This is a genomic window from Natranaeroarchaeum aerophilus (assembly GCF_023638055.1).
In the GTDB taxonomy this organism is placed as follows: Archaea; Halobacteriota; Halobacteria; order Halobacteriales; family Natronoarchaeaceae; genus Natranaeroarchaeum; species Natranaeroarchaeum aerophilum.
In genome coordinates, this window is record NZ_JAKRVY010000001.1 from 1 (window position 1) to 56,482 (window position 56,482).

The 56,482-nt window shown below is 62.3% G+C and carries 53 protein-coding genes and 2 pseudogenes (1 of these 55 cut by a window edge); 13 read left to right on the forward strand and 42 right to left on the reverse strand.

Annotation, left to right across the window (positions count from 1 at the left end):
• The first annotated feature begins 415 nt into the window (after window positions 1-415).
• Both AArcSt11_RS00005 and AArcSt11_RS00010 read left to right on the forward strand, forming a co-directional pair.
• Window positions 416-2,623: an ATP-binding protein gene (locus AArcSt11_RS00005; protein WP_250593570.1), complete on the forward strand. Its 2,208-nt coding sequence runs from the start codon at window positions 416-418 to the stop codon at window positions 2,621-2,623.
• A complete protein-coding gene (locus tag AArcSt11_RS00010) occupies window positions 2,620-3,246 on the forward strand; it encodes a Pvc16 family protein (protein WP_250593571.1) in 627 nt (208 codons plus the stop codon). Before AArcSt11_RS00005 ends, AArcSt11_RS00010 begins: the two co-directional genes overlap by 4 nt.
• Window positions 3,247-3,253: 7 nt before the next feature.
• Here AArcSt11_RS00010 and cis5 read toward each other — a convergent pair whose 3' ends face one another.
• From cis5 to cis13, 20 genes and pseudogenes are all read right to left on the reverse strand, one after another.
• Entirely contained in the window at window positions 3,254-3,706 is a 453-nt protein-coding gene (gene cis5, locus AArcSt11_RS00015; protein WP_250593572.1) for a CIS5 family contractile injection system inner tube adaptor, read from the reverse strand.
• A 39-nt stretch (window positions 3,707-3,745) separates the two neighbouring features.
• The gene (locus AArcSt11_RS00020; protein WP_250593573.1) at window positions 3,746-3,988 is read right to left on the reverse strand and encodes a DUF6760 family protein; all 243 of its coding nucleotides are present in this window, start codon (window positions 3,986-3,988) and stop codon (window positions 3,746-3,748) included.
• Window positions 3,985-4,515 carry a hypothetical protein gene (locus AArcSt11_RS00025; protein WP_250593574.1) on the reverse strand — a complete coding sequence of 177 codons (531 nt, stop codon included), beginning with the start codon at window positions 4,513-4,515 and terminating at the stop codon, window positions 3,985-3,987. Before AArcSt11_RS00025 ends, AArcSt11_RS00020 begins: the two co-directional genes overlap by 4 nt.
• Window positions 4,512-4,673 (reverse strand): hypothetical protein, encoded by a 162-nt coding sequence (locus tag AArcSt11_RS00030; RefSeq protein WP_250593575.1) that lies wholly within the window; start codon window positions 4,671-4,673, stop codon window positions 4,512-4,514. Before AArcSt11_RS00030 ends, AArcSt11_RS00025 begins: the two co-directional genes overlap by 4 nt.
• A gap of 4 nt (window positions 4,674-4,677) precedes the next feature.
• Window positions 4,678-5,130, reverse strand: coding sequence for a CIS1 family contractile injection system inner tube protein (gene cis1, locus AArcSt11_RS00035; RefSeq protein ID WP_250593576.1), 453 nt, complete (start codon window positions 5,128-5,130; stop codon window positions 4,678-4,680).
• A gap of 54 nt (window positions 5,131-5,184) precedes the next feature.
• Window positions 5,185-6,918 carry a phage tail sheath family protein gene (locus AArcSt11_RS00040; protein WP_250593577.1) on the reverse strand — a complete coding sequence of 578 codons (1,734 nt, stop codon included), beginning with the start codon at window positions 6,916-6,918 and terminating at the stop codon, window positions 5,185-5,187.
• A gap of 368 nt (window positions 6,919-7,286) precedes the next feature.
• Window positions 7,287-8,228: a DUF7958 family protein gene (locus AArcSt11_RS00045; RefSeq protein WP_250593578.1), complete on the reverse strand. Its 942-nt coding sequence runs from the start codon at window positions 8,226-8,228 to the stop codon at window positions 7,287-7,289.
• Between the two features lie 2 nt (window positions 8,229-8,230).
• The gene (locus AArcSt11_RS00050) at window positions 8,231-8,764 is read right to left on the reverse strand and encodes a hypothetical protein (RefSeq protein WP_250593579.1); all 534 of its coding nucleotides are present in this window, start codon (window positions 8,762-8,764) and stop codon (window positions 8,231-8,233) included.
• 27 nt (window positions 8,765-8,791) lie between these two features.
• Entirely contained in the window at window positions 8,792-9,778 is a 987-nt protein-coding gene (locus AArcSt11_RS00055; RefSeq protein ID WP_250593580.1) for a DUF7958 family protein, read from the reverse strand.
• A gap of 2 nt (window positions 9,779-9,780) precedes the next feature.
• A complete protein-coding gene (locus AArcSt11_RS00060; protein WP_250593581.1) occupies window positions 9,781-11,082 on the reverse strand; it encodes an eCIS core domain-containing protein in 1,302 nt (433 codons plus the stop codon).
• A gap of 412 nt (window positions 11,083-11,494) precedes the next feature.
• Window positions 11,495-11,983, reverse strand: a complete 489-nt coding sequence (locus tag AArcSt11_RS00065; RefSeq protein WP_250593582.1) for a type II toxin-antitoxin system VapC family toxin — start codon at window positions 11,981-11,983, stop codon at window positions 11,495-11,497.
• Window positions 11,983-12,186, reverse strand: a complete 204-nt coding sequence (locus AArcSt11_RS00070) for a hypothetical protein (RefSeq protein ID WP_250593583.1) — start codon at window positions 12,184-12,186, stop codon at window positions 11,983-11,985. Before AArcSt11_RS00070 ends, AArcSt11_RS00065 begins: the two co-directional genes overlap by 1 nt.
• Window positions 12,187-12,296: 110 nt before the next feature.
• Window positions 12,297-12,476 (reverse strand): annotated as a pseudogene (locus AArcSt11_RS00075) (DUF4157 domain-containing protein); the annotation flags it as partial.
• A gap of 33 nt (window positions 12,477-12,509) precedes the next feature.
• Window positions 12,510-13,466, reverse strand: coding sequence for a DUF7958 family protein (locus AArcSt11_RS00080; RefSeq protein WP_250593585.1), 957 nt, complete (start codon window positions 13,464-13,466; stop codon window positions 12,510-12,512).
• Window positions 13,467-13,468: 2 nt separating this feature from the next.
• Entirely contained in the window at window positions 13,469-14,413 is a 945-nt protein-coding gene (locus AArcSt11_RS00085; RefSeq protein ID WP_250593586.1) for an eCIS core domain-containing protein, read from the reverse strand.
• Between the two features lie 86 nt (window positions 14,414-14,499).
• A complete protein-coding gene (locus AArcSt11_RS00090) occupies window positions 14,500-15,477 on the reverse strand; it encodes a DUF7958 family protein (RefSeq protein ID WP_250593587.1) in 978 nt (325 codons plus the stop codon).
• The gene (locus AArcSt11_RS00095; RefSeq protein WP_434803483.1) at window positions 15,474-16,433 is read right to left on the reverse strand and encodes an eCIS core domain-containing protein; all 960 of its coding nucleotides are present in this window, start codon (window positions 16,431-16,433) and stop codon (window positions 15,474-15,476) included. Before AArcSt11_RS00095 ends, AArcSt11_RS00090 begins: the two co-directional genes overlap by 4 nt.
• A gap of 58 nt (window positions 16,434-16,491) precedes the next feature.
• On the reverse strand, window positions 16,492-17,475 hold the full coding sequence (locus AArcSt11_RS00100; RefSeq protein ID WP_250593588.1) for a DUF7958 family protein: 984 nt from the start codon (window positions 17,473-17,475) through the stop codon (window positions 16,492-16,494).
• A gap of 2 nt (window positions 17,476-17,477) precedes the next feature.
• Window positions 17,478-18,524, reverse strand: a complete 1,047-nt coding sequence (locus AArcSt11_RS00105; protein WP_353617682.1) for an eCIS core domain-containing protein — start codon at window positions 18,522-18,524, stop codon at window positions 17,478-17,480.
• 453 nt (window positions 18,525-18,977) lie between these two features.
• A complete protein-coding gene (gene cis13 / locus AArcSt11_RS00110; RefSeq protein ID WP_250593590.1) occupies window positions 18,978-20,213 on the reverse strand; it encodes a CIS13 family contractile injection system protein in 1,236 nt (411 codons plus the stop codon).
• Between the two features lie 192 nt (window positions 20,214-20,405).
• Between cis13 and AArcSt11_RS00115 the strand changes: the two genes are divergently transcribed.
• Window positions 20,406-22,700 carry a CDC48 family AAA ATPase gene (locus AArcSt11_RS00115; protein ID WP_250593591.1) on the forward strand — a complete coding sequence of 765 codons (2,295 nt, stop codon included), beginning with the start codon at window positions 20,406-20,408 and terminating at the stop codon, window positions 22,698-22,700.
• A gap of 6 nt (window positions 22,701-22,706) precedes the next feature.
• On the opposite strand, the gene cis12 is transcribed toward AArcSt11_RS00115, so the two are convergent.
• The 10 genes from cis12 to AArcSt11_RS00165 all read right to left on the reverse strand — a co-directional run bounded on the left by cis12 (window position 22,707) and on the right by AArcSt11_RS00165 (window position 35,261).
• Window positions 22,707-24,860, reverse strand: coding sequence for a CIS12 family contractile injection system protein (cis12, locus tag AArcSt11_RS00120; protein ID WP_250593592.1), 2,154 nt, complete (start codon window positions 24,858-24,860; stop codon window positions 22,707-22,709).
• A 6-nt stretch (window positions 24,861-24,866) separates the two neighbouring features.
• Window positions 24,867-26,798 carry a putative baseplate assembly protein gene (locus AArcSt11_RS00125; protein WP_250593593.1) on the reverse strand — a complete coding sequence of 644 codons (1,932 nt, stop codon included), beginning with the start codon at window positions 26,796-26,798 and terminating at the stop codon, window positions 24,867-24,869.
• A 3-nt stretch (window positions 26,799-26,801) separates the two neighbouring features.
• Complete coding sequence (locus AArcSt11_RS00130) at window positions 26,802-29,927, reverse strand: putative baseplate assembly protein (protein WP_250593594.1); 3,126 nt, start codon at window positions 29,925-29,927, stop codon at window positions 26,802-26,804.
• 15 nt (window positions 29,928-29,942) lie between these two features.
• The gene (locus AArcSt11_RS00135) at window positions 29,943-30,341 is read right to left on the reverse strand and encodes a GPW/gp25 family protein (RefSeq protein WP_250593595.1); all 399 of its coding nucleotides are present in this window, start codon (window positions 30,339-30,341) and stop codon (window positions 29,943-29,945) included.
• A gap of 6 nt (window positions 30,342-30,347) precedes the next feature.
• Entirely contained in the window at window positions 30,348-30,638 is a 291-nt protein-coding gene (locus tag AArcSt11_RS00140) for a PAAR domain-containing protein (RefSeq protein WP_250593596.1), read from the reverse strand.
• Window positions 30,639-30,694: 56 nt separating this feature from the next.
• Window positions 30,695-31,426 carry a phage baseplate assembly protein V gene (locus AArcSt11_RS00145; RefSeq protein WP_250593597.1) on the reverse strand — a complete coding sequence of 244 codons (732 nt, stop codon included), beginning with the start codon at window positions 31,424-31,426 and terminating at the stop codon, window positions 30,695-30,697.
• Complete coding sequence (locus tag AArcSt11_RS00150) at window positions 31,423-32,445, reverse strand: phage late control D family protein (protein WP_250593598.1); 1,023 nt, start codon at window positions 32,443-32,445, stop codon at window positions 31,423-31,425. Before AArcSt11_RS00150 ends, AArcSt11_RS00145 begins: the two co-directional genes overlap by 4 nt.
• A gap of 122 nt (window positions 32,446-32,567) precedes the next feature.
• Window positions 32,568-33,239, reverse strand: a complete 672-nt coding sequence (locus AArcSt11_RS00155) for a CIS tube protein (RefSeq protein ID WP_250593599.1) — start codon at window positions 33,237-33,239, stop codon at window positions 32,568-32,570.
• On the reverse strand, window positions 33,236-34,126 hold the full coding sequence (locus tag AArcSt11_RS00160) for a hypothetical protein (RefSeq protein WP_250593600.1): 891 nt from the start codon (window positions 34,124-34,126) through the stop codon (window positions 33,236-33,238). The genes AArcSt11_RS00155 and AArcSt11_RS00160 overlap by 4 nt, the downstream gene beginning before the upstream one ends.
• A gap of 922 nt (window positions 34,127-35,048) precedes the next feature.
• Window positions 35,049-35,261: a hypothetical protein gene (locus tag AArcSt11_RS00165; RefSeq protein WP_250593601.1), complete on the reverse strand. Its 213-nt coding sequence runs from the start codon at window positions 35,259-35,261 to the stop codon at window positions 35,049-35,051.
• A 1,689-nt stretch (window positions 35,262-36,950) separates the two neighbouring features.
• Between AArcSt11_RS00165 and AArcSt11_RS00170 the strand changes: the two genes are divergently transcribed.
• Window positions 36,951-37,199, forward strand: a complete 249-nt coding sequence (locus AArcSt11_RS00170) for a hypothetical protein (protein ID WP_250593602.1) — start codon at window positions 36,951-36,953, stop codon at window positions 37,197-37,199.
• Between the two features lie 885 nt (window positions 37,200-38,084).
• Here the strand turns inward: AArcSt11_RS00170 and AArcSt11_RS00175 are convergent.
• Entirely contained in the window at window positions 38,085-39,242 is a 1,158-nt protein-coding gene (locus AArcSt11_RS00175; protein WP_250593603.1) for a hypothetical protein, read from the reverse strand.
• A gap of 373 nt (window positions 39,243-39,615) precedes the next feature.
• Complete coding sequence (locus AArcSt11_RS16910; protein ID WP_259371223.1) at window positions 39,616-39,738, reverse strand: hypothetical protein; 123 nt, start codon at window positions 39,736-39,738, stop codon at window positions 39,616-39,618.
• 109 nt (window positions 39,739-39,847) lie between these two features.
• Here AArcSt11_RS16910 and AArcSt11_RS00180 point away from each other — a divergent pair, with 109 nt between their 5' ends.
• Window positions 39,848-41,167 carry an MATE family efflux transporter gene (locus tag AArcSt11_RS00180; RefSeq protein WP_250593604.1) on the forward strand — a complete coding sequence of 440 codons (1,320 nt, stop codon included), beginning with the start codon at window positions 39,848-39,850 and terminating at the stop codon, window positions 41,165-41,167.
• 21 nt (window positions 41,168-41,188) lie between these two features.
• On the opposite strand, the gene AArcSt11_RS00185 is transcribed toward AArcSt11_RS00180, so the two are convergent.
• The 3 genes from AArcSt11_RS00185 to AArcSt11_RS00195 form a co-directional block, all read right to left on the reverse strand.
• On the reverse strand, window positions 41,189-42,118 hold the full coding sequence (locus tag AArcSt11_RS00185; RefSeq protein ID WP_250593605.1) for a hypothetical protein: 930 nt from the start codon (window positions 42,116-42,118) through the stop codon (window positions 41,189-41,191).
• Window positions 42,119-42,257: 139 nt separating this feature from the next.
• Entirely contained in the window at window positions 42,258-43,559 is a 1,302-nt protein-coding gene (locus AArcSt11_RS00190; RefSeq protein ID WP_250593606.1) for an amidohydrolase, read from the reverse strand.
• A 48-nt stretch (window positions 43,560-43,607) separates the two neighbouring features.
• Window positions 43,608-44,861 carry a threonine synthase gene (locus AArcSt11_RS00195; protein ID WP_250593607.1) on the reverse strand — a complete coding sequence of 418 codons (1,254 nt, stop codon included), beginning with the start codon at window positions 44,859-44,861 and terminating at the stop codon, window positions 43,608-43,610.
• Window positions 44,862-44,989: 128 nt separating this feature from the next.
• Here AArcSt11_RS00195 and AArcSt11_RS00200 point away from each other — a divergent pair.
• Window positions 44,990-45,115 (forward strand): annotated as a pseudogene (locus AArcSt11_RS00200) (ATP phosphoribosyltransferase); the annotation flags it as partial.
• Window positions 45,116-45,176: 61 nt separating this feature from the next.
• Here AArcSt11_RS00200 and AArcSt11_RS00205 read toward each other — a convergent pair.
• Window positions 45,177-45,566: a type II toxin-antitoxin system VapC family toxin gene (locus AArcSt11_RS00205; protein ID WP_250593608.1), complete on the reverse strand. Its 390-nt coding sequence runs from the start codon at window positions 45,564-45,566 to the stop codon at window positions 45,177-45,179.
• Window positions 45,563-45,775, reverse strand: a complete 213-nt coding sequence (locus tag AArcSt11_RS00210; protein ID WP_250593609.1) for an antitoxin VapB family protein — start codon at window positions 45,773-45,775, stop codon at window positions 45,563-45,565. Before AArcSt11_RS00210 ends, AArcSt11_RS00205 begins: the two co-directional genes overlap by 4 nt.
• Window positions 45,776-45,900: 125 nt before the next feature.
• Between AArcSt11_RS00210 and hisG the strand changes: the two genes are divergently transcribed.
• Window positions 45,901-46,761 (forward strand): ATP phosphoribosyltransferase, encoded by an 861-nt coding sequence (hisG, locus tag AArcSt11_RS00215; RefSeq protein ID WP_250593610.1) that lies wholly within the window; start codon window positions 45,901-45,903, stop codon window positions 46,759-46,761.
• Between the two features lies 1 nt (window position 46,762).
• Here hisG and AArcSt11_RS00220 read toward each other — a convergent pair whose 3' ends face one another.
• Both AArcSt11_RS00220 and AArcSt11_RS00225 read right to left on the reverse strand, forming a co-directional pair.
• Window positions 46,763-47,125 carry a DUF7473 family protein gene (locus AArcSt11_RS00220; RefSeq protein WP_250593611.1) on the reverse strand — a complete coding sequence of 121 codons (363 nt, stop codon included), beginning with the start codon at window positions 47,123-47,125 and terminating at the stop codon, window positions 46,763-46,765.
• A 65-nt stretch (window positions 47,126-47,190) separates the two neighbouring features.
• Window positions 47,191-47,751, reverse strand: coding sequence for a TATA-box-binding protein (locus AArcSt11_RS00225; RefSeq protein ID WP_238478537.1), 561 nt, complete (start codon window positions 47,749-47,751; stop codon window positions 47,191-47,193).
• Between the two features lie 138 nt (window positions 47,752-47,889).
• Here AArcSt11_RS00225 and AArcSt11_RS00230 point away from each other — a divergent pair, with 138 nt between their 5' ends.
• Window positions 47,890-48,960, forward strand: a complete 1,071-nt coding sequence (locus AArcSt11_RS00230) for a methyltransferase domain-containing protein (protein WP_250593612.1) — start codon at window positions 47,890-47,892, stop codon at window positions 48,958-48,960.
• 77 nt (window positions 48,961-49,037) lie between these two features.
• Here the strand turns inward: AArcSt11_RS00230 and AArcSt11_RS00235 are convergent, their stop codons facing one another.
• Window positions 49,038-50,057, reverse strand: coding sequence for an AAA family ATPase (locus AArcSt11_RS00235; protein ID WP_250593613.1), 1,020 nt, complete (start codon window positions 50,055-50,057; stop codon window positions 49,038-49,040).
• An 85-nt stretch (window positions 50,058-50,142) separates the two neighbouring features.
• Here AArcSt11_RS00235 and rnz point away from each other — a divergent pair, with 85 nt between their 5' ends.
• The gene (gene rnz / locus AArcSt11_RS00240) at window positions 50,143-51,069 is read left to right on the forward strand and encodes a ribonuclease Z (RefSeq protein WP_250593614.1); all 927 of its coding nucleotides are present in this window, start codon (window positions 50,143-50,145) and stop codon (window positions 51,067-51,069) included.
• A 42-nt stretch (window positions 51,070-51,111) separates the two neighbouring features.
• Window positions 51,112-53,106: a DUF460 domain-containing protein gene (locus AArcSt11_RS00245; protein ID WP_250593615.1), complete on the forward strand. Its 1,995-nt coding sequence runs from the start codon at window positions 51,112-51,114 to the stop codon at window positions 53,104-53,106.
• Between the two features lie 429 nt (window positions 53,107-53,535).
• Here AArcSt11_RS00245 and AArcSt11_RS00250 read toward each other — a convergent pair whose 3' ends face one another.
• Together AArcSt11_RS00250 and AArcSt11_RS00255 are read right to left on the reverse strand one after the other, a co-directional pair.
• Window positions 53,536-54,378 (reverse strand): class I SAM-dependent methyltransferase, encoded by an 843-nt coding sequence (locus tag AArcSt11_RS00250; protein WP_250593616.1) that lies wholly within the window; start codon window positions 54,376-54,378, stop codon window positions 53,536-53,538.
• A 522-nt stretch (window positions 54,379-54,900) separates the two neighbouring features.
• A complete protein-coding gene (locus tag AArcSt11_RS00255) occupies window positions 54,901-55,089 on the reverse strand; it encodes a DUF7470 family protein (protein ID WP_250593617.1) in 189 nt (62 codons plus the stop codon).
• Between the two features lie 95 nt (window positions 55,090-55,184).
• Between AArcSt11_RS00255 and eif1A the strand changes: the two genes are divergently transcribed.
• The 3 genes in view from eif1A to AArcSt11_RS00270 are tightly spaced (at most 52 nt apart) and all read left to right on the forward strand, a layout consistent with a single transcriptional unit that may run on beyond the window.
• Window positions 55,185-55,469 (forward strand): translation initiation factor eIF-1A, encoded by a 285-nt coding sequence (gene eif1A, locus AArcSt11_RS00260; protein ID WP_250593618.1) that lies wholly within the window; start codon window positions 55,185-55,187, stop codon window positions 55,467-55,469.
• Between the two features lie 52 nt (window positions 55,470-55,521).
• Window positions 55,522-56,400: a serine/threonine-protein kinase Rio1 gene (rio1, locus tag AArcSt11_RS00265; protein ID WP_250593619.1), complete on the forward strand. Its 879-nt coding sequence runs from the start codon at window positions 55,522-55,524 to the stop codon at window positions 56,398-56,400.
• Window positions 56,397-56,482, forward strand: partial view of a GNAT family N-acetyltransferase gene (locus tag AArcSt11_RS00270; RefSeq protein WP_250593620.1) — the 5' end (the start) only. 454 nt of this gene lie beyond the right edge of the window; the window shows 86 of its 540 coding nt (coding positions 1-86); the start codon lies at window positions 56,397-56,399; the stop codon falls past the right edge of the window. Before rio1 ends, AArcSt11_RS00270 begins: the two co-directional genes overlap by 4 nt.

The following is a 56,482-nucleotide window of genomic DNA, read 5'->3' on the forward strand; positions in this document are numbered from 1 at the left end:
TGCTGCCTCAAGCGTCCGCGGCTGGGTGTCCGGTGCGCCGCCAGCCTGGTCCGTCTCGTGCTGGTGGACCCGGAACCCACTCGAGGACGTCGCGTCCTCGTCGTTCGAGCGAGAGGTTTTGAAACCCATGTGTTGTGCTTGTCTCTCAATTTTCACGTCAATGCATATAATTATTGGCTTTTGAGGACGTATACAACGTCGTTGCGGGTTGGATACGTTGCCGTTGTGGTGGCGCTATTGCCCGTCTACGGCGCTCTGGGGATTCCATCATATCGATTGGTCCACGGCCTGGCGAACGTGGTCCGAGAACGAAGCAACTGAACTCGATACGAGACTATCTCCACGATCAACGCTGGTCGCGACACAAATATTCAAAGAGAAACATCTATAATTCTAACTGTAGAAAGAAAGAGAAATGTCTGACTCCTCGGAAGCTGCCTTTCAGTCGAGTCGAGCGCATCTACTCGTCGAACTCGACCGTATTCGGACGATGGTCGAGGCAGCCGCGACGGTCGAAGACGACGAAGACGAGCCGTCGTCAGCAACACCGCAGGACTCCGGGGAGGAGGAACCGGACGCCAGTCACCACGCGAAGCTGCCACTCGTGCTTCCCGAGACCGACCGCGAGAGCGTACACGACCTGACCGAAGATATCGAGACGCGCTGTGATGCCACCGACGACGTTACCCTCCGCGTGCGGCGGCTCGCGGACGGCTTCGACCTCTCGCGCCGTGCCCTCGACGTTCTTCTGCTCGCGGTCGCCCCGACGGTCGACGACTCCATCGAAACTACCTACAAACGACTGCAGGGGGATCAGATGCTCAGTCGACCGACCGTGGGCCTCGTCGAATCTCTGTTCGGGCACACGACCGAAGAGCAACTGGCTGCTGGCGAACTGCTCGCGAGTTCGTCGCCGCTCCGCGCCCACGGACTCGTCAGTCTCGGCGATCCATCCAACACCAACCTGAGCGTCCGTGATCGACCGATCACCGTCGACGAACGCATCGTCGAGTATCTCAAAGGCTACGATGGACTCCACCAGGCGCTGGTGAACGGCCTCCAGGACCATCCGCCCGACGTGCTCGAGGAGCCAGTGGCAATCGAGGCCCCGGGAACCTCGCTGGACGAACTACTGGTCGACGACGACCTGCGTGACCAGCTTGCGACCATCCGGGACGCCGACGAGCACGGGCGGCGCGTCTACTTCCACGGGCCCACTGGTTCAGGAATCCATCGCGCCGTCGACGCCTGCAGCGGTAGTACCAGCGACACCTGCCTCCGGGCGGACCTCTCGTCGGTGCTGGAGGCCGACGCCCTCGACGCCCTCGTCCGCGAAGCCATCCTCCAGAACGTCCCGGTACACCTGGCCGGCGCCGACGTGGCGATCGGCCCACAGCGACGCGTCGACACCTCCCTGGAGGCGGTCGTCCGACGCTTCGACGCACTCGACCGGGATCTCTACATTACGGGCACGCGCGAGTGGACGCCAACCGGTTCCACGGACGCCCTCGTCGACGCGCTCGTCGAGTTCGACCGACCGACGATCACCCAGCGCCGGGAGTTCTGGCACGACCAGCTGGACCAGCTCGGAATCGAGGCCGACGCCGAGGCGCTGGCCAGCGCGTTCGACCTGACCCAGGGACAGCTCGAAGCTGCCGTGGCGACCGCACGCGCTCTCGCAGGAGCCGACGAACTCACCGCCGAACACGTCCGCGCGGGCTGTCGCGCCCAGTCCTCGGACGCCCTCGACGACCTCGCCCAGCACGTCGAACCGACGAAGACGTGGGCAGACATCGAACTCGAGGAGACGACCGAGCGGCAGTTGCGAACCCTCGAGGCCCACATCACCAGCCGCGGTCGCATCTACGACGACTGGGGCTTTCGCGAGCGCGAGGGCAACGCCGGCGTCGTCGCCCTGTTCAAGGGGCTGCCGGGCACCGGCAAGACGATGGCCGCCGAGGTGCTCGCCAGTGCCGTCGGGATGGACATCTACAAGATCGACCTCTCGAGCGTCGTCTCGAAGTACATCGGCGAAACCGAGGAGAATCTCGAGCGGATCTTCGAGGCCGCAGAACAGTCCAACACCATCCTGCTGTTCGACGAGGCCGACTCCATCTTCGGCGACCGCGCCGAAGTCTCCGACGCGACCGACCGCTACGCCAACGTCGAGGTCAACTACCTCCTCCAGCGGATCGAAACCTACGACGGCATCGTCGTCCTGACGACCAACTACGCGAAGAACATGGACACCGCCTTCGCCCGCCGGATCACACACTCGATCCACTTCGACCGACCCGATCCGGACGCGCGGGCCGCCATCTGGGCGGGCGCGTTCCCCGACGAAACGCCCGTCGAGGACCTCGACACGGAGTGGCTCTCCGGATTCGATTTCAGCGGCGGCGACATCGCCAAGCTCGCCAAACACATCGCCATCGACGCCGCCGAACGAGACGTCGATGCCATCACCCAGCCGCTGGTCGTCCAGTCCATCGAGCAGTACAAACGCGACCGCGACGAGCCCATCCGCGAAGACGACTTCGAGCCCTACATCGAGCACCTCGCCGGCGAGACCGAACGCGAACGCAAACGCACGTTGCACGAGCGACGCCGGGGTGACCGATGACCTTCGCCGCCATCACCGACGTCAGCACGTTGCTGGTCGACGTGCTCCGCGAGCGTGCGGACCCGGAGTGGCATCCCATCGATCCCGACGCGATCGCCGTCGCCGCACCGGACGAGGTCGACGACCTGTCGAACGTCCAGCTGTTGGTCTACCCCTATCGCGTGGAGCAGGACAACAGCGCCGGCTCCGTCTCTCCCACGATCGAGGACACGACTCGTTTCGATCCGCCGCTGGCCGTGAGCGTTCGCTACCTCGTGGTGCCCCAGCACTCCGGCGACGGGGGCGATGGCTCCACGGGAAGCGATGGGGTCACGATGGCCGACAGGACGGACACGCTCGGCGCCACGCTCCAGCTCTTTCACGATATCGGCCAGATCGATCCGGCCGAGGCGTCCACCCCGCTCCGGCAGGATGCACCGTTGACCGTCCGGATCGTCGACGAGCCGCTCGAGGACCTGTTCTCGCTGTGGTCACAGCTCGGCGACGTCTCCTACCAGCCGGCGGCGACGATCGAGGTCTCGCCCGTCCTGATCCCGTCGCTGAACGAGGAGACGTTCACGCGGGTCGAAGAACGAGAAACGGACGTCGGCCGACACGCGCCGGGGGACGACGAGGACGAGTGAGCCGGGACTACTCGGGGAGCCCGGAGATCGTCTCGAACCGCTCGTAGGTCAGCTCGATCGTCTCGATGGCCATCCGCCGGTCGGCGCTGATGAGGTCCGGGCCCTGCCACCGCGTCGGGAAGGCGTCGGTGAACTCCCAGCCCCAGACGCTCTCGCCCTGGAAGTCCTCCTTGAGCGTGATCACGACGTCCTTGCGAACGATCTGACCGCTCATGACGTCCTGGATCCAGCGCCAGAAGGAGGCGTCCTCGGTCATCCCCCGCTGGAGGACCAGGTTCGCGTGGGAGAACGTCCCCGGAAGCGAGTGGACGTGGTCGTTCACGCCGCCCTCCTGGTAGGGAATCGTCTCGAGCTGCATCGTGAGCCCGGATACTTCCGAAAAGCCCGCGACGGGCTCGTCGTCGATCTGCACCTCGAAGTTGAACTGTGAGTACGGCGATTGGGTATCGGATTGTGACATCTGTCGTGCGTGCTGGGTTGATAGGTTCGGTCGTCGTCCTTACACGTCCTCGAGCGAGTTCTGGATCACGCCGTCCCCACCCAGAATGCTGCCGGTGTCAGGGTCGGGGTCGGCGGTGTCCTCGCCTCCGTTCATGCGGTCGTTGATCGCGCTGACCTCCTCACACCACCGGTGACGTTCCCAGTGGGGCATCCCGAGAGCCTCGTCGCGGCTCCAGCCGAAGTGATAGGCGACGAACGCGACCTCCTCGAAGAGCGTCTCGCGATCGTAGAGGCTGATCACTCGGCGGAATTTCCCGCGGGAACATCACCCGTTGCTTCCTGGTCGTCTGCCGACTCCGGTGGTTCGGAACGATCCCCGGCCGGATTGAACTCGCCGCCGATCGCTCCGTCCTCACCGGCATCTAGCGCCACGGCATCATCGTCCTCCGGACGCAGCGGGGCACCCGATGCAACGTCCACGTCGAACAGCTGCCCACACTCCGGACAGCCGGATTCGACGACGTTTCGTCCGGTGTTGTTGATTCGTTCGTACATGGCCTGCAGATACTCGAGATCGGCCACGAACAGGTTCTCGATGACGGACCTATCGACCGTCTCGAGCGTGCCTAGATCCGTGACGACCCGTGCGAGTAGTGTGATTGTCAGGTACGACTGGTTCGACTGCACTTTCGGATCCTGTAACGGCTGGATCTCGTCTGCCGCCGTCGCCAGTCGCATACGACCCTCCTTGTGCATGGTCCCGTCGTCTTCGACGAACCCACGCGGGAGGGTGAATTCGAACTCTGTTTGCAGTGCCTGATCGGTCATTGGTTAGAGCAATTCACGTACGTAACTGAAACGCTGTCCACGGGAGCGGCGCTGCGGCCGACGTGGAGGTAGCCCTCGCTGTCGAGCCGCCAGTGGTCGCCATAGCGAGTTCGTTCGAGCGAGTAGGTGTGCTCGCCCGAAGCGGGATCGTTGCTCATGTGATTAGACCGACTTGCGCTCCATCTCCTCGAACTCGACGGTGTACGTCTCGACTGCGATGGCCTCGGCACCGCCACCAGCCTGCGCATTCAGCGTCGGCGCCTCGTACTCGCGGATCCAGGCATTGCTGAACTCATAGCGAAGCTTGGATTCGCCGGACATGTCCTTGAGCACGACGGCAATCTCCTTACGCGCTTCCTCTTCGTCGCCTTCTTTAACGGCTTTGTGCCAGTTGTCGAGTTGTTCGTTCTTCTCGTCGGCACCGCGTGCCAGCTGCAGCGGAGAGTAGTGGACATCACCGAACAGCTTTCGGTTGTGTTTGGTGTCGTCACCTTCGCGGTAGTCGTACTCGTCGACCTCTTGTGACGGTAACTTCACCTCGAGGAAGCCTGGTACGTCGACGCCGTCGAGCTCTACTTTGAATTCGGTGCTTCCGAGGGGTCCATGTTCAGACATGATTTTATGTTTTTATTTGTTGTTTGAAGTTGTTTTTCAGTCGGTGCAAGTAAGCTACGCATCCCCAGTGTCTTGAGCTATTCGGAAGATCACGAACTCGGCGGGCTTGACCGGGGCGATTCCGATCTCGATGATCAGGCGTCCGTTGTCTATATCGTCCTGAGTCATCGTGTCCTCGCCACAGCGGACGAAGAACGCCTCGTCCTGGGTCGATCCCTGTAGCCCACCGTTGCGCCAGACGGTCTTCAGGAAGTTCTCCGTCGACTGGCGGATGCGCGCCCACAGATCCTTATCGTTTGGCTCGAAGACGGCCCACTGCGTGCCCTCCTCGAGAGACTGCTCGATGTACAGGAACAGTCGCCGAACGTTGATGTACTTCCACTCGGGGTCGCTCGAACAGGTCCGAGCACCCCAGACGCGGGTCCCGCGACCCTGGAAGCTGCGCAGACAGTTGATCCCCTTCGGGTTGAGAATATCCTGTTCGCCCTTGGTGAGGGTGCGCTGTAGTCCCTGAATGCCGCGAATGACTTCGTTCGCGGGCGCTTTGTGCACGCCGTGGTCGATGTCGCTCCGCGAGTAGATCCCCGCGATGTGTCCGCCCGGCGGCGCGAGCTTCTCCCGGTTGGTCACTGGATCCAGAACCTCGACCCAGGGATAGTAGTACGCTGCGTACGACGAGTCGACGGGCGTTTCCATCTCCTGGGTCGGACCAGGGTTCTGTGGCGCTTGCAGGATGGCGAATCGATCGCCCATGTTCTCACAGTGTGCGACGAGTGAGTCCGTCAACCCGGTCACGTCGTTTTCGTCCGGGGCACAGACGAGCGAGACCTCGTCGATGGCTTCGAAGGCCGCGAGACCGGTACGCATCCCGGGTTTGTCGACACCTTCGTAGTCGCTCAGGGACACCTCGTCGTCGGTGTCCGTCTTCTCCGAGGGGTCCGTGACGATCTCGAGGTCGATCTCCTGCTCACCGTCTCTGATCTCCTCGAGTTCGTCGATGAACTCCTCGGAGTCGGGGTCGGCATCGATGTCGATCGGCTCGGCGATATCGGCGAGTTCGTCCTTGCCGAGCTCCTCGAGGTTCTCCGGAATGTGAAGGACCTCTTTTTCGACGGCGCCACCGTCGGGCAAGAGGACGCCACCATCCGTCATCACCTCGTGGTTGTCTCGGCTCAACCAGACCAGCCCGTTCGTGGGGCGGCCGTCGTCGAGATACTCGACGTTGACCAGCACTGAACTCGAGAGCTGCTTCTCGTAGAAGTGACTGGACTGGGGGTCAGCCGTGAGCCCCTCGTACACCTCTTCGACGTCCGGCGACGGTTCCGGACGATCCGAATCGGGATCCATGACGTCGGCGCGATCGCACGACCAGTATCGGACGATCATGTCGAACTGGTCGGGATGCTGGGCGTCGCGGACGATGACCGCGACGTTCGAGCCCCAGTCCCCGGGACCGTTGGCCTCGAGTTCGAGAACCTCGGTCTTGTCCTCGTCGACGAGCGTCCGCGTCGCCACGTCGTTCGGGTCGGCGGCTGTCACGCGCGCGACGTAACATTTGCTACCGCCGTTTTTGAAGAACCCGTCGACGGCGACGTCAAGGACCGAGCCTTTCGGACTCGAACCGTAGATGCGCTCGAATTCGGTGTAACTGGTGACGAGTTGCGGTTCGACCGGCCCCCGGACCGTTTCGCCCAGAAAGCCAGCGACACTCGTGCTGACGCCTTCAACTGATTTACTGCCGGTGCTTTGCTCCTCTACGTAGACACCGGGTGCCTGATATTCCGGCATTTATTTCCTCCGTTATTCTCCTCATTACATGCCTATGCTGGTTACCTATTATGTGTTATGGTTCGAAAATTATGAGGGGCAGGTACATTGATTCGTCGTGGGCGCGGTGCGCGGCCGGAATCTATCCGCAGACGGTCGCTTTCCGGTGGTTTGATAGGTTCGCGACCAGCGGTTCCTCGCCCGGAAAGCCCAGGCGACCATCGCGTCGGCCTCGCGTTCCAGTTGTGGATCCGGACTGATCTCCATGGCCACCTCGGCCTTGGGCATCATATCCTGCTCGCTTCGCTCGCAGGATCGACCGCAGGCGGTGGTGGGCGGTGTGTCCGTGAGCGCAGAAGCGCTCGCTGGGGAGGGAGAGGAAGTGGGGTTCACTGTTCGAGGTGCGTGCCGAGTTTTGGGAGCCGGTACCCCTCGACGGGCGAATCAGTGTAGTGGACGGGCTCGTAGCAACCGAGATGTTCGCTACGGACAGTCTGGCGGTACTTGCCCAGTCCGAGCACACGAACGCCTTCAGGTGGTTCCAGGCCCATACGGAGATAGCAGTCCCGGACCTGGCAGAGCAGGTGATGGACCACGAGCGTCTGGAACCCCTCGGGCGGAAGGTACTCCTTCCAGGGCGGATCGATCGGCGACAGCTCGAGGCGAGCATCCGGTGAGACGTGATCGGGATAGAAGGGAGGATTCTCGACTTCGTCGGTGTGTGTCTGGTAGAGCGTGCCCAGCTCGGACGTATTGACGATAGAGAAGTCCGCAAGATCGAGCGACTCGACCGCATCACCGAGCTGGTCGAACAGTGCGCCCGGATCAGTCTCCTCCGCCAGCGACTGTTCCAGCGCCTCACACTCCTCGGTCGTCAACACGTCCACCAGATCGACGTCCAGCGAAACGTACTGCAAGTACACCGAGAGACCATCGGCCTTCTCCTCGACCGGCTCGACCACTGGCTCGACGTCGTCTTCGACCGTGCTCCGGAACTGCTGGTAGTACGCTCCGAAGTGCTCCTCGAACTCCTCCTGGGTGAGTCGATCGATCACTCCCGCCGTGAGCAGGATCGACTCCGGAATTTCCCACGCATCGAGCGTCTGGTACCCGCGTTCGCGGTAGACGTGATACCGCGCGAATCGGCGTGCCTGCGCATTGTGTTCGTTTTCGTTGTCGGTGCGGTTTGCGGCCTTGTCAGCATAGGCGTCGCATTGATGGAACTTGATTTCACCTTCAAAGTTCATCCCAACATGGTGCTCGGCCCCATTATTATCGACAATATCGACACCCAGCCCTTTGTCATCTTCTCCGACAATTTCAGCTTGCATTTTTAATCGCCTCCGTAGTTGTAGTCATCGTCGCCACCGTAATCGGCCCATTCAGGTTCGTATCCGAGGTGCTTGAGGATCTCGGCCAGGAACTCCTCTTGCCCAGCGGCGGCGAACGCCCGGCGCAGGACCTGTGGATCGAGTTGACCGTAGGCGTTTATTTTGCCGGCGACCCCAGCCGACAGGAGCGCTCCGGCAGAGCCGATCGTCATCGCCGTCTGCGGGTCCGACATCCCGACCTCGATCGCGACTGCCTGAACCGCCGCGGCAACACTGCCTGCAGCCATGCCACTTTTCGTCATCGATGCGAACAGTTCTCGAAACGAAAATCCTTCATCTTCGTCTTCTGCATCCTCCTCGAGCGTCTGCTCGGCTAGCGAACCGCCTGCCCCCGGTATCGGGGCACCGGCACCAGTCCGCTGAACGTGCACGTCCGTATACCACATCGAATCGAGGCCGATCTCGTCACCCTTGACGACGCGCTCGGCGACCTCGTCGGCCTCGCGCTCGGCCTGCGGATCCGGGTCGATCTCCATTGATCTAACGAATACCTCCGGCCCTCTTCACGCAGTAAGGTCGTCCAGCGCGTTTTCGTCCTGCCAGTCGTCGATGTCCGCGTGGTAGTTATAATACCGGGGATAGAAATCGTGGTGGGCGTACCAGCCGATGTTCTTGTAGAAGCCGGGCCCAGTCACACGGAACAGTTCCGGCGGTGCAACGCCCATCTCGACGTAGCAGTCACGGACCTGACAGCGCAGGTGGTGGACGAGTGCTTCCTGGAACTCATCCACAGATTCGAGCGCGAACATCTCGGCGATCATGTCCGGTCTGACGTCCGGTTCCCGCGATGGCACGGGCTGGTCCGTGTCGGCCGCTTGGACTTCGTCGTTGTCTCGTGACTTCTCCCAGCGAATCGTGACCGGACCGGTCGTCTCGATCAGTGTCTCGCCGACGTGTTCCGCTGCCTCCCCAAGGTCGACATCGAGCTCTGCCAGAACGCCCTGTAATTCAGCAATGGACATGGGCTCGGCGTCCGCACCGGTCGCTGCTTCCAGCTCTTCGTAGGCAGCAGTCCGGGTTAATGCTTCCATTCCCGCGATGAGCGATTCGTCGTGGTGCAGGTAGAGATCCTGACCAGCCCGCAGGAGGTCGCGATCTACCGTGGACGGAATGCTCAGAATAGGGTCTGCGGCGTTCTCGTGGCTCTGAAGCTGCTGGTGGAGGTCACCGAAGTACTGCTCGATTGTTGCTGGCGGGAGACTTGCCACGGCGAACATGGCGGCCGCGATCCGGTCGGGATTTCGCTGCGGCGGAAGCGTCTTGTAGCCCCGCTCCCGGTAGACGTAGAACCTGGCGAACTCCCGGGCCTGCTCGTTGTAGGCGTTCTCCGCCGTCGTTCGATTGGCCGGATTGTCAGCGTAGGCCTCGCACTGGTGAGCAGTAATCTTACCGTCCTTTTTTCGCACATCTAGAATGTGCTCAGCGCCATAATTGTCGCGGAGGTTCACTCCAACCAAATCCTCCGTTTCCCCAGTGATCACAGCTTTCATGTCTAAACGTGCCCTCCTTCACCAGCCACTGTTTCTCCTCCGTGCCCAGTACCAGAGATCCGTGCCTTGACCTTGTCCGCGATAGCATCGAGGTCAACCTCGGAGATGGCGGTCGTACCCTTCTGGTAAGCATCACCGTAGAGCGTCTTGCCGACGTCCGCCATGGCACCGCCAGCGATCGCGGCCGCCACCGGTCCCATTCCCATTGCAGCGACACCGAGACCAACGGTGCCACCGACGACGCCTTTGCCGGTGGCTTCACCGATCTTGTCGATCGCACTTCGGCCCTGTCCTTGCAAGGTACCGATAATCTGCTTTTGATTCTCGACGAGTGCGCCGACGGTCTCGCTGAGGTCTCCGCCATCCAGATCTATGAACTCCGACGCTTCGTTATCGGCATCGTCACTGGTCAGTGACTCTTTTACTGCCGACATGCCGCCAGAAAGTTTGCTTTTGACGGAGCGCTGAACGTGCACGTCAGCATTCCACATCGAGTCGATGCCGACTTGGTCGCCCTTGACGACGCGCTCGGCGACCTCGTCGGCCTCGCGCTCGGCCTGTGGGTCCGGGTCGATCTCCATGGCCACCTCGGCCTTGGGCATCATCGACATCGGCGCGTCCGGCTGCTGGAGGGTGTGGACGACCTCGTGGGCGATGAGGTGCTGTCCTTCCGGCGACCCGGGATCGTACTCGCCGGGACCGAACGCGATGTGGTTGCCGACGGTAAATGCGCGCGCGTTCACCTCTTCACACGCGTGCTGAGCCTTGGGCCCGGTGTGAACCTGGACGTGATCGAGTTCCCGCCCGAGGTTTTCCTCGAGATTGCTCTTGACGTCGGAATCGAGGTCGGTACCTGGAGAGGAGATCACGTCGCGGACGGTCTCGGAGACGCCGGACAGCCCGGTGTCGCCTGCCGGGCCGGTCTCGTGCTGGGCGGTCTTGCTGCGATAGAGTGACACTTCGTTGTCCTGGGCGATGGAATCCGGTACCGCCGCCGAGTGGTCGGCCTGCTGTTCGCGCACCGCGTCCATCTCTGCGGGCGAGCCCATCGACTCGACCGGCATCCCCTCGCTGGCCCACTGGCTCACGCGCGCAGCGCCGTACTGCTTTTCCCGGCGCATGAGCTGTTTGCGCCACTGCCGGGGATACTGCGGTGTGTCGTATTGCTCGTGGACTGACCCCGAGTGCTGACGCCCGCCGGCACGATCACCAGTGGTCGCATCCGAAGAATCCGACCGGAGCGCCGCCGACGAATGGTCGGACGCTGAATCGTCCGTGTTCTCCCTCGCAGATCGAAATGCCATCTTGGTACCACGTTAGTGCCACCCTATTATAATAATTGTTCTTATGTCCTCCCTACATATGTTTGTGCTCGATGTCTCGTAATTAATATGACGCCTCCGTGCATTGATGGTGTAAAATCGTCTTCACGCGCCCGGTCGCGGCCGGGGCGGGTGGACTGGTGGGCACCAATGACGAACGACACTGCCACGGCACGACTGCTCGACGAACTCGAACGGATCGAGACGATCGTCCAGCGGTGAGCGAGGACGGGAAAGGCAGTCGGACGGGCCTGATTCGGTCCTGTGCACCCTTCACGAGGAACTGGCCGTGCACTTGGCTCCACCGGACCGGGGACGCCGCGCATCTCTCCACGGCCCGCGTGGGACCGGCACCCATCCCACCGTCACGGCACCTTATGAACTAATTTACCATTCAACAGTCATTGTCTCTCCCATTCCCGAGCGAGATGCCAGCTAGTGGATCGTCCGCCGTCGGGTCGATCGTCTCCAGTCCGTGAGTGTCAGCGACGGAGATGAGATCATCGTCGGCACAGACGAACTGACACTCCAGGTCGGCATTCACCTCGAGGGCAGCGGCTAACTGCAAGCTATCGAGTGTTCTGAGATCATCTTCCAAGACGAGATCGAGTGCCTGTTCGAACCGGGTTTCGTCCAGTGCGACGATCGTGAACTCCTCGAGCGACTCACGAAAGAACACCGTTAGTAACCTGTCAACGTCCGAGCGCGACAGCGCGTCACGGTTTTGTTTGCGCCGCAACGCGGAAGCAAGCTCGACTATCGTCAGTGACGTGATGAGAACGGTCGAGTCGCTGGATTCGATTAAGTGATCGACGGTGTCGGTCCCCGGTTCCACAGCGTACCGCTTCGCGATAGCAGACGTGTCGAAAAACAGGTGAGTCATCACTCGAGCCGACCGTCTCGTCCCTCATCGACGAGCTCAGACAGCGACACGTCTGCACTCGTTTGTTCACGGACCTCGTACAGATCGACGGGATCGTCGTGGTCCGCAACGAACGCTTCCATCCGATTGCGTAGTGGTTCGAGCCGTGAACCTCGGATCGCTAGGCGACCCACCGATCCGATGTCGTCGTTCGCATCACTCATATCACTGTCTTAGATGGCAATGGCCAAATCCGTTGTGGTGACGATCATTCTCGAGAAGGCAACCGTCCCGTGTGTGGTCAAAAACGATCCGCGGTGAATCGTTGGTTCCCGTCGATCCCCATCCGATTGACGACCAGCGGTTCCTCGCCAGAGAGCGCCTGGGCAGCCATCTCGTCGGCCTCGCGCTCTAACTGCGGGTCAGGATCGATTTCCAACTCGACGCCCTCCTGGGGCATCATCGAGATTGCCGCCCCGCCGGTCTGTTGTTTGACGTGTGCGATCATGTTTGCGTTGATAGTGATCAATCCCTGGTCGAGAGGCACTCAGACCGGTGAGACGTACCCGGAGATGCGAGCGTCGTGATCCCAGTAGTCAGGGTAGAAGTCGAAGTCGCGGTACTTCGCCGAGTACTTGAACTTCCCCTGGCCCAGGACGCGATACTGCGCGGGTGGTTCGACACCCATGCTGACGAAACAGTCCCGGATCTGGCAGACCAGGTTGTGTCCGACGTGGCGGCGGAACTGCTCCCGGGTGAAGCCCATCGGCAACGTCTCGATCCGGGCGTCGGGCTCCCGATCGATCGGATCCTCGGCCTCGATGGTCCTGTAGCCGTCCGGCTCGCTGTACATGGTGTCGATCCCTGAGACGGTCTCTATCGTGAGATCGCTAAAGGAGACGTCGGGATCGAACTGCTCGGTCTGGTCGCTTCCGCCACCCAGCAGGGAGCGGGCTTTCGTGACCAGTCCCTGTCCCTGGGCGTCGACGAGTTCCTCGATCGTGTCTTCTCCGAGTGCCTCGACGGCCGGGCGCTGCAACTGTTCCTGAATGGCGTCGAGGTCCTCCTCGAGGTAGACGTTCTGCTTGTAGACGATGAACTCCTCGTCGTAGACCTCGTCGGGGATGTCGAGTACCGGGGTGAGGTCGTCTCGCTCGTGGCTGGCCATCTGCTGGTAGAGCGTATCGAAGTACTCGTCGAACTGCTCGTCCTCGAGGTCGAGGACGGCCATCAGGACGGCGGCGATCCGGTCGGGATTGTCGGGGTTTGGCACCGTGTCGTAGCCCTTCTCACGGTAGACGTGCCAGCGGGCGAAGCGACGGGCCTGGGAGAAACTTTCGTCTTCCTCGAAAGTGCGTTTCGATGGGTCGACTGGATAACTCTCTTCTCCGTGTTCTTGTATCACACCGTCTGGCTCGATCGCAAGAGCGTGTTCGACATCATTATTATCAAATACCTGGACTATGGTCACATCCCCATCTTTACCGAGAATCTCTCCCTTCATGTTCAACTTGCTCGCTCTTTGATCGAGCTGAGGAGGCCATCTCTTTCCTCTTCCTCGAACTGCTCTTCCTCGTCGGTCTCGTCCCCGAAGAACCGCTCTTTGGCCCGGTCCCAGAGCCCTTTCGCCCCTGCTCCCGCAGCGCCGACGCTGGCGGCCATGAGTGTTGCCGCCATCGCTGGCGCAGCCAGTTCTGGATTCATCGCCGTGTTCGCTAGCCCGTCCTGCATGGCGGGTTCCATTCCGGCCCGGCCAAGCGCTATCGCCCCTGCACCGAGCCCGGCACCGGCAATGCCAGCGGCCGTTTCACCCAACCCGCCGTGTACTTCGTCCTCAAGCGCTCCCAGACTCGATTTCGTGTCCTGGATCTCTTGCTGGTTCTCGGCAACGGTTTCCCGCAGGTTGGCGACCTCTTCGGTGAGATTGTCGAGTCCTTCGTAAGCCATCGACTCGCCCTTCGCCGCCCGCTGGATGTGCACGTCGGCGCCCATCCGATTGACGACCAGCGGTTCCTCGCCAGAGAGCGCCTGGGCAGCCATCTCGTCGGCCTCGCGCTCTAACTGCGGGTCAGGATCGATCTGCAGACCGCCCTCCTTGGGCATCATGCTGATCGCGGCGCCGCCGGTCTGTTGCTTGACGTGTGCGAGTTCGTGGGCTAGCAGGTACTGTCCCTCGGGCGACTCCGGATTATACTCGCCGGCGTTAAAGGCAATCTTGTTCCCGCACGTGAACGCGCGGGCGTCGATGGCCTCGCAGGCTTTGGTCGCGTCCGCGCCCGTGTGAATGCGCACGTCAGAGAAGTCCGCATCCATCCGGTCTTCGAGCGAGCGCTGAATGGAGCCCTCGAGGGGCATCCCCTCGCCGCCGACGACGTCGAGGACGGGTTCCGGGATGTCTTCGGGATCAGAAGTGGTCCCTTCAGTCGCCCGCTGGATGCGATGTTCTTCCATCTCCTTGGGCTTTCCCAGTATTTCGTGGTCTGGCCGCGGGGTGCATCCAGCGTCACGAGCCACGTGTGGACACACCCCCGTCATCGTCACACCGAGTTCGGTTCCAGGTGAGAGCCAATCTCCGGAAGCGAGTAGCCCTCGATGGCTTCGGTCGTCCCGTGGACCGGTTCGTACATCTCGAGATGTTCGTTGCGGACGGTCTGACGATACCGACCGAGGCCGAGTACCCGCAAGGGTTCTGGCGGTTCCAGTCCCATCTGGAGGTAGCAATCACGTGCCTGACACAGCAGATGGTGGACGACCAGTATCTGGAACTCCTCGGTCGAGAGGTACTGTTCGCCTGGCGTGCCAGTCGGCGAGAGTTCGAGCCGGGCGTCGGCTGGCCCGGGATGTGGATCGTCACCTTCCTGTTCGATCTCTTTGGTTTGGCCCTGATACAGCACGCCCACGTCGGAGACGCCAGCGATCGAGAGCTGGTCCGGATCGAGCGGTCGTCCCGAGAGCGCATCGGCAATCTCCTGGATGACTGCGTCGGGATCGGCGGTCGAATCGACCGTTCTCGTCAGTTCTGCGAGCGTCTCCTCGTCGAGGCGCTCCTCGAAATCGATGTCCAGGTGGACGTTCAGGAGGTACACACGGAGGCCAGCGACGTCATCCTCGGGGACATCCACGATGGGGTCGACGTCCGGCTCGACGACCGAGCGAAGTTGCTGGTGGTAATCTCCGAAGTGGACCTCGAACACTCGCGGCGACAACTGGGCGACGGCAGAGGCGACGACGACCAGCCACTCCGGGAGCTGCCGAGGCTCGATCGTCGGATAGCCGCGCTCGCGGAACACGTAGTACTTCGCGTATCGGCGGGCCTGTTCGTTATATTCGTTCTCTTGGGGCGTTCGGTCGGCAGCCTTGTCCGCGTACGCGTCGCATTGGTGGATATATATTTCACCGTGGGTATCCATTTCAATCCCGTGCTCCGCGCCATTATTGTCGACAACTCGGATACCAATTCGTGTCTCTCCCTGATCTGTGGTTCGCACGCCATCGATGGTTCCGGACACGCTCATCGGTAATCCTCCGCGGAGTATTTGCCCTCGTGATCGGAGACCTCAGCACCGAGCATGCTGAGAATCTGATCCAGCAGTTCTTCCTTGCCGGCCTTTTTAAACGCCGTGCGGAGCAGTTGGGGATCGACCTCTTTGTACAAGGCCTTGTATCCCTGAACGAGTCCGTAGGCGGCAGTCGACAGCCCGACGGCGGCCCCTGCGGTCTGGGGGTCTTGCATGCCGGCTTCGAGCAACCCCGCCTGGACGAGCACCTGGGCGGCTGCCGTCAACGAGCCACCGGCGGCGGCAGCTTTCAGCACACTCCAGAGATTGATCGTCTCCGACTCGTCGGCTTCCTCGACGAACTCGTCGTCGAAGCCATCCTCGTCGAAGCCATCCAGCGTTGCCTGCTTGTCCGCCCGCTGGATGTGCATCTCCGCCCCCATCCGGTTGACGACCAGCGGTTCCTCGCCCGAGAGCGCCTTCGCTGCGGCCTCATCCGCTTCACGCTCTAGCTGCGGGTCAGGATCGATCTGCAGGCCGCCCTCCTTGGGCATCATGCTGATCGCCGCACCGCCAGTCTGTTGCTTGACGTGTGCGAGTTCGTGGGCTAGCAGGTACTGTCCCTCGGGCGACTCCGGATTATACTCGCCGGAGTTAAAGGCGATCTTGTTCCCGCACGTGAACGCGCGGGCGTCGATCGCCTCGCACGCTTTGGTCGCGTCCGCGCCCGTGTGGATGCGCACGTCCGAGAAATCCGCATCCATCCGGTCCTCGAGCGAGCGCTGAATGGAGCTCTCGAGGCGCATGCCTTCACCGCCGACGACGTCGAGGGCGGGTTCCGGGATGTCTTCGGGGTCCGAAGTTGTTCCTTCGGTGGCCCGCTGGATGCGTAGCTCGTGCAGCCCACTCGCAGGTGTGTCTTTCTCGATGGGCGTCAGCGTCGGCAGCGTCGACAGACCAGCGGTAGTGATCACGGGCAATCGTACTTGATTCGTGAAGCGGTTACTGAACTCGAATATCTATGACGGACGTTCAGTAGTCGGTGACGGTGTCCCAGTCGATTGACGCCTCGTGATCGTGGATGTCCTGCAAGATGTCCATCCCTTGATATCGGACGGTCTCGACCGTCAGACCCGGGCCGGTCACCTGGACCGGCTCCGGTGGCGTCAACCCCATCCGAATGTAGCAATCGCGCACCTGACAGACGAGGTGGTGGATGAGGAACTCCTTGAACTCCGCGAGCGTCTCACAGTCGTTCGGGATGACCTGCAGGATGGCGTCTGCCGTCCCCTCCACGTCGGCTTCCTCGCCGCGACGTTCGTTGATGCCGTCGTGATAGAGCCAGACGGTGTGAACACCGGAGACGTCCTGGATGAGCCGGTCGGTATCGAACGAGTCGAGAAGTTCCGGCACGTCGTGTTCTTCGGCGACCGACCGGATCGCCTCGAACCCGTTCTGTGTGGCGGCCACCGAGCCACCATCGGTCGCCAACTGTTCGACATCGTCGAGATACTCGAGAATGGTCGCATCCTCGTCGCCGACGGCGTCGACCAGCGCCTGCTGGTCGTCCCGATCAAGGCCGAGGTAGACGTCCTGATTGTACTGGACGGATGCGCCAGCCGGTATCTCCTCCGGCAGGTCGAAGACCGGCTCGAGGTCGGTGTGGTGGCTTGCAGCCTGCTGGTGGAGGGTGCTGAAGTACTCGCCTAGTTGTTCGGGTGAGAGATCCGCCAGCACCAGCATCGTCATCGCTACCCGGTCCGGGTGGATTCCCTCCTCGACGGTGTCGTAACCCCGCGTCGCCGCGGCGTAGTACTGCGCGTACGCCCGGGCGTTATTCGTGTGGAGGTTCTCCGAGTTTGTTCGTTCAACTGGATCGTCCGGGTAGCCGTCTTGCTCGTGGTATTCGATCTGACCGCCTTGTTTCTCTAACGTCAAGTTGTGCTCAATACCTTTGTTGTCAACGACATCAACTGCGATGTACTGCTCGTCTTCTGTAGGAATTGTTGCCTCCATGGCTACCTCCCACCCGCAAGTGGGTCCTCACCCGCGACAGACCTATCGAATTCGAGTTTCTCTGCGAGTTTGCTCACGAACTCGCCGCGACTCGAGAGTTCGTCGGCAACGGCTCCCGCCGACGGCGCACCATAGCCCATGCCCTTCTTGGCCCCTTCGGTCATCATGGTGACTGCGCCAGCGCCGAGCGCACCAACGGCAAGCGCCGGGAGTGTCCCACTGGCGGTGCCAGCTGCCAGACCGAGCGAACCAATCGTAGCCGCTCCAAGCCCACCAATCGCCAAGTCACCGTGTTCCTTGGCCGTGTTCGCCGCCGCCTGGGCGCCCCGGCGGCCCTGATTTCCAAGGATGCGGGCGACGTTGCCAGCGCCTTCCTTCGTACTGCTGAGCTTGTCTTTGAGGGCGTTCCAGCCGTTCCGAAGTTTCCCTGGTTCCTGGGACTCCGAGGAGTCGGTTGAATCCTGCTGATTCTCCAGTGCCGTGACGCGCTCGGTAAGTTCCTTGACGGTCTCGGTCAGATCACCGTCGCCACCTCCAGTTGGAAGTTTGTCCCGAATGGACATCCGCTGGATGTGCACGTCGGCACCCATCCGATTGACCACCAGCGGTTCCTCACCCGACAGGGCCTGCGCTGCGGCCTCGTCGGCCTCGCGCTCTAACTGCGGGTCAGGATCGATCTGCAGGCCGCCCTCCTTGGGCATCATGCTGATCGCCGCGACGCCGGTCTGCTGTTTGACGTGCGCTAACTCGTGCGCGAGCAGGTACTGTCCCTCGGGCGACTCCGGATTATACTCGCCGGAATTGAACGCGATCTTGTTCCCACACGTGAACGCGCGGGCGTCGATGGCCTCGCACGCTTTGGTCGCGTCCGCGCCCGTGTGGATGCGGACGTCCGAGAAGTCCGCATCCATCCGGTCCTCGAGCGAGCGCTGAATGGAGCTCTCGAGGCGCATGCCTTCACCGCCGACGACGTCGAGGACGGGTTCCGGGATGTCTTCGGGGTCCGAAGTTGTTCCTTCGGTCGCCCGCTGGATGCGATGGTCTTCCATCTCCCGAGGCTTGCCCAGGTCTTCCGGCGGAACGCCCTCGTCGAGCCAGTCGTGCATGCGGCGACCGTATTTCTGCTCCTGCATCCGCAGCAGCGACAGCGTCTGGGCGTCCTCGACCTCGACGCCGTAGTGATCCGTTGCTGCCTCAAGCGTCCGCGGCTGGGTGTCCGGTGCGCCGCCAGCCTGGTCCGTCACGTGCTGGTGGGCCTGGAACCCACTCGAGGACATCGCGTCCTCGTCGTTCGAGCGAGAGGTTTTGAAACCCATGTGTTGTGCTTGTCGGTTGTTTTTCACGTGTGTGCATATAATTATTGGCATCTGTGGATGTACAGAAGTCGGTGGGCGCCGTGGTATTCGGCAGTTCGACACCACACAGTGTCGCCGGGGAAGACCGCTCCCGGCCATCACTCCGCGGACCGATTCAGGAAAAGCGTGATCGCGTTCGAGTTCCGGCTACTGGTCGGGAACGACGTCCACGAGCGTTTCGACCGAATCAGCCGCTTCGCTGAGGGTGTCGTCGGCGTCGACGACGTCGATCAATGAAGCGTCTCCTTCCAGCGTTTCCTGGAGGGCCGAGACCGCCTGCAGGTACGTCTCGTGTGAACTCTCGGTCGCGACGCCATCGAGTTCGTCGCTGATCTCGATCGCTCGCTCAAGCACGTCGTCGAGCTGGACCCGATAGGCCGCCTCGGTCTCCTCCTCGTCGAAGACGTCGTCCGAGGACGAGAGTGCGACCTCGCGTGCGAGTCGGCTGCCCGCCCCGCTATGTGGTTCGAGCCGGTCACTGAGCGCGTTGAAAAAGCGCCGCCTGTCGTTGATCGTCTTCCGGAGCGTGTACCGGACGACCGTCCGGCGTTCCTCCGCCAGCGCATCGACGGTCGATTCGAGTTTGGCCATCCGTTCGTTGAGCGCCTCGACGTCGTCCGGCGGCGACTCCATCGGTTCGGTAACCGGCGTCTGGTGGGGATTATCGGTGTCCGTCAGGTGCGCCCCGAGCAGGCCGAACAGCAACTGTGGATCGTAGACGTACCGTGGCGACGGGGCGTCCGGATTTGCGCTCCAGCCCGTCGAGCCGGTCCGTTCGAATCCGCCCAGGTAGACGGCCGGGTCCCGGTCGGCGCTCACGTCCCGACGGTGGCGGTCGTGGTACTGGTCGACGAGCCGCCGACAGATGGTCTCCGGGGCGGCGTCGTCTTCGACGATGGCGTCGACGTCGGGCAGGATCGAGGACTCCTCCGGGGGCGACTCCCGGTGGGTGAGTTCGAAGCGCTCGACGAGGCGGTTCGGGACCGTCTCCCCGCTACCGTTGCTTTCGGGGACGGGGACCGGCTCGACGGCCGATTCGTCGTACTCCAGAAAGAGGTAGAGTTCGTCACCGTTTGCGGGTGGCAACGACGTCGTCGTCGGCTGGTCGACGACGATCGGTCGCCCGTAGCCGTCGAGGGCGAGCCCCGGTTCGATCGTCACCTCGAGCCCGTCGTCGGTGTCCGACGGCGAATCGACGCCGAGACCCCGGACGATCCCCGAGCCGAAGAGATGGCGGGCGAGCGTCTGCAGGCGCTCGGTGTGGTATTCCCGCTCGGATTCCATCACCTGGGGCGTCATCAGTTTGCCCTCGAAGAAGCGGTTTTTCGCAAACTGCGAGAGGTCCACGTCGTCGCCGGAGGGATCCCATTTATTCCCGCGCATTATACCTTACAAGTGGAACAGTTCGTGACGTAATAAAAAACACGGTTTCGATATTTCGACCGACGACAGTGAGCCATGTTCGCTCCCTGGTCCGGTTGCAGGCGATCGGGACGGCGGTTCAACTAGACCCTACAAGAATGAAAGAAAGTCGGACTGTTCATGAGTATTGAGATTCACGACTAACGTACACGAATGAAACTGCGAGTGAAGCCCCTCAAACAGAAGGACGCCGGGCGCGGACTTGCGGCGATCGATCGCACGGCGATGGCAGCACTGGGAATCGAGAACGGAGATCACGTCCGGGTCGAAGGGACGGATGGAAGCGGACTGGCACGGGTCTGGCCGGGATATCCGGAAGACGACGACCGCGAGGTCATCCGCATCGACGGCGAGATGCGCGCATCGATCGGCGTGGCAGTCGACGATCGGGTGACGGTCGAGACGGTGAACGCGAGCCCGGCTCGAGCGGTCACGATCGCACTCCCCGAGTCGCTACGGATCCGGGGCGACGTCGCGCCGATCATTCAACGGAAGCTGCGGGGGCGAGCAGTGCGGCCGGACCAGCAGGTGAAGATCTCGCTGGGCGTCGGTCCCAGCTCGTCGAGTACGGCCCAGCGACTGCCGTTTCGGATCGAGGAGACCGACCCCTCGGGACCGGTGGTCGTCACGGATTCGACCAGGATTCGAGTCGCCGAGGCGCCAGCAACCACGACCAGCGAGTCCGAAGCGGCCGAGGAGACAGCGGACAGTGAGTCGGAAACGGCGTCCTCGGGGCGCCAGCCCGGGATCGCCTACGAGGACATCGGCGGGCTAGACGACGAACTCGAGCAGGTCCGTGAAATGATCGAGTTGCCGATGCGGCATCCGGAACTGTTCCAGCAGCTTGGCATCGAACCGCCGAAAGGAGTGTTGCTCCACGGGCCGCCAGGCACTGGGAAGACGCTGATCGCGAAGGCTGTCGCGAACGAGATCGACGCGTACTTCACCGACATCTCGGGGCCGGAGATCATGTCGAAGTACTACGGCGAGTCCGAGGAACAGCTCCGGGATGTGTTCGAGGAAGCCGAGGAGAACGCCCCGGCGGTCGTCTTCATCGACGAGATCGATTCGATCGCTCCGCAACGTGGTGAAACCTCGGGAGACGTCGAGCGCCGCGTGGTCGCACAGCTCCTGTCGCTCCTCGACGGGCTCGACGGCCGTGGTGAGGTCGTCGTGATCGCAGCAACCAATCGCGTCAACGCCGTCGACCCGGCGTTGCGTCGTGGCGGTCGATTCGATCGGGAGATCGAGGTCGGCGTTCCGGACGCAACGGGTCGCCTCGAGATTCTGCAAGTACACACCCGTGAGATGCCGCTTGCCGACGACGTCGGGCTGGAGGACTACGCCGAGCGCACGCACGGGTTCGTCGGGGCGGACATTGAGCAGCTCGCCAAGGAAGGTGCGATGAACGCCCTCGCGCGGATCCGGCCGGAAATCGATCTCGAACGCGACGAGATAGACGCCGAGACGCTCGAGTCACTCCGGGTCAGGGAAGGGGACCTCGATACCGCGATCGGTGAGGTCCAGCCATCGGCGTTGCGGGAGGTATTCGTCGAGGTACCGACGGTCTCCTGGGACAGCGTCGGCGGCCTCGACGAAACGAAGCAACTGTTACGAGAGGCAATCCAGTGGCCACTCGAACACCCAGATATCTACGAGACGCTCGCGCTCGACGATTCGACCGGCTTGCTGTTGTACGGTCCGCCAGGGACGGGAAAGACCCTGCTGGCGAAGGCCATCGCACACGAGGCGCAAGCGAATTTCATCTCGGTAAAGGGCCCCGAGCTACTGAACAAGTACGTCGGCGAGAGCGAGAAGGGAGTCCGGGAGGTCTTCGAGAAGGCGCGTACGAACGCACCAGCCGTCGTTTTCTTCGACGAGATCGATGCCATCGCGGCGGAGCGCGGGAGCGCCGGCGGTACCGCCGGAGTGAGTGAACGCGTCGTCTCACAGCTATTGACGGAACTCGACGGACTGGAAACGCTCGAAGACGTGGTCGTCATCGCGACCAGCAACCGGCCGGACCGCATTGACTCGGCGTTGTTGCGCCCTGGTCGACTCGACACGCACGTCCACGTGCCGGTTCCGGACGAACAGGCCAGACTTGAGATCCTCCGCGTGCATGCCCAGCAACGACCGCTTGCCGACGACGTCACCCTCCCGGAACTCGCTGCCGACACCGAGGGATTCGTCGGTGCCGATCTCGAAGCGCTATGTCGGGAAGCGTCGCTGGAGGCTGCACGTGCGGCCATAAAGGCAGGTGACGACACCACGGATAACGACCACACGGATGAGGGGACGACAGCCGAGTCCGTCGAAGTCACGGCGACGAATTTCGAACATGCTGTGCAGACGGTCACGCCGAGTGTCGACGAGGCGACGCGCGCTCATTATACCGACCTAGAAGAGACGTTCGGCCAGCCGTCGATCGACGCTGACATGCAGTGACGTCGGTCAGTCGTCTCCGGCGGTGAGGTACGTCTCGCCACCGAGCTGCGTTTCGCCGAGAGCGAACGATTCGGTCCCCAGCGTCGTATTTCGTCCCAGAAAACTCGTCGGTCCGAGAACGAGGTCGTCCTCAAGGGAAAGCAGCGACGCGTCAACGTGGGCCGGCGTCTCCGTCTCGACGATGCGTTCGACCGCCTGCTCGTGATGCTGCTCGTCGAACGGGCCACAGAACACGACGAACGAGTGAGAGGTCGACAGCAGCGACCGATAGCTCTCGAGAGACGACCCATCGGAGAGCCCATCAAGATCGCCTGGTTCAAGGAAGAACAGCCGATGGCCGCTCTCGATGGTTGCATTGGCGTCCACGTCGGGAGATTCGGGGGTGGCGGTGTGACTTAGGTAGAGTTCGATCATTTCCCGGAGTCCTCGACGCGTCCCCCGTCGACGGTAGAGTTCAGGGGCACGGTCGAGATACTCCCGTCTGGCGGGCGCCGGCCAGTCACGGTACTCGTCGGCGGCGATCCAGGATTCGAGCCAGTCGAGCGCCTCGGTCGGCGTGCCTGCCGGATCGAGATACTGCGTAAACGTCTCGAGCTCTCGGTCGATGTCGGTGAACGACGTTTCGAAGACTGAGAGGAACCGTTCGAGGAACACGGCCGACGTTTCGTCTTGTTGGTACAGCTCCGGTAGGTGCCGCAGGTAGGACGTCCGCGGGCAGAACGCGGTCAGGGATTCAACGTGCGGAGACGCGTCTGGCGTGCCGACGAGTTCGAGCGCGACGAACAGATATCGCCCGGTAGCGTCCTCCAGCAGTGCGTCGGCATCGTCGAGTCGTGTCTCTTTCCAGTTTGTCTCGATTTCCGTTTCGATGGCGTCGATCGCGGCGTCGCGGGCGGCTGACACCTGCGAGTGCAACAGCGACGTCTCGTCAGCGATTGAGCAAGTATCGGCCATCACCAGCTCGGAGAGGCTCTCGATCCCGGCGTCGACGAGTCCTACTCGGACCGACGGGGAAAGCGTCGCGGCTACTTCGTCCGACGTCTCCTCCACCCAGACGAATTCCTGGTTCGATGCATCGTCTTCACCGGACGACCCGTTGTCCTCATTCGTTTCGGTCGTGATCGGGAACAACGTCGGCGTATCGGCCACTTGATACCGAATCCTGACTGTCGTGTCGACCGACGACCGGGCGATATCAACCGCCACGCGATGCCACTCGAGACCGTCGGCACCGGAATCGTATCGATACAGTGCTGTCGCCCGATGATCATTCGTCCGCGGGTGGCGGCTGACCTCGTCGCGTTCGATCGCGAGAACGCACTCGTCGTCTGGGCCCGTGACGGCCGCGATGGTCGCATGTCCCTGCCGGTTCGTGCCGGCTGCTACTGCACGGACCGGCCCGTCGACCGTGGTGAACATCCCGAATGATCCGGACTCGTCGTTGTATTCGAGGAGGCCGTATCGCTCGTCCGGCAGCGTGGCCCCCAGAAAGATCCGGCCGTCGACCGCGGCAACGGCAGTCGGTTCGACGCGCTGGTCTTCAAATCGGATGGGAGGCTCCGTGATCGAGTCGAGTGGCCGTCCATCGGCGGGCGACAGCGCTCGAATTTGCGGGCCATCGCGGAGGTGCTCCAGGACAATCACTCGTTCGCCATCGCTCGCAACGTCGATCGGCTCCGTCGCGGACACGGGCGTCGGACCCGAGACTCCGAATCGCCATAGCTGATCGTCGACGATCGCCACTGATCCATCTCTCGTCGTCGCGATGCGCGAAACCGACCCCAGTCCCGTCTCGATCGGGTCGATCGTTCGACGGGCCTCCGGGTGGATCCGGTGGACCGATCCCGTCGCCGGTTCGGCTACCGTGAGCGCTCCACTCGTTGCGTCCACGGCGTCCGGCGCCACGTCGCTTCCTGTCGGGATGAAGGTCCGCTGGGCCGTCCCTTCCTCATCGTACACGATGCCACGACCCGTCTCGGTGACGACCGCGATCCCGCAGTTCGGATCGACCGCGACATCACGGACGCCGGTTGCGATCGTGCGCGTTGAAACGTTCGTCGTCCGCGCGATGGAGACGCCGCCATCGCTAACCACCGCATTGTACAGCCCCCACTTGCGCCAATCGCGCGTACTCGTCGTTGTGATGGTAGAAAACGTCATCAGTGGTTACCTCCGTGCTCGCTCCATCGATACACTGCACTCCTCGACCGTAAATAGCGCCGTTTCGTCGATACGAACCGTACCGCCGTCCGTCGTGGCGCCGCCGTGAGCAGTAATCGAGATCGTCTCGACGTGATCGACGGCGTCGACGCGCTCGATCACGTCGGTTAGCTCCGCCTTCGACAGTGGTCGTCCGAACGGCCAACCGGTCCCATCGTTGCCGTACAAGGGGTGGAGATGTGACGTCACCGCATCCTCGATGGCGACCTCGTAGCCACTCGCGGCGTACTGTGGCCTCACGGCACCCCGAACGTGGAGTTCGATCCTGACGTACCGGGGTTCCCGAACCCGGACGCGGTCGGTGATGAGCAGCCGATCGCGTAATCGCGTGCGGATCGTATCCAGAAATGGCTCACTCGGCATCGGGGCAGTCACGTCTTTCGGCGCGTGCGGGACCACGACGACGAGAGAGGGCGATTGATCGATCCAGACGCCTGTCCGCCCGATTCGCAATCCCGGCGTGGTGACGGCAAGCCGTCGATAGTCCGATTCGGTGACTGCACGGGCTGGTTCCCGCAACTCCCGGCGAAGTCGGCGAAACGCTTCCTCGACGGTTTCGGCGTCACTGCCTCCGGACGCAGGCCCCAGCGGCCGAACCGGTACTGACACGGAGGACCCGGTCCCCGAAATCAGCTGCCGGTCGTCGGCGAGTTGCCAGACAGCATCCGCGGAAACGTTCGCTTCGGCACCGCCGCCGGCGACATAAGACGCGGTGACGGTCGCGTTCGACGCCGGAATCCGGCCCTGACTACCATCGCCGAAGACCACCTCGCTGGCCTCTCGGTCGAGGACGTAGTGTCGGTGGTCCGGTCCCGAGGCGTCGAAGTTTGGCACTTCGGTATACTCGACGCCGTCGACCTCGACCGTCGCCGAACGCACCGGTCGATGTTCGAAAGCGAACCGCTGACCACTGAGTACCGGTGACTCCCCACGCTCCTTTGCGGTGTCGACCCGGCGCAAGCGTTCGTCGGTTACGTCGATCGAGTTTGTGGCCGGGACGGCGTTTGGCCAGATTCCGTCGAGCTGTGGAGGGATCTCCCAGCCATCCGTTCGGACCCGACAGCGGATCCAAGGCAGGTCGCCTGATATCGCCGCCGGCTCGCTGCCCACCGATGACGCCTCGCCATCGCTCGAGTGGACGAGTTCGACGACACCACTCCGGGAGAACGATCTGGTCCCGTCGACTCGCATCTTGAGGGGCCGCCAGTCGTCCCCCGGCAACCTGTAGGCCCAATCGAGGTCGACCGCCGGTTCGAACGGCGGGACGCCGTTTTCGGACGGATTCGGTGCCGGCAGATTGTCGTTGTGATACCCGAGCGCCAGTGTCATCGCATCGCCGCCCGCAAAGGGGTTCGTATCGAACCCGAGATAGAGCATCGCACCTGCATCGGCCTCGCGGCCGAAGGGGCGATAAAACGACGAGACCGACTGGTTCGCTTCGGTATGATCGGTCAATTCGTCTTCAGTGAGCGTGAACACACGCTCGACGGCTGCGTCCGTCAACACGGCATCCTCGTCGGTCTCGAACAGATGTCGCGTCGCCGTCTCGTCCGTGACCGCCAGCCGAGTGCCTGCCGATAACCTGGTGCCAGCAGCCACTTCCGGCGCCTGGAACTGGACGGTCGCCGTCGCTGGCTGGGACAGACCAAGTCGGTCTCCCAACAACTGGAGATATTTGTGACGATGATCGTCAGTTATCTGATCGAGCTGATAGACGTGTGTCTCGGTGAGCCACGCCAGGAGCTCGAGGATCGTGATCCCCGGATCGTGCGGGTTGAAGTCAGTCCAGGTGTCCGAATAGGCGGGGATGAGCTTTTTTGCCCGTTCGAGCAAATCGTCGTACGTTCGATCGTCGAGGTCGGGAACGTCGATACCCATCGATCACTCTCCCTCCGTGATGACGGTGATCTCGTGGCGTCCACTACAGACCAGCGTATCCTCGGGGAGCCTCGTTTGGGCCCCCGACTCGGTCACGACGTGTTCGGTCTCGCCGATTTCAACGGTGGCGTCGAGTCGAGGGATCGCACCGACCATCTTTAGGTCGTCGATAACGGCGGTGAGCGACGCCGTATCCGGAAGCACACCGAACGGCCAGCCATCAGCGTGATTGCCCGCAAGCGGATGGAGGTATTCATCGAGCGTCGTTTCGATGCGGTTTTTGAGCGCCGAGATGCTTCGCACGCTAGCGGCACGAACCGTGACATCGACCGACAGTTCCGCGTATCCTGGGCCGCTAACGATAAGAAAAGCGTCATCGTCGACGACGAATCTCGCCGGTGCATGCTGGCCGAGCGTCTCCCGAACGCGGTGTTTCAGTTCGCGTTGGGGGACGGGTTTCTCGCGCTTGCTGTCCGGGACGATCAGTACGGTCACACGAGGCGCAGCGTCGTGGGACGAGCGACACGAAACTCGAGCGAGTTCCGGAAACGAAGCCTTTGCCAGCGCTTCGTAGTCGTTCGCTGTGACAGCACGGTTGCGGTGTTTCAACCGCGTGCTCGTCCGTTCAACGAGCGTTTCGGTCGACTCGACATCTGCACCGCCTTCCGCAGGGAGTGGATTCGTCACCGACTCCACCATCGAAATCGAGCTTTTGAGATCGGTGACGGTACCCGCGTCGACGTTGCCGTCGTTACCGCCGCCGGTGGTGTAGGTGACCTTGACGTTGTCCACGCCGCGCGGCGGAATCCGACCATTATCGCCACCACCGAACTGGATGGTACCGAGCGTTCGATCGACGACGAAGTGGCGATCCTGTGGTCCGGAATCGAGGAAATCTTCAACTGCGTCCCACTGGACCCAGAACCCCTCGAGTTCGCCACGCGAATCGTACTCCTCGTTGACCCGCTCCGGTCGTCGCTCGCACAGTCTGCGCCGCTCGCCCGCCGACAACGTCTCGAACTCGTCGACCCACAGGGCCAGATCGATGATCGGTGCCTGTGAACAGACGAACGACTGCTCGTGTGAGCAGTCGCTCGATCCGAGGACCTCGTCGGTGACTGTGACGGTGTTGTACGCCCAGGCCGTGTTCATGAAGATACCCTCGAGCGTCGGTAGACCACAGGATCGCCCGGCATCGTCGGTCCTGTCATCGACCGGTTCGTCCGTCAACGTGGGAGAGTCCTCGACCACGAACTGATCCGAGGTCACGCGCGCACGTATCCAATGCTGTTTCCGGCCGAACATTTCGAACGGCTCCGTTGGCGTCGGCACGGTGAACTCGACCGTGCCACGCTCGGTCAGCCCGTCGGTTCCGTCGTCGAAATCCAGCTTCTCCCACTCGAACGCCGACGGGTTCGTACAGTACTCCCACTGAACACCGGGGTCGAACGACCGGGGATAAATATGGTCATCGGTCGCGAAAAACAGCGAGAGCGGTCCGTTCTCGAGAGGATCGTCGAACCCCACGTAGAGCGTCTGGACCGATTCCGGCAACTCCGTGAACGGGACGAGAGGCTTGGTGGGGGTCGTGCGAACCGTGCTGACGGAACCGTTATTCTCGATACAGATTCGCTCAGGTGGCTGCGCACCGAGTTCGTACTCGATGCTGAGGTCATCGTACACCGGTGCCGATGGGCCACCGACGACCTGTTCCGATTCGTTTTCGGCTGATGGGTCGAACTGGGGTCGTCCGTAGTTCCCGTCCACGAGTCTGGCCCGTACCCACACGCTCTCGTGACCGGAAACCGTCGTCGATTCGATGTCATTGGGGACCTCGAATGCAACCTGTCCCTGTCGCTGGAAACCGTCGGTCCCGTCTCGACAGTCACCCAGTCGCGTCCATCCCTCGCCGTTCCAGTACTCCCAGGAGACCACCGGCGGACCATCGAGGACGCCCATCGATACTGGTGCCGCCTCGTTTGATGCTGAAGCCGCCGACGTGGTCGCGTCGTCATCACCCGATCCCGCCGCCGATCCTTCGAACGTGATCGTCACGGTCGCGCCCGGCTTCGTCAACGCCTCGGTGCACCCGATAAAAAACGTGACTGGCGGCTGCGGGAGTCGCCCGAACGGCCTGATCGTCGGGGCGTCGGGATCGATCGGGATGTCGTTCGATAGCAGTATGTCCGGTTCACACGCCTCGTCATCCCCTGTTCGGACGATTTTAAGCGCGACCTCGTCGATCTCGATCGACGGGACCGGATCGCCGTCCGGCACTCGACAACGGAGCCACCTGCATTCGGTGTCGTCGACTGTGGTCGGCACGACTGGACCCGGTACCTCGAACGTGCGAGTTACCACGCCAGCCTGCGACTCGTCGGCCGAGACGTGGGAGTCGAAGCGTTCGCGCAAGGCCTCGACTCCGAGGTCATCGTCGGCGTCGGACGTCTCTCCGGGGGAGCGGAGCCGATACCAGCCATCCGAACCCGACCCGTCGTCGCCGTAATACTCCCAGATCGCGTCCTCGAATATCCGTTCGGAGTCGGCGGCCGTCTGGATGTGAATGCTGAACGTTGATCCATCATCCAGGTGCAAGGCGCTCTCGTGACCCACGTAGAGACGGTGATGTTGCCGGTTCGACCCATCGAAGAGTGCAATTGGCTCTCCGTCGACGAGCGATTCGTGACTGATAATCGCGTCGCGCGCCGGATCGACCGCTACCACGGCCTCGAGATCCGCCGGTGTCGCCTCGAAGCCACAGTCTTGGGGCAGTTCGAACTGGATTGTGCCCGAGTCCGGACCGTCTGCAACGGCTGCTGTTCCGCCGGGAATACGGACGTTCCGACCCAGTTCACCGGATAGTTCCAGGCACAACGGCGTCCGCGCTGCCTGCGGGGGGTGTCGATCGAACCCCAATGCGTCGAGAAACGCCAGACGGTGCTTTCGCGGTAGATCGTTCAGGCGCTGGCGTACGTCGTGTTCGAATGTCGAAAAGATTCGAATCAGGGTGTGTCCAACGTCCTCATTGTCGGGATCCCACTCGTTGAGGTACCGGTCAGCACGTTCCAGCAGCTGCTCGAAAACATACTCGCGGTCGGTCCCGTCTATCGCTGGAGCACGGTCACTCATTTTTCCTCTACGATCTTACCCATCGCCCTCGGTGATATGAAACGGATACACCATATTTGCGAGACTGTTCGTGGTGCGCACGTAGTATTCGATTTCGATCAGGATCCGATTTGGCTCCTCTTCGTCTCTGCGTGCGGTGACCTCCTCGACATCTATCCGTGGCTCCCAACGAACTAACGATTCCTCAACGCTGCTTTCGATCAGATTCAGTGTTACCGGCGAGGCCGTCGAGTAGACATGATCATAGATGTCACAGCCAAACTCAGGGCGCATTACCCGCTCGCCTTTGGCCGTTCCGAGGATGATCCGGATCGACTCCTCGATATCCGTTTCAGTCTCTGAAACCTCGATGTTACCTCTATCCTCCGTCGTGACCGGATACGACCAGCCGGTTCCGAGGAATTCGTTTGTCATACGTACTTATCCGATCAACACCGACGGACAGCCACCGACGATGGTATTCGGCGGTCCGCTCTCGACGATCGTATCGCCGAGGCGAACTGCCGGCATATTGTTGATCAACACGCCCGTGCTTCCTTTTAAAACAGGTCCCCCGACGTGTGGAACGACACCCGTGGTCAGTGGACAGCTGTGGATGTCTACGACCGATCGCCAGGCCGGTCGTCCACCGATGAGCACGTTCGGACTACACGTCCCCGTAAGCGGTGTTCCGTGTGCGGTCTGGTCGCCGAGTCGCGCAGCGGGTTTCATGAGTATTTCCTTTCACTTATTGCCCCATATACTTTAACCAACTGGTTTTGTTACGATTAGTTAAGTCGGATGATCGCCCCTTTGATCGACAACGGCCCAGTTGCGTTCAGTCGCATAACGCCGTTCGATCCGAGGTCGAGTTGCCCTGTGGCACTGAGGTCGATCGCATTGCGACTCGACACGTCGACGCTGGTTCCGGCGTCGACCGTGACGTCTTTGTCGGCGTCCAGTCGGATCGTCTTTGCCGACAGATCGATTTCGTTCGCCGCCTCGATCGAAATGCGATCCTTGGATCCGTCGAGGCGAATCGCGTTCTTGTCGCTGTCGTCACGGACGACAATCCGATCGTTGCTATCGTCGATGTGGATTTCGTGACCAGCACTGGTCTCTATCGTAATAGTGCCTTCTTCGCTGTCGTCGAACGCCAACCGATGTCCGCTTCGTGAACGGACTTCACGGTCCTGGTTCTGGCCGCCGTTGGTATGTGGTGGTCGCTGGGTCCCATTCCACAGGGCGCCAACGACGTACGGTTTGTGGATGTCGCCGTTTTCGAAGGCGACCAACACTTCGTCGTCAACCTCGGGCAGGAAGTAGGTTCCATACTCATCGCCAGCCATGGGAACCGCTAACCTGGCCCAGTAACTTTCGTCGTCGGCGTCCCGCCAAGGGAACTGCAGTTTCACCCGGCCGAGGTCCTTCGGGTCCTCGTTATCAGTGACGATTCCGACGACGACTCCCTGCATACCGCCGTCAGTCGTCTCACCATCGAACACACCAGGTCGACTCATCCTGGCACCTCCGTTGCCTCGAACGAGGTCCGATAGCCCATATCACCCATCCGGTGGACCGCTTTGGTGACGTGGTACCGTCCCGAAAACATCTCACCGAGTTCCGCCAGTTCGATCGTCTGGCCGGCGCGTATCTCTGGCATTCCGTCGGCCTCGCCGTGGCCCTCTACGATGGCCTCCGAGTAATGGTTCAGCTTCGTTTGTGCGATCTGTTCGGCCTCCTCTCGTGATAGTGCTGGCACTCTGAACACCTCCTTATGTTTCGCATCCGAACCGCCCGCAGTTGCAATGATCGCCTCCTTTGTATCGATCTCCCAGGATCTAACCTCGACCTCGTGGGTTTCGCGTTGCTGAATCACTTCGCCAAAGAAGTCATGAAGTTCCTCGCCGTACCAAAGCTCCGTGACTGGAGTTTCGGTGACTGCCGAGGAACGCGGGACGAATTTGACGGTGTCGCGCTCGGCGTAGAACTCAAACCCGTACGTACTCGCGAGGTTGTCGACGAAGCGATAGTCACTGCAGGCGTTCTGGATCAGTTTCTCGCGTTTGATGTCGGCGCCGTCGATCTCGACTGACGCGAACGGGTACTTCCCGAGCACGTCCTCGACGGTTTCGCCGATGGTCGTCTCGCTCCAGGAGTCCGACTGCGTCCCCTGCATCATCTCCCGGAGCAGCCCGTAGCCGGAGATCTGGACCGACGGTCCCCGATCGACCGTGAACTCGCCGGTGATCGAGTGTATCTTGCCGGTCACCAGTTCGGTGAGGTCACCATCGGAGCCGTATCCCATCGAAATATCTACGTCCGTGCCGGTCTCGAAGTCGTCCCACGAGAGGCCGGCGAACTCGTCAAGCTCCTCGTCGAACGGATAGTTCAACGTGAACGAAAATCGGTCGGCACCCTCGTAGGATGTCACGACCACCAGATCTGCGATCCGACCGCCGGGTTCTTGGAAGGTCTCTCCCCCGACGGAAACCGTAAATCGCGGCGAGTATCGGGGATGATTATTAATTTGACTCATGACGAACCTCCGTTACTTGCCCCACGCAGTCCGTGATTCAGTGGTACGTACGATCACCGATTCGACTGCGCGTTGGCGGAGGGCGGTCGGTCTTCCAAACGTGACTTGCTTGCGAACCATTGTTACAGTGGCGGGAGTTCGAGTCGGTCACCCGGCTCGATTGCCCGTGGATTTTCGATGTCGTTTTGCTCGGCGATCGTTCGCCAGTGAGACGCTTCGCTGTACTCCTCGTCGGCGATCAGCCAGAGCGTATCACCCTCGTTCACCGTCCAGACCTTGGTTTTGTCAGTCGACTCGGGTGACACCTCCGATTTGTGATAATCGGCCGTTTTGAACTCCTTGAAAACGATGGAGACGCGAGCACGGATCGGCACCCCGCTCGGGAGGAACTTGGTGAACTGCTTGTTCGCTCGCTCAACCAGAGCGGTGAAATCGATCCCGTCCCCCCAGACGAAGCGACAGACCGGTGGAGCGTGGAGCTCACCGTCGACCGAGAGCAACAGATCGATGTATTTGGTGTACTGCTCCCGGACATCGAGTTCGTCCGTGGAAGCGTTATCATCGCCTAACTTGTCCGTCGTATCGAAAAACAGCTCCATCGACAGCGTCTCCGCGTTGCCATCGACGAACTGCATGATCGACGCACCCGATCCGGTCGCCTTCAGTTCGCCGTAGTTAACGCTCTTCTCGAGTGTATACGAGTTCGGGTTGAACTTACACTCGATCGTTTCACCCTGCGCCTTGCCGTTCAGGATAGATATCTGGGCTTTTTCCAGTTTGCCGCTTGTTGTCATCGTTGTCCTCTCCGTTCACGCTCGATGCGCCGTTTTCGTTCGAGTTTCCGATACAGCCGTTCGACCACGCGATCCACGTCCGCCTCGTACTGGAGCCCGTCGATTGGAATTGTAACGTCCTGAGGGCCCCTGACCGTCCGTTGTCGGGTGCTCTCAGACTGGGTGGTTGGCCCATCACCGGCCGGCCCTGGAGTGTCAAGCGAGGGACGCCCGTCGTCCGTCGACGGTGATCGTGGGCGGTCGCCGGACGAACGGTCCGTCTGCGAGCGTCCGGTCACGCCCGGTGACCGTTCTCCGCCCGAGCCCGCCTGGTGCAACCGCCGTTCCCGGCGAGCCGCCGGTTCTGACGGCAAGGGGGCCGGTTCGTCGGACTCCCGCTCCATCCGTCGATCCGTTCCTGAGAGGGCGTCGGTCGATATCGATTGGCTCGTGCCGTGATCATTCTGACCGGTTCCCCTCGAGCGTCGTTCCGTGGCTCGATCTTGCTGTGCCTCCGGGGCGACGGACGTCGGCGTTCGGTAGACCATCGGTGGCGAGCGATCGGGGGCGTCACTTGTATTTTTCCCCTCATTCTCGTTTATATTATATCTAACTATTTCTGATTTCGTAGTGGATGCGGTTTGCTCCGTCAATCCAGCCCCGTTCGCAACCGTCGGCCCGTCGTCAGGCCCGGATTGATCGAATGCAGTATCCGACGCCGTGTCGGGATGTTGTGTCCGGGACTGCACCGTCTGGTCGATATTCCCGCCGGGCGCGCTCGGTCTCGTCGTGGTCGAAGGATCCGCTCCCCGACTGTGGGGGGCCGAGCCGCTTGCAGGCTGCGGTTTCGCCGTATCCGCCTCCTCTTGGCCGTCGTCGGATCCCGTTGTGGCGCGTGCCGGAGCCATGGATCCCCGCCCACGACCCGGCCGCGATTCGGCAGAGTGTCTTCCGACATCGCCGACATCGTCGTTCTGGGTTGGATCCCCCCTCAATTCATCAGCCTGTTGTGTGACAGGGAGACGAGTCGTTCCCGCTTGACCCGACTCTCGGGCTACAGCGATGTCACGGACACGCTGGCTGTGATGACGTTCCGTCGGCCGAGCCGATGTTCGAGGTGTACGCCCGTTCATCGGTGCCTCTGCCAGTCTCGTCGTAGCTGCAGTGCCTGCCGTCCCCATCGAAGCTGCAATGCCTGTCGCCCCGATTGTAGCTGCGGTGCCTGTCGACCCCGTCATGGACTCGGCATCGGGGGAAACGTTATCAGTGGATGAATTCGGTCGATTCCGACCGAGGTCAAGTCGTGTCGAACCCTCACCAGCCGTCGAAGCCGTCTCCCTCGCTGGCAGAGAGCCAGTCGTCGTCTTCTTCGCTGCTCGAGAAGCAACGGCCGCCTCATTCGCTGGCCGAGAGTCCGCAGCCGCTCCACTTACTGAAGCGGAACCGGCATCTTCGCCTCGATCGGTGACAGTCGTGCCGGAATCCCGCCGAGACTGCCGCCACCGATTTCCAGCAGTGACAAGCGACGGTTCCGCTCGAGACAACGATAAATTCCGCTCACGGGTATTTGTAGAAACCACCTGATTGCCTGGCTCATCTCGGGTCGAGTTCAAAACCGAGCGACGCCCCTCGGCACTGTTCGAATTGATGGCGGCTGGCCTGCGTGTGTCCGTATCGACCGTCCTCGAGGCGACACCACTGTCGCTGGCGACCTTCTCAACACCACTGTCGCTGACGATCTGCTTAGTGGCGTCGCCCACGTGCATGCGATTCCGGGCGGCGACTGCGTCGCCTGCCGATGCGACTAAACGATCCGACACTACGTCGTCCCTACCGTGCTGCGGTGACCAGGCCGATCGCGACAACCCTGTCGCCATCGAATTGGCATCCGTACCGGTCTTCGTGCCAGTAATCGAACTCGACGACACCGGCCGATCCTCGCCGGACGGCATGCCGTCTGCGGAGTTCCCTGCCATCACGTGCCGGGGAGTCGTCACGACCGTACTGTCCTGCCAGCCGACCGGGTCCAGGATGCCATTCCATCGATTCGATTCGTTCGACACACTCGTGAGTTGGTTTTCGGATCGCTGGTGTCGCCCAAATTTCTCTAGCCGGTCGTCGGGTTGCCGCCTTCGCCCCGATTGTAGCTGTCGTTCCGACTGTCCGGATCGTCTGGCCGTTTGCCCATTCGATCCGCCTTCGGAGAAACCAGTCGGTGCAACTGACCCAGTATCACGGGATCGGTTGGTGAGGCCCGCTACGGCAGCTCCAGTCTTCTCCCGCTGGTCGGTAGTGTAAATACTGTTCGGCGATCGATCGGTTTTGGTGCCTGCCACAGTCGACGCCATTGGTCCCTGCTGGTCGAAACTGCCGACGCCCGCCTCACGCTTTGTCACACGACGCTCGGACTCGACACTGGGGGAAGAACGACCAGACTCTACGCCAGGTCCGGAACGGTCAGACTCTACGACAGATCCGGAACGGTCAGACTCAACACTGAGGAAAGAACGACCAGACTCTACGACAGGTCCGGAACGATCAGGATCACGACCCATTGTACGTTCAGTCCACGTTTCCGCTGAACCAACGGTTCCGAGGTCTCGCTGGGGACTGGTCACGGCCGACGCAGTGTCGCACCCACTACTCGACCACGACTGAACGGGATGTGAGGATCGGCCCGCCGTGTTCGGATCGGACAAAGAACTTCTCGGCCCGAACCGGAGAACTGGGACGTCATCCGTCAGGTACGTCATCGATCGCTGCCGTCTCACGATCCCAGATTCCAGTCTCGCGGTTCCGCTGTCCGTTGCCGATCGGGTGGTTACTGGATCAGCCACATCGGCCGATTTCGGCCGAACGTCGAGACTACCCGCCGACCTCCTCAGGGCCGCTCCACCCGAGGACCCGTTTTCAGCACGGTCGGTCGTGGATGCGACCTCGGTTCCATGGACTCCTGATTTACTCCGGTCTCGGACGGTGAACGACTGCCGTTGATCAGTAGAATTCCGATCGGTCCGTCCACTGCTTCCCACGGTGAGGTCGACTGACGCTTTACTGCCGATCCAACCGTCTCCTGGCTGGATGAATCGGTTCACGGCGACAGTCTCCGGTGAAGGTGTCATGGCTTTTCGACCTGTCCAACGTGCGTGGTCTGGACTCGCAGCGTGGGATGACGACAATCCGTGGGAGTTGCTCATAACGGCTGCCTCCTCCGTCTGTCCCGTTCGATGCTGCGCGTTTAGCAGCGGTGTGACCGGCTTTCGTGTCCCTTCAGCAAACACGTGAGGGACCTCCGGACTCTCTGAAGTTGTGGACTTCTCAAGATATTCTGGTGTACTAGCCCTCTTGGGACTCTCTGGAGTCGAAGGATGCTCCGCACCTCCAGAAGTGGGACGCCCTCGGTCTACGTCATCGTTTTGAGCGTCTGGTAGCATCGAGAGGTCGCGTACCTCCGGTGCCGTTGACGGGTGAACTAGCTCGTTCGTCCAGCCATTTCCGGACGTCGACCCGATCGATGAATCCCTGAAATCCGGTTCGCTCCCTGTACGGGCCGATTGATCGAACGTTGCACCCGCTCGCTGGCCGACCGTATCCCTCAATCGCCGGGTTCGATCGCGACGAATACCCAACCCACTCGCGCCGACGTCGCGAGACTGCGAACTTTTCTCATCATTCGATACGAAGGGCGTCGATTCACTTCCTACTGCGCCCAGTTGGCGTTGTTCGGCCACTGTGTTCGTCCACGACGAAGACGACGAGTCCGTACGTGAAACGGCGTCAATCGGTGTCGGTGCGGAACGCTCATCGGCACTGGTCAGTTCACGTGTCGACACGCGGGACTGGTCCCCCGAAGGCACCACCCCGTCAGTAACGTTCCACGCCGCCTCGTCGGATCGAGACTGTGAGATACCCGTCGAGTTCCACGGTGGCGAGTCGTTCCTAATCGATGTCGAATCCCGCGCATCGGTCGTCGAATATTGAGGGTTCTCAGACAACACTCTCGTGCGTCCGTCCGTCCCTGTCTCGAGCGGTGCGGCCTGTTCAACTGAATTGTCGGCTTCCTGCCCTGTCGGTTCGTCGGTTGCGAACCGCATATCGGGATCTGTCCCCATGTTTCGAGGCGATTCGTCGGCCTCAGAGGTCTTCGGCCCTGGCCGATCGTCACGATGTTCACCGCTGTTGCCGTCATTCGGCGCTCGTTGCCCAGAATCGGCTGATTCGGTTACGGCACTAGTCGGTCCATTCCAGGAGGTCGCCCGAGATGCCGACGAGACATCGTCGCTCCCGTGACCAGGTAGTCCGGGAGCAGTCGTTTCCGATTCCGGAAGAAAAGTTGGCGGGGATGACCGTGACTCTGCATCCGCCTGTGAACCACGATCCTGATCCCATCCCTCGAGCAATTTCACCTGCGGTCCGACTCGATTAGAGGGCTCGTCCGTGTTCGGATCCTGTGGCGATCGTACCTGTTCGGACTCCCCGGCTGACTTCGGTCGTACGCGAAGCGGAACCGAGGCCCGTCGCGTCAGAATGCGAAGGGCGAACTGATTGTCGAATCCCGCCGCATCCGTCCTGGTAATCTGACGTTGGCGAAGAGTAACTCCTGCGGTGCTTTGGTGGCCTTCACCGTCCTCGGCGTTCCGATCCGTGTCGGCGGCGCCAGTTACGTCGGAGGCAACAGCTTGTCGCTGCGTCGGCGACGACCAGCTCGACCCGACCGTGACGTCCCGGAGTACGGACTCGGTTTCATCGGTTGTGTCGTCGAGGTGGGGGACGGTTTGGCGCATGATGTTTCAGCACTCACTGTCGATCGATTTTGGTTGCTCGAACGGACACGAAGTGTGACCAAAGTGGTATCTTCGCATCTGTTCAATCCTGAGGAACCCCCTCACCGGCGGCCGGTGGGGTTCGGCCCGTTCTCGAACTCGCGTCCCTAGTCGTTCCCCGGTCGTCTGTGACCAGGTGATCGGCGCTATCACGCCCGATCACCTGTGCAGTATTCTCCGTCCATTGCAGGTAGTGTACTGCACCGTCGGTCGTGAAGATTGCCGGCGTGTCGGCGCCGAGTTTGAGGTCATATCCCAGCGGCAGTTCGGTTGAGTCGTCGTTCGGCTCGAGCGAAAAATCACCCGTGATCTCGAACGTTCCTTGCTGGCCTGGTTTGAGCGTCATCGCAAACTCAGGCCGGTACAGATCGAGGTCCGTATCGCGAATCAAGGCCGAAGAGAGATCGACGGTTCGTCCGGCCGTGTTCGCGACGGTCAGTTCGGTAACTGCACGCGAGCTAGACGGTTGCAAGCGTTCAATCGTAAGCTCCGTCCGCTCGACCAGCGCCGCATCGTACCGATTGTAGGCAACCAGCGTGATTGCCGCCCAGGTCACGCCAGCGAGGACGACAGGGATCCAGAGTGAGACGCCACCGACCCACCAGTTGGCGATTCCCGAAACGATAAGCCCGGTCGCGATGGCGACGAGCAATCCGACGATAGCCGAGAGAGTGCGTGGTTCAAGTCCCCGTGTGAGTACGTACGCGGTTCGAATCGAAGTTCCCGCACTGGTGGACCGCGGACCGCGCCTGTAGCCGAGCAGGATCATTCCGACGACTATCGGCCAGGTGACCAGCACACCAAAGAACACGAGTGAAATCGGGATCCAATCGAGAGCGACGGCTACACCGAGCCCTACTGCCGTGAGGAGCGACGAGGCGACGCCGGCGATCATCGATTTTAGCCACGTCGAATAGCCGTCCCAGCGATCGGCAAGGGCCTCCCGGTACCGGCGATACAGCAAGGCGAGAGAACCAAAGAGGACCCCGACGAGAAATCCGGACAGAAAGAGCACTCTGATCGGTTGGATCGTGCTCTCGGCGAACGGAACACCGACGGCCGGGGCCAGATACCCCCAGTCCATTGCCAGCACCAGTAGGACGATCATCATTGCAACGGTAATCCCGACGACGATCACCGGTGCGAGGGGCTTCAGTACGTTTTTGAGTGGCTTCTTTGCCTTGTTGATAAGCTTCCGCATTATCTCATTCTCGGTGTTCGCGGCCATTCTGACGGCGTGGCTCCCGCAAGTCCGCAGGTTCCGTTGTGGGGGAAACTCTGATGGCCGCACCTCGGTTGACCGGATACCGCCGGTCGTCGTTACCTCTTTGATACATAGATTGTGTTTAATATAACGTTATTACTCCACTATAAATACTTTGATTCAGCTTACGGATGTCTTTATCAAGGTCGCGAGGCGGATGCCTCGGCCCTTGAGGCCGGGGCTGAAGCCTACACCAGATAGCACAAGCAACGCTTGACACCCGCCTGTTTTCTCCTCGGTTCCGACAGCGTGTCAGAACCGAACTCTGAACAGGGCGGGCGTGGACCGCACGAGCGACAAGCGATCGCGTCTAGGCGGGCGAGAACCCCTCATCGTAGTTATTTTCGAGGACATCGTGGGCAATCTGCATCTCGCTCTCGGTGACCGCATAGTCGTCAGCCATGACCGCAGCTTCCCCTTCCTCAACGTTCAACTACACGCTCGGTTAACCTGCCACCGTGAGTAAGTGGTTCAAGGTGCCGACCAAGTGGCCGCGCCTGCGTTCGGTCTGGCGATCGGTTTTCGATCTCTCGTGGCCGGTAATGACCGAACAAGTCCTTCGGACGCTGATGCGGACGACCGACGTGATCGTCGCCGGGGTCTTTTCGCCCGCCGCTGTCGCCGCCGTCGGCCTCGCCGACATCTACGCCCGCCTGCCGCTCTGGTTCGGTCTGGGCGTCGGGGACGGCGCGATCGCCCTGTCGAGCCAGGACACGGGCAGCGGCGCGACCGCCAACCGCGACGAGGCAGTGAGTACCGCGCTCACGCTGGGCGTGCTCGCCGGGATCCCGTTTGCCGCCTTCGGCCTCCTCTTCGATCAGGTGGCGATCAGTGTGCTGGGAGCCGAGCGCGAGGTCGTGCTGATCGGCGCGAGCTATCTGGCGATCATCCTGCTGTCCTCGCCCGCGCGTCACGTCACCCTGATCGCCGCGCGGTCGATCCAGGGGACCGGCGACACACGCACGCCGATGTACGTCAACCTCGCCGCGAACGCGCTGAACATCGGGCTCACGGTCGGGCTGGCGTTTGGCGTCGCCGGGCTCCCCGAGTACGGCGTCGTCGGCATCGCCATCGCCACGGCGGTGGCGGACGTCCTCGCCGCGCTCACCTTCCTGCTCGTGCTCGCGAGCGAGCGGACTCCGATCACGCTCGTCCAGCCCTCGGATCTCGTGATCGCGAAGCAACTGGTGCTGATCAGCGCGCCACGGATCGCCGAAGGACTTTCCGAGGTCGTCGCGCAGTTCCCGTTCAACGCGATCTTGCTGGCCTTTGGCACCGAAGTCAACGCCGCCTACCACATCGGAATGCGGCTCTACCAGCAGATCGCCGCGCCGCTCTCGCGGGGCTACGGTGTCGCCGCGAACGTCCTCGTCGGACAGGCACTGGGCCGTGGGGAAGCCGAGACGGCGTACTACGACGGGCTGGCAACCACCGCGCTCGGTGCGATCACGGTCGGCGGACTCGGTGCGGTCCTCTTCTTCCAGGCCGAGGCGTTCGTCAGTCTGTTCACCCGCGATCCTGTGACCATCGGCTACGCCGCCGACTTCGCACGAGCCTATGCCGTCGCCACCGTGCTGATCGCCCCCTACGCCATCCTTGCCGGGTCGCTCCGGGGCGGCAGCGAGACGCGCTCGCCCTTCGTTGCCAAGGTGACCGGGACCTTCGTCTTTCTGCTCGGCATGACCTACGTCGGCGGCGTGTGGCTGGAGTACGGCGTCGTCGCCGCCTACGTCGCCATCGTCGCGGACTACCTCTGGCGCGATCTCGTGCTCGGGGGCGTCTACTACCGGCGCAACTGGATCGAACGCGGCACCCGAATGATGCGCGAACGCGGGAGTCTCGACACTGCTGGTGACGAGTAAGCAAAAAAGAACTACCGCCGATCAGGCGTCCGCGTCGTCGCCGTCGGTTTCGTCATCGTCTTCGGTCTCATCGTCGCCCTCAGTGTCGTCCTCCGCGTCGTCATCCGTGTCATCATCCTCGTCTGTATCGTCACCGCCCGGGCCAGCGTGGGCCGGTGGGCCCTGCTCGCTGTCGTCGTCATCGCCCGGGCCAGCATGGGCTGGTGGACCCTGTTCGCCGTCGTCGTCACCGCCCGGCCCGGCGTGCTCAGGCGGACCGGCGTGGTCAGGGATGTTGTCAGCCGCTGGGTTGTTCTCCGTGACGAACTCCGCAACGTGGAGGCCCATCGGGCCGCTCGTGTCCTGGTCCTGCAGGTCAGCGACGAACGAGGAGACTTCCTGTCCGAAGTTCGTCGCCGGGTCGTCGAGCGTCAGGGTCGCCGTCGTCTCGGCAGTCTGGTCACCGTCTTCAGCCGTCACGGTGACGTCGACTTCCTGTTCGGGTGCGGGGAGTTCGACCTGACCGTCTTCGTCAGTCTCGTACTCGCCCGTGCCGTCGTATTCGTATGATTCCTCATCCGACTCGTCAGCGTCGTCGGCGTCGTCATCTTCAGCGTCCTCTTCCTCGGAGTCTTCCTCATCCGACTCGTCAGCGTCGTCGGCGTCGTCATCTTCAGCGTCCTCTTCCTCGGAGTCCTCATCGACCGACTCGTCAGCGTCGTCGTCTTCAACGTCTTCTTCCTCGGAGTCTTCCTCGTCGGCGTCATCGTCGACCTGCTCGACGATCACCGTCGCGTTATCGACGGGGCCGTCGTCGTCAGCGATCGTGACGACGTTGTCCTCGACGTCGATGGTCAAATCGCCCGGTTCTTCCTCCGCCACAGCCGCTCCCGCGGCGGCCGGTGCCAGGAGCGACGCGATCATCAGGACCGCGCCGACGATGGCAAACAGCTGCGCACGATCTCGTGTCATCTACCCGTATACAGACAGGTCAGTATGATAAAGTAGCCACCCTGTTCAGTCGGTTTACAACACCCTCCGGATACCAACCAAGAGCTTCAAAAATAGTTACAGCGTTTAAAACGGATTGTAAACGTTTAGTTCAACCTGGTCAACCGTCCCCCTCCGCTCGCGCAACCAGCGACGCCGCGTGGTCAGTGGCCTCGGCGATCACGGCATCTTCGTCGAGCGTGAGGACCTCACGGTCGCGCATCAGGATTTCACCGTCGACGACCGTATGGCGCACGTCAGAGCCCGAGACAGCATAGGCCAGATGGCTCACGAGGTCGTGGGGCGGTGCCAGGCGCGGGGCGTCCAGATCGATCACTGCGAGGTCGGCGTTCGCGCCCTCCTCGATGCGCCCACTGTCGAAGCCGAGCGCGTCGGCGCTACCGGTCGTCGCGAGCGAGAACGCGGTTTCGGCGTCGACCGCGCTGGCGTCGTCGGCCGCGAGTTTGCCGACCATGGCGGCGTCGCGGATCTCGTCGAACATGTCGAGGTCGTTGTTCGAGGCCGCGCCGTCCGTGCCGAGACCGACCGTGACGCCCGCATCGAGCATTTCCTGTACGGGAGCCATCCCGCTGGCGAGTTTCATGTTCGAGGCCGGGCAGTGGATCGCGGAGGCACCGGACTCGGCAAGCAGGTCGATCTCGGTCTCGTCGACGTGCACGCAGTGTGCGAGATAGTCGTCGGCCCCGAGCAGGCCGTGCTCGTCGGCGAGTTCGAGCGGCCGTAGCCCTTCTTTGTCGACGATCGGGTCGACCTCGTCAGCCGTCTCGTTGGCGTGGTAGTGCAGCGGGACGTCGAGGCTGCGTGCACCCTCCGCGAAGTCGCTGAAGTACTCGGTGGCGACGGTCGTCAGGCTGTGGGGCATCACGGCCGAACTGACGAGGTCGTCCTCGCTGTCGTCGTACTGGCCGGCGATCTCGACGCTCGTCTGGACGTCCTCGGCGGCCGCTTCGTCGTCCTTGGCGACGGTGATCGCGGCGTGGCCGACGCGGGCGCGCAGGCCGCTCTCCTCGATCGCCTCGACGATGCTGGGGACCATGAAGTACATATCGCCGAAGGCGGTCGTCCCGGACTTGATCATCTCCAGTACGCCGAGTTTCGTCCCCGCGCAGACGTCCGCAGGCGTCAACTCCGCCTCGGTCGGCCAGATGTCCTCCTGGAGCCAGCGATCGAGTGGCTTGTCGTCGGCGTAGCCCCGCAAGAGCGTCATCGCGACGTGACAGTGGCCATTCACGAGGCCGGGGATCACCAGCGACCCCCTGGCATCTAAATATTCGTCCTCGCCCTCGACGTCCGGGCCGATCTCCAGGATCTCGCCTGCGGCCTGATCGACCAGCACGTCGGCCTCAGTCACGCTCATGTCGGGGCGGATCACCTTCCCACCCGCGATACGGAGTGTCGTCATGGACGCCGATTCACGCCCGCGGGTGTTAATCCACGCGGTCCCGAGCGGTCAGTCAAGCGAGAACGAGACAGCGTCGGCGACGGCCTCGATTGACGGCTCGACGGTCGGCGCTCGCCCCACCGCCCCTGCGGTCGTTTCGGGCCAAGAAATGCCGGCACCAGAGCCGATCGTGACTATCGTCTCGTCCGGATCGATCGCTCCGTCCGCGAGCGCCCGCGATACCGCAGCGGCGGCGAGCCCCGAAGCGGGTTCGAGGAACACGCCGTCGCGCCCGCACGCCCGGATTGCCGCCTCGACAGCCTCGCGATCGACAACGTAGGCTGCACCGCCGGACTCGCGGACGGCATCGAGCGCGCGATCGTCGGCGGTCGGTGCCATCGTCGATGTGCTGATCGGTTCCGGCCCGTGGTCGAAGCCGACGGTCTCCTCGTTCGCGTTGTACGCGCAGGCCAGCGGATGGCGCTCTGTCGACTCGGCGCTAAACAGCCGCGGCGTCTCGTCGACGATGCCTGCCGCTGTCAGCTCCCGGAACCCCTTCCAGACGCCGTAGATCCCAGCACCTGACCCGACCGGAACTGCAACGGTGTCGGGGACACCGCCGAGCTGCTCAACGAGCTCGAACGCGATCGTCCTGTAGCCTTCGTAGACGTACGGCTGTCCGCCGAACCATTCGGGAAGGTCATAGGCGACGAACCAGCCCCGATCCGCGAGTGCCTCAAGGAGGGATCGCCGGCCGTCGTACTCGGACAGCGTCACGACCGCTGCGCCGTGTGCGCGCATCTGCCTGCAGTGAGGCGGCTCGCTCGACGGCGAGGCACACACGAGGACACGGTCGATCCCAGCACGGGCGGCGTAGGCCGCGATTGCGCACCCCTGATTGCCTGAAGAGGCTGTCGCGATTCGGTCGGCACCGCTGGCGACGGCATGGGAGACGACAAGCGCGGCGACCCGGTCTTTCCACGACCATGTCGGGTTCGTCGTCTCGTTTTTCAGGCGAATATCCGGCACCGGTTGGCTGGCATCCGACGCGGAAGCGTCAGCAAGCGTCGGGGCGTTGACCAGCGGTGTCCACCCCTCACCCATCGAGACGAACGACGTTCCGGCGGTCGGCAGGAACCCCTCATACCGCCGCAGATCCGCTGGCGCGTTCCCCCCAGCGTCTCCAGGCAGTTCCGCAGGGAGTGGCTGCATCCTCACCTCGAGATCTCCTCCGCAGTCGGGACAGGACGGCGAGCGGTCGGCGGGCTCGACCATCGTCCCGCACGCCCGACACGTCAATGCGTGATCCGATCCATAGGTCACGACATCCGGTTTGGCGCGGTGATACATATCGACTGGGGTCCGGCTGTGCCGCGAACGGAAGGGCGCGGAGAGTAGCCCACATGCGCCGCGAAAGAACGTAATTCATTCCGTGGCCTCTAAGCGGCGGTATGCGAGTCGTTGTCCCCAACAAGGGCCGCCTGCACGAGCCGTCGATCGATCTACTAGAGCGTGCGGGCCTACACGTCGTCGACGGTGCGGACCGAAAACTGTACGCCGACACGGTCGATCCGGACTGGGTCGGGATTTGGGGGGTCGGAAGTTAATCGAACCGGTGTCAGTCACATCTGGGGCCGGTCAGTACAGTTCTCGCGGATTCTCGACGACGAGTCCCTCGACCGCCTCGAATCCGCCATCGGTCGTGACGACCGGAGCGTCGAAAAAGCGTGCGACGCCAGCGATCATCATGTCCGGATGCTGGATCCGTTGTCCGTTTTTTTCCAGTTCGTTCCGGATCCGTGCTCCTTCGAGAGCGTGTTCGGGCGTGTATTCGATCCGTTCCACCCATGGTAGATCTTGTTCGATTTCGATGGGGTTGCGGTCAGTTTTGAGTGCACCGTGATACAGTTCGTACAGCCCGATTGCTGGAAGAACGAACGCCTCGTCCTGATGGTCCATCCGGTACCGTTTCGCGTGGTCGTATCCCCGAAGGAATTCGGCACAGAAGCTGCTATCGAGCACTTTCATGTACTGGACTCGAAGTCGTCGTCCATTTCGTGCTTGACTTCCTCTACGGCCTCGTCAATCTTCGTCTCACTCCAGGCTCCGAACCCCGCGAGTGGATCGTCGTCTTCGAGTTCACGTTCGATTACGTCCTCGAAGCTCTCGTTCCCACGCTTTCGGGCCTGCAGCTTCTCCCAGGTTCGCTCGGAGACTCGGATCGTCTTGTCACTCATGTATACATCAATGTATACACTACGAATACTTCGTTGTTTCCCCGCTTAGGCCCGCAATGGTACCCCGTGGGACTGACAGACTGAGGCCGAAACACAGTTCACGCAGGACGGTCAACCCATCATCAATGCGAATCGCTGTCCCCAACAAGGGTCGTCTTCACGAGCCAGCACTCGATCTTCTGGAGCGTGCGGGCCTGCACGTCGTCGACGGCGCGGACCGCAAACTGTACGCCGACACGGTCGATCCGGACGTCACCCTGCTCTTTGCCCGTGCCGCAGATATTCCCAAATACGTGAGCGACGGTGCAGCGGACGTGGGCATCACCGGCCACGATCAGATCGCCGAGTCCGATCCGGACAACGTCACCGAACTGCTGGATCTCGGCTTTGGTCAGTGTCGCCTCGTGCTTGCATCGCCCGAGGACGGCGATATCGAGCGCGTCGAACAGCTCGATGGGAAGAAAGTCGCCACCGAGTTCCCGACGATCGCCCGGAACTACTTCGACGAGCAGGGCGTCGACCCCCACATCGTCGAGGTGACCGGCGCGACCGAACTCACCCCCCACGTCGAGATGGCCGACGCGATCATCGATATCACGAGCACGGGGACGACGCTCAAAGTAAACAGGTTAGGAATCATCGACGAGGTCCTCGCGAGTTCGGTGCGGCTGTTCGCCCGCGATGACGTGGCCGACGACGACAAGGTCGGGCAGATCGAGACCGCACTCGAATCGGTGCTGAGCGCCGACGGCAAACGCTACCTGATGATGAACGTCCCCGAAGAGCGCCTCGATGCGGTGCAGGACGTGATCCCCGGCATGGGCGGCCCAACTGTCATGGACATCGCGAGCGGGAACGGCAAGGACGGGAAGGTCGCCGTCCACGCAGTCGTCGACGAGCGGGACGTCTTCGAGGTCATCACCGAGGTGAAATCGGAAGGGGCAAGCGATATCCTCGTGACCGAAATCGAGCGGCTCGTCGAGTAGCTCAGACGAACACGGAAGCGAGCACGCTCCCGAGCAGGACGCTGATCGCGAAGTGGACGACGGTGATCATGGCGGCGAAGCGCCGCTCCGTGTCGTAGAGCCGCTCGATCGCGAGGAAGTCGGCGACGATCGCGGCGAGAACGACGATCGCGATCCCCGCGCCGGTGCCAAGTAACTGGATACCGACGACGATGATCGACGCCGGGACTGCCCCGACCATCAGGCCGTGCTCGATCCTGACGTCACCGAGCACGTACCGGGCGGCGAGATGCGCGGTGATACCGTAGAAGACGGTCGCGATGAGTAAGGTCCCAAGCACGGCCGGGACCGTGTCCGGAACGACCGAGAGCGCAGGGAAGATCATAGTGTGACGTTCCGGCGATGAAACTTGTAGATGCTGATCTATCGGCGAAAGCGAAGTATAGAGCCCTACTCCAGCAAGCCGAGATCTTCGAGTCGGGAGACGATCTTGTCGACGGCGTGCTCGGCGTCGACGGGCTGTTTGCCGCCGGTGATGACGAGTTTCCCGCTACCAAAGAGTAGTGCAACGACCTCCGGATCGTCGAGTCGGTAGACGAGGCCGGGGAACTGCTCGGGCTCGTACTCGATGTTTTCCAGCCCCAGCCCGATCGCGATCGCGTTCAGGTTGAGGTTGTGACCCAGATCCGCGGACGTGACGATGTTCTGGACGACAATTTCGGGGTCCTCGTTGACGTTGATCTCGAGGTCACGAAGCTTGTCGAAGACGATACGCAGACTCTCGTGGACGTCGTCGGTCGATTTCGCGCCGGTACAGACGATCTTGCCCGATCGGAAGATCAGTGCGGCCGACTTGGGTTCCTGCGTGCGGTAGACGAGGCCGGGGAACTGCTCGGGATCGTAATCCGCGCCCTCGAGGTCCATTGCGACGCTCTGGAGGTCGAGCTCCTGTCCGATGCCCGTCGACGCGACGACGTTTTCGATATTGATAGTTTCCTTGGGGTCGCTCATAGTTCGTTTTAAAGGTTGTATTTAAGGTTTATAAAGGTTCATGCCACGGAACGACTCGTTGGCAAATTTGTAGGTCAGTACGGCGAAACGACGGGCGAAACCGGCCGATTCTTGAGCGCGCACGGCCCAGAGTGGGGTGTGTACCTGCTGGAACTCGGCGGCGAAGACGACCGATTTGCGGCCCGCGAGGCTGCTAGCGCCGCCAGCGATCCCGAACTGGTTGCGCCGGGCGTCGTCACGGCGCGCGCCATCGACCGCGAGACGGTTTCGAAGCTCGCGTACACCCGCCGCGCGAGCGAGCTCGTCGGAACGACCGACGCGGACGTCGACAGCGCCGAAGCACTGCTCACTGCCGCACCGCTGGACCGCGAGGGGACGGTGGCGGTGCGCGCAGTCGACGTCCGCTCGAGCACCGGCGTCGACACCCAGCGTGTCGAGCGCGCGCTCGGCGACGTGCTCGTCAGTCGGGGCTTTACAGTCGATCTCGACGATCCCGATCACGTCCTGCGGGCCGTCTTCACCGACGAATCGGCGTGGGAGCGCGACGGCGATATCGACCCGCGCGAGGCCGTCACGACGGGGACGGCGGACCCCATTCCCGTCGAAGACGATCCCGACGACCTCTGCGCGCTGGGCTGGCTCGCGGTCGAGAGCGTCCGCGAGTACGGCTCGCGCGCACCGACCGACCGACCCTTCTTCCAGCCCGGCAGCATGGACCCGCTGCTGGCCCGCGCGCTGGTGAACATCGCCGGGGCGCGCCCGGGCACGACGCTCGTCGATCCAATGTGTGGCACCGGCGGCGTCCTGATCGAGGGCGGCCTTGTGGGCGGATCGGTGCTCGGCGTCGACGCACAGGCGAAGATGGCCCGCGGAACGGCGCAGAACCTCGCCGAGCTGGTCCCCGACGAGCGCGTCCTCGGCACAATGCGCGGTGACGCCACCGCCCTGCCGCTCGCGGACGACGCCGCCGACGCTGTAGTCTTCGACGCGCCCTACGGCCGCCAGTCGAAGATCGCCAATCTCGATCTCGCGGAGCTCGTTGCGGGCGCGCTCGCAGAGGCACGTCGGATCGCCGACCGGGCGGTCGTCGTCGCTGATCGCTCGTGGGAAACCGAAGCGCGGGCGGCGGGCTGGACCGTCGACGCGCGCTTCGAGCGTCGGGTCCATCGCTCGCTGACGCGGTACGTGCTGGTGCTGAGTAGCGAGTAAATGGCCCTTCTACCAATACTACAACTATTGAAGCGTATTACTACACGCTTCGAAGTGTATTACTACAAAAATCGAGGTCAGGCCTCGTTCGCCCACGCCAGCTCCGGCAGTTGCGAGAGCAGATGTGAGACGTGGAGCCGATCGTTCGTCCCCTCGGTGAGATCCATGTCGATCTCGCCGGCCATCCGGTAGAGCTTCGTCTGCTTGTCGCCGTCGTACCGTGACTGGGCGATGCGCAGGACGTCTTCGAGGACCTCCTCGCCCGAGAGCCCCTCGTCGACGAGCAGGTCGTCGAGCGTCGAGCGGGCGTCGGTGAACTCGCCCGCTTCGGCGGCGTCTAGCATCTCCTTGACCTGATCGTCGGTGCCCAGATCGCCGAGCACCTCGTAGGCAGCAGTGCGGGTGATCTCGCCCTCTTTCTCGTAGGTGGTCTGTGCGCCCAGGATCGCCTTCCGGAGGTCGCCATCGGCGTAGCCCGCGATGAACTTGAGGCCGTTCTCGTCGAACTCGGCGTCCTCCGCGGTCGCGATCCGCTCTAAGATCTCCGCGATCTCGTCGTGGGTCGGCGCGCGAACAGGAACAGGAAAACACCGCGAGCGGATCGGCGGGATGAGCTTGGTCGGCTGGCGCGTCGTGATGACGAACTGGGTCGTTTTGTGGTGACGCTCCATCACCCGACGCAGCGCCTGCTGGAAGTCCTCGCGGATCGCTTCGGCGTTGTCCAGCACGATCGTCTTGTAGGTCCCCGAGACCGGCGCGTAGCTGGCCGACTCCTTGAGGACGTGGTTGATCATGTCGCGTTTCGCCATCGAGCTTCGCCCCTCCAGAAACGAGGCGAACCGCTCGTCGTTTTTGATCTCGGTTTTCGTGCGGTCGAAGAAGTCCGCGACGTTGATCTCGATGAGGTCGTTGTCGGGGTTCTCGTGTGCTTCGGCGGCGAGCGCGCGGACCGCGGCAGTCTTGCCGCTGCCCGGTGGGCCGTGTAACACGAGGTTCAGCGGCTCGTCGACGCCACGCTGGAGATACTCGCGGACATCGTCCTGGGGCAGCTCGTCCAGCGACGGGGCGTGCACGTCGGTCCACAGCGGCGAGTCCATCACACCCTCGTAGCGACCCCGAGGGTAAGAATCGGTCGGTCGGGATCCGAAGCCGGTTTACCCGACCGGCGACCAGCATGAGGTAATGACGCTTCGCGTGACGTTTCTGGGGACCAGCGGGGCCGTGCCGACGACCAGACGCAACCCCAGCGCGATCTCGGTCGCCCGCGAGGGCGATCACCTCCTCTTTGACTGCGCCGAGGGCACCCAGCGCCAGATGATGCGCTTTGGCACCGGTTTCGACGTCTCTCATCTCTTTCTCACCCACACCCACGGCGATCACACCTACGGGATCCCGGGCCTGCTGGACACGATGGACTTCAACGACCGCGAGGCCGCGATGACGATTCACGTCCCACCGGGTACGAAAGGCCAGATCAAGGCCTTCATCGAGTCCGCAGGCGGTCGTCCCTCCTTTCCCCTCCGGCTCAACGAGGTCGGCGACGACGACGTGGCGCTCCGAACCGACGAGTATGCGGTCCGGACCTTCCCCGTCGAGCACCGGACGACCGCGGTCGGCTACGCGCTTGTCGAGGACGACCGAAAGGGCCGATTCGACCGCGAGCATGCCGAAGAGCTGGGCGTCCCCGTCGGGCCGAAGTTCTCACGGCTCCACGACGGCAAGCCGGTCGAACTCGATGATGGCACCGTTGTCAAACCCGAGCAGGTTGTCGGCGAGCCCCGACCGGGCCGGAAATTCGTCTACACCGGCGATACCCGCCCGGTCGACGAGACCGTCGAGATCGCCACGGACGCCGACCTGCTCGTCCACGACGCCACCTTCGCCGAGGACCGACAGGACCGCGCCCGCAAGACCGGCCACTCGACGGCGAGCGAGGCCGCCGCGGTCGCCCGCCGCGCGAACGCCAAACGACTCGCACTCGTTCACATCTCTTCGCGGTACACCGGCGACGTGAGCGACCACCTGCAGGAAGCCCGCACAGCGTTCGACGGCGACGTATTCGTGCCCGAGGACGGCGAGACGGTCGACGTGCCGTTTCCCGATAGCTAGACGAGGACAACATTCACTTTCGACCATCCCCTACCACGGTCCGTGAGCCACCGAACGAGTGCGCTCGATGCCGTGGTTTTCGGCATCGACATCCAGAGCGGTGACGTGCGCGGATCCGCACCCTCCTACGCGCTGTGTATCTACGACGGCGAGTCGATAGAGCGCGACGTCGTCAGCTACCGCAAGCTCCGGCGGCTGATCGACGACCGCGAGCCGGCGATGCTCGCGACGGATAACATGTACGAACTCGCCGAGAACAAGGACGCCCTCGTCGGGTTTCTCGGTGACCTGCCCGACGGGACCCGGCTGGTGCAGGTGACCGGCGACGAACAGCCCGAACCGCTCTCGCGGGTCGCCAGGCGCCACGGCGTCCCCTACGGCAAGGACCCGATGCAGGAGGCAGAGGCCGCGGCACGACTCGCCGCGGGCAACGTCGGCTACGAGGTCTCGGCGTTTACCGACACCACCCAGGTCAAGGTCTCGCGCGGGCGCTCGACCGGCAGCGGCGGCTGGAGCGAGGACCGCTACACCCGCCGGATCCACGGCTCGGTGAAACGCCGGGCCCGCGAGGTCGAGAGCGCGCTCGACGAGGCGAATCTGGAATACGAAAAGGACGTCACGGAGAAGTACGGCGGCTACAGCAACGCCGTATTCATGGTGACGGCCCGGCCCGGGGAGATTCCGGTCTCGCGGCACCGCTCGGGCGACACCCGCGTCGAGATCGAGCGCGAGCGCCGGGACGGCATCGAGTTCGAACCGCTGGTCAAGCGCCGGGACCACGTCGTGGTGGGGATCGACCCCGGCACGACGACCGCCGTCGCCGTGGTCTCGCTCGACGGCGACCTGCTGGACGTGCTGAGCACGCGCACCGCCGACACCGCCGCCGTGATCGAGTGGATCATCGAGCGCGGGCGGCCCATCGTGCTCGCCGCGGACGTCACGCCGATGCCCGAGACCGTCGAGAAGATCCGCCGCAGTTTCGACGCCGCGGCGTGGACGCCCGACTCGGATCTGCCGATCGATACGAAACAGCACCGCACCCGCGAGCACGGCTACGACAACGACCACGAGCGCGACGCGATGGCCGCCGCCCTCTTTGCCTTCGACGACCACGAGGACCAGTTCCGCCGGATCGCCCGCAAGGTGCCCGCCGAGTTCGATCGCGGCGAGGTCACGGCAGACGTCGTGCGCAACGACGTGTCGGTCGAGGCGGCGATCGACAGCCGCCGCGAGGACGAGGGAGCGGACGAAGAGCCCACCGAGCACACGCCACGCGAGCTCACCGCCGAGGAAAAACGCATCCGCGACCTCGAACGGCAGGTCGAACGGCTCGAAGAGCACGTCGAGAGCCTCGAAGGGACGATCGACGAGAAGGACGACCGGATCGCCGACTTGGAAGACGAACTTTCCGACGCACGCCGCGAGGAACGCGAGAACGCGCGGGAACGGCGCGAGGTCACCCGGCTCCAGCGCGCGAACGAACGGCTCGAACGCGAGATAGAGGAAGCCGAGGAGCGCAACGAGGCACTCGAAGGGAAATTAGAACGCCTGAAAGAGCTCTGGAAGCTCGATCACTCGAATTTTGCGGACGTCTCCGCGAAAAAGAAGGATCTGATCCCGATCAAACCCGTCGCAAAGTTCACCACGAACGCGCTCGAAACCGCCCACGAGCAGTACGGCCTCGCCGAGGACGACGTGATCTACCTCCGGGATGCCAGCGGCGCGGGCCGCAGCACCGCCGAACGGCTGGTCGAGGTCCAGCCACGCGCCGTCCTGAAAAACGGCGGGAACCTCTCGGAGGTCGCCGACGAGATCCTCTTCGAGCACGGAATCCCGGTCGGCCCGGTCTCGGACGTCCGGATGCAGGAGGTCGACGAGCTCGCGGTCGCCCGCGAATCGGACGTCGAGGACGTGATCGACGACTGGGAGGACCGGGCCGAAGACCGGCGCAAGGAGCAGACGACTGAGATGGTCGACCAGCTTATCAGCGAGCATCGGGCCGACGACGAGCGGGACAGCCGGGCGACCGAACTGTAATCCCAACAACCGGCGCGGTGGCGCGCGCTGGCGAGGCGTCTATGCCGAGCCAGCGCCGTGCGAGGGATGACGAACGAGTCCTGCGAGTGAGGAATCGGCTGGGGAGGACGAGGCTGTGGGGGTGGATCGAAAGGGGCCGTGCCGGTCGGCGGGTCCGCGGCCAGTTAGCACCGCAGCGACGCGAGGAGCGCACGGGCGCAGAGCCGCCGAGCGGTGCGGGGGCTTTCAGGTGATGAGAGAGCCTTGGCACGATTCGTCTCTGTGGCTCTGTTGAAATATGACTGAGCGAACTCGGTGAGAGACTCGGGCCAGCGAATGAGGTTGAGGGCGGATTCTGGAGCAAGTGATGGTAGCCATCAGTACTAATTGACTGGATCGGTAGGGTTACGTACAATTGTCGTGTTTGCTGTCGAACGGCTGCAACCAACCTCAGCCGGATTGCCACTGAATCTCGGTCAGCGGATGCAGTGGGTTGTCGCCCAGCACGTCGTATGCTGTGTCGGTGATAGTGAGTGAAGACGCATCTTCGAGATGGCCGAGCAAGTCCATGCTGTAGCCTCGCTCCTGGGCGTACCGCTTCCGAAGGATTCCAAGTACAGTTTCCGGATGTGGTCCAATCTGTTCGAGGTGAGCGCCCGCTTGCAGGTCGCCCGCTTGCACGAGTTCTTCGAAGCGTTCGACGGTTGGTCCTGCCTCGGGCAGCGTCACGAACGCGCCCTTCGTGAACATCACTGTGTCTTCGTCACCGGAAACAGCATCGAGTAGGCTCCAATCGCCATAGAAGTCGAACTGCGCGACGGAGATACGGTCGTCGTCTGCGTGCAGTTCGCGGGCCAACTCGACGCCTGCCGTATTGTACTCACCGCCAACGACCTGGACGTCCGGGAATGCATCGGCGATTGCACCAAGCGTCCAGCCCCAGCCACAGCCGAGGTCAAGCACCGTCTCCCCACCATCCAAAACCGGTGAAAGAGCCTCCCTGACGACAGTTCTATCTCGCTTAACGAGTTCAGCGTCGTCAACGAGGAACAGTTCCTCCTCGATGGATATGAGGCTCTGTTCGTCCCGCCCGTTTCCGCGAGTCTGCCGGACGAATTCTTCATACGACGGAGAGTTCTCCCGATAGGATTTGAGGAGATATTCGTAGATGTTTTCGTACGTCTCGGTCCCGGTGAACAGGTCCGGATCACGCGGAGGGTCATCGACCGCACCGAGCAGGTAGGTTGCCCACGACGAGTGAGTCGGGAGGTCGTCCAGCGGAATGGGCTTCATCGTCGTTCCCCTCCACTGGCTGTGAGTACTCGAATAACGGTACACCGGATCAGTGATAATTGCATCGCTATCACCACCGTTGGACAGCAGAAGTGGGTGCGGTCTGCAACTAAGACATCGGTGGTTCTTATTGAAAATGCCGATTCTCTGTCAGTGATCGAAAACTGCACAACGAAGCGATCGATCCCGACCAAAACTGATAGGTGTGAACCAATCAACAGATCAGTACCAGTGTGTAGTAAGCGGCTGTTTCATGTTCTTCGGTGTGAGAGGGTATTATCCTGTATTATTGCTCTACATATTTGACCGAACTTCTGATTGATTCCAGATGGGTTGTCACTGGTCGCAGTATGTATGCCCCTCCGATATTGACCGCGACCGGGGCAGAGTACACTTTCTAAGGATTTCAACAGGGCCGCCGAGCAGTACGGGGGCTTTCAGGCTATTGACAGAGCCTGAAAACGGATCATCACTGTCAAAATCCTGTATCTCCCTGTGAGCAAAAAGGTACCAGACCAATCTCTAGAACATCCCGCCCATCCCCATCGAGCCGAGCACGCTCTGGATCAGCGAGCGGACCATCAGCCCGAGCCCGGCCAGCACGAGCGCCAGCCCGCCAGCGATCACGAGACTCTCGTAGGCGATCAGGACGATTCCGCCGAGCAGTGCCAGCAGGCCGACGATGCCGACCGCACCGAGTTTCTTGAGCATACCTCTCGCTGGTCGGGGCGCGTACAATAATCCGGTGGTTTCGAGGCGGAACCGACTCCATCGGGTTTAAAACCACACCTGTCCAATATCCGCGTATGAGCGACGACAACGGACGAAACGACCTCCGGATGCCCGACGACGACGAGGTCTTTGCCGAAGTCACGAACATGCTCGGCGCGAACCGCGTAAAGGTACGCTGTGCGGACGGCGAGGAACGGACCGCCCGAATCCCCGGCAAGATGCAAAAACGCATCTGGATCCGCGAGGACGACGTCGTGCTCGTCGAGCCGTGGGACTGGCAGGACGAAAAAGCGGACATCACGTGGCGCTACGAGAAACAGGAAGCCGACCAGCTTCGCGACGAAGGCCACATTCGGTAGTCGAGCGCACAGAACGCAGCCTTTTACCGCTGGATTCCGTACCCGTGAGTAGATGACAGGCGAGTACGGCCTGCTCGAACCCGACGAGTCCGACGCGCCGGGTGACGAGTTCGAGCAGATCGACGTCACCGACACGGAAGCCGACCGAATCGCCCGCGAACGCGACAGAGAGTTCGACCAGTTCCGGAAACGGATCAAAGACTCCGACCGGTTCAAGGTCGACGATGGTGCCTTCGACGACGCCACCTTCGCCGCCCTGTACAAGCTTGTTCAGGACGGCTACGTCGACGCCATCGGCGGGCCGCTCTCGACGGGCAAGGAGGCCAACGTCTACAACGCACTCGCCGGTGAGCGCTCGCTGGAGATGCTCCGAGCGGGCGAAGAGGAGGTCGCGATGAAGGTGTATCGCACCCGCGCGACCAACTTCCAGGACATGCGGGAGTATCTGGTGGGCGACCCGCGCTTCGAGGAGCTCGGCGACAAGAAGAAGATCGTGATGGCCTGGACGCGCAAGGAGCTCTCGAACCTCGAACGCGCCCGGAAAGCGGGCGTCCGGGTCCCCCGACCGATCACCGCCCAGCGAAACGTCCTCATCATGGAGTACATCGGCACCGAGGACGGGCGGGCGAAACGACTCACCGAGGTCTCAATCGAGAACCCCGAAACGGCCTTCGAGGTGGTTCGCGAGTACATCAAACGGCTCTACGGAGCCGGACTCGTCCACGGCGATCTCAGCGAGTACAACGTGCTCTTTTACGATGGCGAACTGGTCGTGATCGACGTCGGGCAGGCGGTGACGATCCACCATCCGAACGCCGAGGAGTTCTTAGAACGCGACTGCGAGAACGTCGCCTCCTTCTTCGGCCGGCAGGGAATGGAGATCACGGGCGACGAGCTGCTGGAGTGGGTTCACGAGAACGCCGAACCATGAGCGGTCTCCAGTGTCGACCGTTCGAGCCGCAAGACGCGACCGCGGTCCGGCGTGTCGACGAACTGGCGCTGGCCGAAACAGA

Excerpts from the sequence above, each read along its gene's own strand:
- rio1 (WP_250593619.1), top strand. The coding sequence starts at position 55,522 with ATGACAGGCGAGTACGGCCTGCTCGAACCCGACGAGTCCGACGCGCCG.
- AArcSt11_RS00235 (WP_250593613.1), bottom strand. The coding sequence starts at position 50,057 with ATGGACTCGCCGCTGTGGACCGACGTGCACGCCCCGTCGCTGGACGAG.
- AArcSt11_RS00130 (WP_250593594.1), bottom strand. The coding sequence starts at position 29,927 with ATGAGTGACCGTGCTCCAGCGATAGACGGGACCGACCGCGAGTATGTT.
- AArcSt11_RS00150 (WP_250593598.1), bottom strand. The coding sequence starts at position 32,445 with ATGAGTCAAATTAATAATCATCCCCGATACTCGCCGCGATTTACGGTT.
- AArcSt11_RS00175 (WP_250593603.1), bottom strand. The coding sequence starts at position 39,242 with ATGCGGAAGCTTATCAACAAGGCAAAGAAGCCACTCAAAAACGTACTG.
- AArcSt11_RS00030 (WP_250593575.1), bottom strand. The coding sequence starts at position 4,673 with ATGAGCAACGATCCCGCTTCGGGCGAGCACACCTACTCGCTCGAACGA.
- AArcSt11_RS00005 (WP_250593570.1), top strand. The coding sequence starts at position 416 with ATGTCTGACTCCTCGGAAGCTGCCTTTCAGTCGAGTCGAGCGCATCTA.
- AArcSt11_RS00190 (WP_250593606.1), bottom strand. The coding sequence starts at position 43,559 with ATGACGACACTCCGTATCGCGGGTGGGAAGGTGATCCGCCCCGACATG.
- AArcSt11_RS00180 (WP_250593604.1), top strand. The coding sequence starts at position 39,848 with ATGACCGAACAAGTCCTTCGGACGCTGATGCGGACGACCGACGTGATC.
- AArcSt11_RS00010 (WP_250593571.1), top strand. The coding sequence starts at position 2,620 with ATGACCTTCGCCGCCATCACCGACGTCAGCACGTTGCTGGTCGACGTG.
- AArcSt11_RS00080 (WP_250593585.1), bottom strand. The coding sequence starts at position 13,466 with ATGAAGGGAGAGATTCTCGGTAAAGATGGGGATGTGACCATAGTCCAG.
- AArcSt11_RS00250 (WP_250593616.1), bottom strand. The coding sequence starts at position 54,378 with ATGAAGCCCATTCCGCTGGACGACCTCCCGACTCACTCGTCGTGGGCA.
- AArcSt11_RS00050 (WP_250593579.1), bottom strand. The coding sequence starts at position 8,764 with ATGGAGATCGACCCGGATCCGCAGGCCGAGCGCGAGGCCGACGAGGTC.
- AArcSt11_RS00225 (WP_238478537.1), bottom strand. The coding sequence starts at position 47,751 with ATGAGCGACCCCAAGGAAACTATCAATATCGAAAACGTCGTCGCGTCG.
- AArcSt11_RS00115 (WP_250593591.1), top strand. The coding sequence starts at position 20,406 with ATGAAACTGCGAGTGAAGCCCCTCAAACAGAAGGACGCCGGGCGCGGA.
- AArcSt11_RS00070 (WP_250593583.1), bottom strand. The coding sequence starts at position 12,186 with ATGAGTGATGCGAACGACGACATCGGATCGGTGGGTCGCCTAGCGATC.
- cis13 (WP_250593590.1), bottom strand. The coding sequence starts at position 20,213 with ATGCGCGGGAATAAATGGGATCCCTCCGGCGACGACGTGGACCTCTCG.
- AArcSt11_RS00045 (WP_250593578.1), bottom strand. The coding sequence starts at position 8,228 with ATGCAAGCTGAAATTGTCGGAGAAGATGACAAAGGGCTGGGTGTCGAT.
- AArcSt11_RS00210 (WP_250593609.1), bottom strand. The coding sequence starts at position 45,775 with ATGAGTGACAAGACGATCCGAGTCTCCGAGCGAACCTGGGAGAAGCTG.
- AArcSt11_RS00025 (WP_250593574.1), bottom strand. The coding sequence starts at position 4,515 with ATGACCGATCAGGCACTGCAAACAGAGTTCGAATTCACCCTCCCGCGT.
- AArcSt11_RS00085 (WP_250593586.1), bottom strand. The coding sequence starts at position 14,413 with ATGGAAGAACATCGCATCCAGCGGGCGACTGAAGGGACCACTTCTGAT.
- AArcSt11_RS00155 (WP_250593599.1), bottom strand. The coding sequence starts at position 33,239 with ATGACAACAAGCGGCAAACTGGAAAAAGCCCAGATATCTATCCTGAAC.
- cis5 (WP_250593572.1), bottom strand. The coding sequence starts at position 3,706 with ATGTCACAATCCGATACCCAATCGCCGTACTCACAGTTCAACTTCGAG.
- AArcSt11_RS00125 (WP_250593593.1), bottom strand. The coding sequence starts at position 26,798 with ATGGGTATCGACGTTCCCGACCTCGACGATCGAACGTACGACGATTTG.
- AArcSt11_RS00185 (WP_250593605.1), bottom strand. The coding sequence starts at position 42,118 with ATGACACGAGATCGTGCGCAGCTGTTTGCCATCGTCGGCGCGGTCCTG.
- AArcSt11_RS00220 (WP_250593611.1), bottom strand. The coding sequence starts at position 47,125 with ATGATCTTCCCTGCGCTCTCGGTCGTTCCGGACACGGTCCCGGCCGTG.
- eif1A (WP_250593618.1), top strand. The coding sequence starts at position 55,185 with ATGAGCGACGACAACGGACGAAACGACCTCCGGATGCCCGACGACGAC.
- AArcSt11_RS00060 (WP_250593581.1), bottom strand. The coding sequence starts at position 11,082 with ATGGCATTTCGATCTGCGAGGGAGAACACGGACGATTCAGCGTCCGAC.
- AArcSt11_RS00100 (WP_250593588.1), bottom strand. The coding sequence starts at position 17,475 with ATGGAGGCAACAATTCCTACAGAAGACGAGCAGTACATCGCAGTTGAT.
- AArcSt11_RS00135 (WP_250593595.1), bottom strand. The coding sequence starts at position 30,341 with ATGACAAACGAATTCCTCGGAACCGGCTGGTCGTATCCGGTCACGACG.
- rnz (WP_250593614.1), top strand. The coding sequence starts at position 50,143 with ATGACGCTTCGCGTGACGTTTCTGGGGACCAGCGGGGCCGTGCCGACG.
- cis12 (WP_250593592.1), bottom strand. The coding sequence starts at position 24,860 with ATGACGTTTTCTACCATCACAACGACGAGTACGCGCGATTGGCGCAAG.
- AArcSt11_RS00055 (WP_250593580.1), bottom strand. The coding sequence starts at position 9,778 with ATGAAAGCTGTGATCACTGGGGAAACGGAGGATTTGGTTGGAGTGAAC.
- hisG (WP_250593610.1), top strand. The coding sequence starts at position 45,901 with ATGCGAATCGCTGTCCCCAACAAGGGTCGTCTTCACGAGCCAGCACTC.
- AArcSt11_RS00090 (WP_250593587.1), bottom strand. The coding sequence starts at position 15,477 with ATGAGCGTGTCCGGAACCATCGATGGCGTGCGAACCACAGATCAGGGA.
- AArcSt11_RS00140 (WP_250593596.1), bottom strand. The coding sequence starts at position 30,638 with ATGAAACCCGCTGCGCGACTCGGCGACCAGACCGCACACGGAACACCG.
- AArcSt11_RS00165 (WP_250593601.1), bottom strand. The coding sequence starts at position 35,261 with ATGGAATGGCATCCTGGACCCGGTCGGCTGGCAGGACAGTACGGTCGT.
- AArcSt11_RS00065 (WP_250593582.1), bottom strand. The coding sequence starts at position 11,983 with ATGACTCACCTGTTTTTCGACACGTCTGCTATCGCGAAGCGGTACGCT.
- AArcSt11_RS00105 (WP_353617682.1), bottom strand. The coding sequence starts at position 18,524 with ATGGAAGACCATCGCATCCAGCGGGCGACCGAAGGAACAACTTCGGAC.
- cis1 (WP_250593576.1), bottom strand. The coding sequence starts at position 5,130 with ATGTCTGAACATGGACCCCTCGGAAGCACCGAATTCAAAGTAGAGCTC.
- AArcSt11_RS00205 (WP_250593608.1), bottom strand. The coding sequence starts at position 45,566 with ATGAAAGTGCTCGATAGCAGCTTCTGTGCCGAATTCCTTCGGGGATAC.
- AArcSt11_RS00145 (WP_250593597.1), bottom strand. The coding sequence starts at position 31,426 with ATGAGTCGACCTGGTGTGTTCGATGGTGAGACGACTGACGGCGGTATG.
- AArcSt11_RS00255 (WP_250593617.1), bottom strand. The coding sequence starts at position 55,089 with ATGCTCAAGAAACTCGGTGCGGTCGGCATCGTCGGCCTGCTGGCACTG.
- AArcSt11_RS00040 (WP_250593577.1), bottom strand. The coding sequence starts at position 6,918 with ATGCCGGAATATCAGGCACCCGGTGTCTACGTAGAGGAGCAAAGCACC.
- AArcSt11_RS00160 (WP_250593600.1), bottom strand. The coding sequence starts at position 34,126 with ATGGCTCCGGCACGCGCCACAACGGGATCCGACGACGGCCAAGAGGAG.